At 74.0% G+C, this 51,702-nt stretch carries 49 protein-coding genes and 1 pseudogene; 19 read left to right on the top strand and 31 right to left on the bottom strand.

The window, feature by feature from the left end:
* Positions 1 to 414 precede the first annotated feature (414 nt).
* Positions 415 to 1,419 carry a stage II sporulation protein M gene (locus IF01_RS0137385; protein ID WP_030398092.1) on the bottom strand — a complete coding sequence of 335 codons (1,005 nt, stop codon included), beginning with the start codon at positions 1,417 to 1,419 and terminating at the stop codon, positions 415 to 417.
* 221 nt (positions 1,420 to 1,640) lie between these two features.
* On the opposite strand from IF01_RS0137385, the gene IF01_RS0137380 reads away from it, so the two are divergent.
* Positions 1,641 to 2,600 (top strand): RDD family protein, encoded by a 960-nt coding sequence (locus tag IF01_RS0137380; protein WP_030398091.1) that lies wholly within the window; start codon positions 1,641 to 1,643, stop codon positions 2,598 to 2,600.
* A 7-nt stretch (positions 2,601 to 2,607) separates the two neighbouring features.
* Here the strand turns inward: IF01_RS0137380 and IF01_RS0137375 are convergent, their stop codons facing one another.
* Entirely contained in the window at positions 2,608 to 3,258 is a 651-nt protein-coding gene (locus IF01_RS0137375; protein WP_030398090.1) for a hypothetical protein, read from the bottom strand.
* 131 nt (positions 3,259 to 3,389) lie between these two features.
* Here IF01_RS0137375 and IF01_RS0137370 point away from each other — a divergent pair, with 131 nt between their 5' ends.
* Positions 3,390 to 3,986: a SigE family RNA polymerase sigma factor gene (locus IF01_RS0137370; protein WP_078880653.1), complete on the top strand. Its 597-nt coding sequence runs from the start codon at positions 3,390 to 3,392 to the stop codon at positions 3,984 to 3,986.
* On the top strand, positions 3,983 to 5,164 hold the full coding sequence (locus tag IF01_RS0137365) for a hypothetical protein (protein WP_030398088.1): 1,182 nt from the start codon (positions 3,983 to 3,985) through the stop codon (positions 5,162 to 5,164). The genes IF01_RS0137370 and IF01_RS0137365 overlap by 4 nt, the downstream gene beginning before the upstream one ends.
* A gap of 88 nt (positions 5,165 to 5,252) precedes the next feature.
* Here the strand turns inward: IF01_RS0137365 and ahcY are convergent, their stop codons facing one another.
* The 6 genes from ahcY to IF01_RS0137335 form a co-directional block, all read right to left on the bottom strand.
* On the bottom strand, positions 5,253 to 6,701 hold the full coding sequence (ahcY, locus tag IF01_RS0137360; protein ID WP_030398087.1) for an adenosylhomocysteinase: 1,449 nt from the start codon (positions 6,699 to 6,701) through the stop codon (positions 5,253 to 5,255).
* Positions 6,702 to 7,021: 320 nt separating this feature from the next.
* A complete protein-coding gene (locus IF01_RS0137355) occupies positions 7,022 to 7,999 on the bottom strand; it encodes a cation diffusion facilitator family transporter (protein WP_030398086.1) in 978 nt (325 codons plus the stop codon).
* A 108-nt stretch (positions 8,000 to 8,107) separates the two neighbouring features.
* On the bottom strand, positions 8,108 to 9,442 hold the full coding sequence (locus IF01_RS0137350) for an SIS domain-containing protein (RefSeq protein WP_030398085.1): 1,335 nt from the start codon (positions 9,440 to 9,442) through the stop codon (positions 8,108 to 8,110).
* Positions 9,443 to 9,537: 95 nt separating this feature from the next.
* Positions 9,538 to 9,720, bottom strand: coding sequence for a Trm112 family protein (locus tag IF01_RS0137345; protein WP_030398084.1), 183 nt, complete (start codon positions 9,718 to 9,720; stop codon positions 9,538 to 9,540).
* 98 nt (positions 9,721 to 9,818) lie between these two features.
* A complete protein-coding gene (locus tag IF01_RS0137340) occupies positions 9,819 to 11,201 on the bottom strand; it encodes a phosphomannomutase/phosphoglucomutase (protein WP_030398083.1) in 1,383 nt (460 codons plus the stop codon).
* A 174-nt stretch (positions 11,202 to 11,375) separates the two neighbouring features.
* Complete coding sequence (locus tag IF01_RS0137335; protein WP_030398082.1) at positions 11,376 to 11,741, bottom strand: DUF3499 domain-containing protein; 366 nt, start codon at positions 11,739 to 11,741, stop codon at positions 11,376 to 11,378.
* Positions 11,742 to 11,905: 164 nt separating this feature from the next.
* Between IF01_RS0137335 and IF01_RS0137330 the strand changes: the two genes are divergently transcribed.
* Positions 11,906 to 12,358 carry a metallopeptidase family protein gene (locus IF01_RS0137330; protein ID WP_063764401.1) on the top strand — a complete coding sequence of 151 codons (453 nt, stop codon included), beginning with the start codon at positions 11,906 to 11,908 and terminating at the stop codon, positions 12,356 to 12,358.
* Positions 12,359 to 12,427: 69 nt separating this feature from the next.
* Here the strand turns inward: IF01_RS0137330 and IF01_RS48725 are convergent, their stop codons facing one another.
* The 3 genes from IF01_RS48725 to IF01_RS0137315 form a co-directional block, all read right to left on the bottom strand.
* The gene (locus IF01_RS48725) at positions 12,428 to 14,137 is read right to left on the bottom strand and encodes a DUF5719 family protein (RefSeq protein ID WP_051756943.1); all 1,710 of its coding nucleotides are present in this window, start codon (positions 14,135 to 14,137) and stop codon (positions 12,428 to 12,430) included.
* A gap of 6 nt (positions 14,138 to 14,143) precedes the next feature.
* Positions 14,144 to 18,043 (bottom strand): glycosyltransferase family 2 protein, encoded by a 3,900-nt coding sequence (locus IF01_RS0137320; RefSeq protein ID WP_063764400.1) that lies wholly within the window; start codon positions 18,041 to 18,043, stop codon positions 14,144 to 14,146.
* 248 nt (positions 18,044 to 18,291) lie between these two features.
* Entirely contained in the window at positions 18,292 to 18,561 is a 270-nt protein-coding gene (locus IF01_RS0137315) for a WhiB family transcriptional regulator (RefSeq protein ID WP_030310813.1), read from the bottom strand.
* Between the two features lie 622 nt (positions 18,562 to 19,183).
* Here IF01_RS0137315 and IF01_RS0137310 point away from each other — a divergent pair.
* The 3 genes from IF01_RS0137310 (at position 19,184) to IF01_RS0137300 (ending at position 22,176) form a co-directional block, all read left to right on the top strand.
* Positions 19,184 to 19,864 (top strand): cysteine dioxygenase, encoded by a 681-nt coding sequence (locus IF01_RS0137310; protein WP_233290153.1) that lies wholly within the window; start codon positions 19,184 to 19,186, stop codon positions 19,862 to 19,864.
* 63 nt (positions 19,865 to 19,927) lie between these two features.
* Positions 19,928 to 20,887 (top strand): 2-phospho-L-lactate transferase, encoded by a 960-nt coding sequence (gene cofD, locus IF01_RS0137305; protein ID WP_030398077.1) that lies wholly within the window; start codon positions 19,928 to 19,930, stop codon positions 20,885 to 20,887.
* Positions 20,884 to 22,176, top strand: a complete 1,293-nt coding sequence (locus IF01_RS0137300; protein WP_030398076.1) for a coenzyme F420-0:L-glutamate ligase — start codon at positions 20,884 to 20,886, stop codon at positions 22,174 to 22,176. The genes cofD and IF01_RS0137300 overlap by 4 nt, the downstream gene beginning before the upstream one ends.
* A gap of 3 nt (positions 22,177 to 22,179) precedes the next feature.
* Here IF01_RS0137300 and IF01_RS47910 read toward each other — a convergent pair.
* Positions 22,180 to 22,311, bottom strand: a pseudogene (locus IF01_RS47910) (type II toxin-antitoxin system RelE family toxin); the annotation flags it as partial.
* A 230-nt stretch (positions 22,312 to 22,541) separates the two neighbouring features.
* Positions 22,542 to 23,555 carry a DNA-3-methyladenine glycosylase family protein gene (locus tag IF01_RS0137285; protein WP_030398074.1) on the bottom strand — a complete coding sequence of 338 codons (1,014 nt, stop codon included), beginning with the start codon at positions 23,553 to 23,555 and terminating at the stop codon, positions 22,542 to 22,544.
* 39 nt (positions 23,556 to 23,594) lie between these two features.
* Here IF01_RS0137285 and IF01_RS0137280 point away from each other — a divergent pair, with 39 nt between their 5' ends.
* Positions 23,595 to 24,086: an SgcJ/EcaC family oxidoreductase gene (locus IF01_RS0137280; protein WP_063764399.1), complete on the top strand. Its 492-nt coding sequence runs from the start codon at positions 23,595 to 23,597 to the stop codon at positions 24,084 to 24,086.
* Positions 24,087 to 24,105: 19 nt separating this feature from the next.
* Here the strand turns inward: IF01_RS0137280 and IF01_RS0137275 are convergent, their stop codons facing one another.
* Positions 24,106 to 25,329 (bottom strand): peptidoglycan recognition protein family protein, encoded by a 1,224-nt coding sequence (locus IF01_RS0137275; RefSeq protein ID WP_051756940.1) that lies wholly within the window; start codon positions 25,327 to 25,329, stop codon positions 24,106 to 24,108.
* A gap of 104 nt (positions 25,330 to 25,433) precedes the next feature.
* Here IF01_RS0137275 and IF01_RS0137270 point away from each other — a divergent pair, with 104 nt between their 5' ends.
* The 3 genes from IF01_RS0137270 to IF01_RS0137260 all read left to right on the top strand — a co-directional run bounded on the left by IF01_RS0137270 (position 25,434) and on the right by IF01_RS0137260 (position 29,633).
* Positions 25,434 to 26,225 (top strand): TIGR03089 family protein, encoded by a 792-nt coding sequence (locus IF01_RS0137270; RefSeq protein ID WP_030398071.1) that lies wholly within the window; start codon positions 25,434 to 25,436, stop codon positions 26,223 to 26,225.
* Positions 26,226 to 26,261: 36 nt separating this feature from the next.
* The gene (locus IF01_RS42925; protein WP_078880650.1) at positions 26,262 to 27,755 is read left to right on the top strand and encodes an LCP family protein; all 1,494 of its coding nucleotides are present in this window, start codon (positions 26,262 to 26,264) and stop codon (positions 27,753 to 27,755) included.
* A gap of 216 nt (positions 27,756 to 27,971) precedes the next feature.
* Positions 27,972 to 29,633, top strand: a complete 1,662-nt coding sequence (locus tag IF01_RS0137260; protein WP_094745734.1) for an LCP family protein — start codon at positions 27,972 to 27,974, stop codon at positions 29,631 to 29,633.
* 6 nt (positions 29,634 to 29,639) lie between these two features.
* On the opposite strand, the gene IF01_RS0137255 is transcribed toward IF01_RS0137260, so the two are convergent.
* Together IF01_RS0137255 and IF01_RS0137250 are read right to left on the bottom strand one after the other, a co-directional pair.
* Entirely contained in the window at positions 29,640 to 30,362 is a 723-nt protein-coding gene (locus tag IF01_RS0137255) for an acyltransferase (RefSeq protein WP_078880649.1), read from the bottom strand.
* A 127-nt stretch (positions 30,363 to 30,489) separates the two neighbouring features.
* On the bottom strand, positions 30,490 to 31,530 hold the full coding sequence (locus IF01_RS0137250) for a glycosyltransferase family 2 protein (RefSeq protein ID WP_030398067.1): 1,041 nt from the start codon (positions 31,528 to 31,530) through the stop codon (positions 30,490 to 30,492).
* Between the two features lie 219 nt (positions 31,531 to 31,749).
* On the opposite strand from IF01_RS0137250, the gene IF01_RS0137245 reads away from it, so the two are divergent.
* A complete protein-coding gene (locus IF01_RS0137245) occupies positions 31,750 to 33,492 on the top strand; it encodes an LCP family protein (RefSeq protein WP_051756938.1) in 1,743 nt (580 codons plus the stop codon).
* Between the two features lie 218 nt (positions 33,493 to 33,710).
* On the opposite strand, the gene IF01_RS0137240 is transcribed toward IF01_RS0137245, so the two are convergent.
* From IF01_RS0137240 to IF01_RS51655, 4 genes are all read right to left on the bottom strand, one after another.
* On the bottom strand, positions 33,711 to 36,272 hold the full coding sequence (locus tag IF01_RS0137240; protein WP_030398065.1) for an ABC transporter permease: 2,562 nt from the start codon (positions 36,270 to 36,272) through the stop codon (positions 33,711 to 33,713).
* A gap of 22 nt (positions 36,273 to 36,294) precedes the next feature.
* Positions 36,295 to 37,083, bottom strand: coding sequence for an ABC transporter ATP-binding protein (locus tag IF01_RS0137235; protein ID WP_051756936.1), 789 nt, complete (start codon positions 37,081 to 37,083; stop codon positions 36,295 to 36,297).
* A gap of 497 nt (positions 37,084 to 37,580) precedes the next feature.
* Positions 37,581 to 38,135: an NADPH-dependent FMN reductase gene (gene ssuE / locus IF01_RS0137230; protein WP_030398063.1), complete on the bottom strand. Its 555-nt coding sequence runs from the start codon at positions 38,133 to 38,135 to the stop codon at positions 37,581 to 37,583.
* A 167-nt stretch (positions 38,136 to 38,302) separates the two neighbouring features.
* Positions 38,303 to 38,380 carry a putative leader peptide gene (locus tag IF01_RS51655; RefSeq protein ID WP_353653584.1) on the bottom strand — a complete coding sequence of 26 codons (78 nt, stop codon included), beginning with the start codon at positions 38,378 to 38,380 and terminating at the stop codon, positions 38,303 to 38,305.
* 282 nt (positions 38,381 to 38,662) lie between these two features.
* On the opposite strand from IF01_RS51655, the gene IF01_RS0137225 reads away from it, so the two are divergent.
* Both IF01_RS0137225 and IF01_RS0137220 read left to right on the top strand, forming a co-directional pair.
* Positions 38,663 to 40,042, top strand: a complete 1,380-nt coding sequence (locus tag IF01_RS0137225) for an LCP family protein (RefSeq protein WP_030398062.1) — start codon at positions 38,663 to 38,665, stop codon at positions 40,040 to 40,042.
* Between the two features lie 129 nt (positions 40,043 to 40,171).
* Positions 40,172 to 40,669, top strand: a complete 498-nt coding sequence (locus tag IF01_RS0137220; protein WP_051741023.1) for an LbetaH domain-containing protein — start codon at positions 40,172 to 40,174, stop codon at positions 40,667 to 40,669.
* Positions 40,670 to 40,680: 11 nt separating this feature from the next.
* Here IF01_RS0137220 and IF01_RS0137215 read toward each other — a convergent pair whose 3' ends face one another.
* On the bottom strand, positions 40,681 to 41,319 hold the full coding sequence (locus IF01_RS0137215; protein ID WP_157855457.1) for a hypothetical protein: 639 nt from the start codon (positions 41,317 to 41,319) through the stop codon (positions 40,681 to 40,683).
* A gap of 242 nt (positions 41,320 to 41,561) precedes the next feature.
* Here IF01_RS0137215 and IF01_RS0137210 point away from each other — a divergent pair, with 242 nt between their 5' ends.
* Entirely contained in the window at positions 41,562 to 42,095 is a 534-nt protein-coding gene (locus IF01_RS0137210; RefSeq protein ID WP_030398059.1) for an NUDIX hydrolase, read from the top strand.
* Between the two features lie 50 nt (positions 42,096 to 42,145).
* Here the strand turns inward: IF01_RS0137210 and IF01_RS0137205 are convergent, their stop codons facing one another.
* Together IF01_RS0137205 and IF01_RS0137200 are read right to left on the bottom strand one after the other, a co-directional pair.
* Positions 42,146 to 43,000 (bottom strand): arylamine N-acetyltransferase family protein, encoded by an 855-nt coding sequence (locus IF01_RS0137205; RefSeq protein ID WP_030398058.1) that lies wholly within the window; start codon positions 42,998 to 43,000, stop codon positions 42,146 to 42,148.
* A gap of 177 nt (positions 43,001 to 43,177) precedes the next feature.
* On the bottom strand, positions 43,178 to 43,477 hold the full coding sequence (locus IF01_RS0137200; RefSeq protein ID WP_030398057.1) for a hypothetical protein: 300 nt from the start codon (positions 43,475 to 43,477) through the stop codon (positions 43,178 to 43,180).
* Positions 43,478 to 43,728: 251 nt separating this feature from the next.
* On the opposite strand from IF01_RS0137200, the gene IF01_RS0137195 reads away from it, so the two are divergent.
* Positions 43,729 to 44,136, top strand: coding sequence for a VOC family protein (locus IF01_RS0137195; RefSeq protein ID WP_030398056.1), 408 nt, complete (start codon positions 43,729 to 43,731; stop codon positions 44,134 to 44,136).
* 6 nt (positions 44,137 to 44,142) lie between these two features.
* Here IF01_RS0137195 and IF01_RS44645 read toward each other — a convergent pair whose 3' ends face one another.
* A complete protein-coding gene (locus tag IF01_RS44645) occupies positions 44,143 to 44,583 on the bottom strand; it encodes a barstar family protein (RefSeq protein ID WP_051756934.1) in 441 nt (146 codons plus the stop codon).
* Position 44,584: 1 nt separating this feature from the next.
* Positions 44,585 to 45,016 carry a ribonuclease domain-containing protein gene (locus IF01_RS0137185; RefSeq protein WP_244215751.1) on the bottom strand — a complete coding sequence of 144 codons (432 nt, stop codon included), beginning with the start codon at positions 45,014 to 45,016 and terminating at the stop codon, positions 44,585 to 44,587.
* 226 nt (positions 45,017 to 45,242) lie between these two features.
* Here IF01_RS0137185 and IF01_RS0137180 point away from each other — a divergent pair, with 226 nt between their 5' ends.
* A complete protein-coding gene (locus IF01_RS0137180; protein ID WP_030398053.1) occupies positions 45,243 to 45,767 on the top strand; it encodes a peptidylprolyl isomerase in 525 nt (174 codons plus the stop codon).
* 38 nt (positions 45,768 to 45,805) lie between these two features.
* On the opposite strand, the gene IF01_RS0137175 is transcribed toward IF01_RS0137180, so the two are convergent.
* Positions 45,806 to 46,372: a TetR/AcrR family transcriptional regulator gene (locus IF01_RS0137175; protein ID WP_030398052.1), complete on the bottom strand. Its 567-nt coding sequence runs from the start codon at positions 46,370 to 46,372 to the stop codon at positions 45,806 to 45,808.
* 115 nt (positions 46,373 to 46,487) lie between these two features.
* Here IF01_RS0137175 and IF01_RS0137170 point away from each other — a divergent pair, with 115 nt between their 5' ends.
* Positions 46,488 to 46,928 (top strand): DoxX family protein, encoded by a 441-nt coding sequence (locus IF01_RS0137170; RefSeq protein ID WP_030398051.1) that lies wholly within the window; start codon positions 46,488 to 46,490, stop codon positions 46,926 to 46,928.
* A 99-nt stretch (positions 46,929 to 47,027) separates the two neighbouring features.
* Here the strand turns inward: IF01_RS0137170 and IF01_RS0137165 are convergent, their stop codons facing one another.
* Positions 47,028 to 47,522 (bottom strand): peptidylprolyl isomerase, encoded by a 495-nt coding sequence (locus tag IF01_RS0137165; protein WP_030398050.1) that lies wholly within the window; start codon positions 47,520 to 47,522, stop codon positions 47,028 to 47,030.
* A gap of 324 nt (positions 47,523 to 47,846) precedes the next feature.
* Between IF01_RS0137165 and IF01_RS0137160 the strand changes: the two genes are divergently transcribed.
* A complete protein-coding gene (locus IF01_RS0137160) occupies positions 47,847 to 48,446 on the top strand; it encodes a hypothetical protein (RefSeq protein ID WP_030398049.1) in 600 nt (199 codons plus the stop codon).
* A 61-nt stretch (positions 48,447 to 48,507) separates the two neighbouring features.
* Here the strand turns inward: IF01_RS0137160 and IF01_RS0137155 are convergent, their stop codons facing one another.
* The 4 genes from IF01_RS0137155 to IF01_RS46365 all read right to left on the bottom strand — a co-directional run.
* Complete coding sequence (locus IF01_RS0137155; protein WP_078880654.1) at positions 48,508 to 49,056, bottom strand: GNAT family N-acetyltransferase; 549 nt, start codon at positions 49,054 to 49,056, stop codon at positions 48,508 to 48,510.
* A gap of 66 nt (positions 49,057 to 49,122) precedes the next feature.
* Positions 49,123 to 50,370 carry a beta-ketoacyl-[acyl-carrier-protein] synthase family protein gene (locus tag IF01_RS0137150; RefSeq protein ID WP_051741020.1) on the bottom strand — a complete coding sequence of 416 codons (1,248 nt, stop codon included), beginning with the start codon at positions 50,368 to 50,370 and terminating at the stop codon, positions 49,123 to 49,125.
* 173 nt (positions 50,371 to 50,543) lie between these two features.
* Positions 50,544 to 51,404 carry an oxidoreductase gene (locus tag IF01_RS0137145; protein WP_030398046.1) on the bottom strand — a complete coding sequence of 287 codons (861 nt, stop codon included), beginning with the start codon at positions 51,402 to 51,404 and terminating at the stop codon, positions 50,544 to 50,546.
* Between the two features lie 198 nt (positions 51,405 to 51,602).
* Positions 51,603 to 51,702 (bottom strand): acyl-CoA dehydrogenase family protein (locus tag IF01_RS46365; RefSeq protein WP_157855345.1); only part of this gene is annotated, 100 nt, incomplete at its 5' end.

Here is a 51,702-nt window from a genome sequence, read left to right as displayed (position 1 = left end):
TGACTTTTGGCACGCTGTTGAGTTCTCAAGGAACGGACACTTCCTTCAGGCGGCTTTCACACCGGCCCTCCGGGCGCTTCGTTCTTTCGTGTTCCCAGCCTATCAGATCTTCGCGGCCGGTTTGACCGGCTTTCGTTTCTCCGAATTCCCGCTGGGGGGATTTCCTTCACTTCGCTCCCAAGCTTATCAAAGCTTTCGGTGTGCTCAGTTCCGGGATTTACCTCGTAGGAGAGGGCGTGCATTCGAGAAGCACACTCACCTCGACTCGGCGATGTCGTAGACATTAACGCCCGAGCCCGGCTGTTGTCCAGTCCGTCCCAACCGTTCAAACCTACTAGCCCAGTCCGACCACGTCAATGGTTTTTCTGGGATGCGAGAAGAGTACCAGGTCAGGGGCCTGGTGATCACATCGACTCAGGCCGCGACAGGCTGGAGGTCCGCCCGGTCGGCCGCGTCGATGTCTCCGGTCTCGCCGGTCGCGGCGGCCTTTCGCCCCAACACCAGGGCATAGAACAGGAATGCGACCTCGGCGAGCGCGCCGATGGTGATCCGGGCCCAGGTCGGCAGGCCGGACGGCGTCACAAAGGCCTCCAGTACGCCGGACACCGCCAGTACCGTCGCCAGGCCGATTCCCATGCCGACGATCGAGCGGCCCTGTTCGGCGAGCGCGGTGGCCCGGCTGCGCGGGCCCGGGTCGACGATCGTCCAGCCCAGCCGCAGTCCCAGCCCGCCGGCGACGAAGACGGCGGTCAGCTCCAGCAGACCGTGCGGGATGAGCAGGCCGAGGAAGACGTCGAGGCGGCCGGCGGAGGCCATCAGCCCGACGCCGAGTCCGAGGTTGAGGACGTTGCTCCACAGCACCCACAGCACCGGGAGGCCGAGCACCACTCCGTAGAGCAGGCACTGCACGGCGATCCACGCGTTGTTCGTCCAGACCTGGGCGGCGAAGGAGCTCGCCGGGCGGTCGGAGTAGTAGGCCTCGTAGGCGCCGCCGGGCCTGGTCATCTCCCGCAGCGCGTCCGGCGCGCCGAGGCTGTTGCGGACCTCGGGGTGGCCGGCCACCCACCAGGCGACCAGCGCCGTGCCGACCAGCGAGAGCACCGCGACCGGGATCCACCAGTGGCGCGCCCGGTAGAGCGCGGCGGGGAAGCTGACCGTGTAGTAGCGGGCGACGTCCCGCCAGCCGCTCGTCCGGCTGCCGGTGACCGAGTCGCGGGCCCGCGAGACCAGCGTGGTGAGCCGGCCTTCGAGAGTCGGGTCGGGCGCGGCGGCCTGGACCTTGGCCAGATGGCCGGTGACCCGCTGGTAGAGGGCGACGAGTTCGTCCGCCTCCTCGCCGCTCGGACGCCGCTTCCTGGTGAGGGCGTCCAGCCGGGCCCACTCCCCCTGGTGGGTGGCGACGAAGACGTCCAGGTCCATGCGGCGGCTCCATGGTCGGCGCGGGACGCGCGATCGGGCGGGTGCGGGCAGGTGGGCCCAGCATGCCAGGGGGGAACGGCACCGCGGCGGCCGGGACCTCCCTTCCCGGGCGGCTCCGCGGCCCCGTATGTTGACGGGCAGCAGATCACGGGATCGTGGGGGCGGTCCGCCGGATTCCCCTCCCACGGGCCGCGTACCACCGACGGGAACGGACGGGTGTCTTGAGCGACCTGGTGACGGGCGAGGCGGTCGTCCTCGGCCTGCGCACGGCGAAGCTTCCGAGCCGGGGCCTGGCCGTCACGCTGGACCTCGCCGTGCAGCTCGTCGGCCTCGTGGTGACGACCCTGGTGCTGAGCCTGCTCGCACCGGATCTGGACAGCGCCGCGGTCGCCGCCGTGACGATCGGGCTGACCGTCCTCTTCCTGGTCGCGCTGCCGATCATGATCGAGACCCTCAGCCGGGGGCGTTCCCTGGGCAAGGCCGCGCTGGGGCTCCGGGTGGTGCGCAGCGACGGCGGCCCGGTGCGGTTCCGGCACTCGCTGGTGCGCGGTCTGGTCGGCTTCCTGGAGATCATCGTGCTGTTCGGCGTGCCGGCGGTGATCTGCTCGGTGGTGTCGTCCGAGGGGAAGCGGCTGGGGGACGTCTTCGCGGGGACGCTGGTGGTGCGCGAGCGGGTGCCCGGTGGCGGCGGAGCGGCCGCCGCGCTGCCGCCGGTGAACCCGCAGCTGCTGCAGGCGATCGGCGGCGAGCTGGTCGCGCTGGACCTCTCCGCCGTGCCGGAGCCGCTGTGGCTGGCCGTCCGGCAGTTCCTCGGGCGGATCGGCGACCTGGACCAGGCGGTCGCCCACCGGATGTCCGCCCGGCTCGCGGACGACCTGGCCGCCCGCACCGGCCACCCGGTGCCGTACGGGGTGCACCCGGCGGCGTACCTGGGCGCGGTCCTGACCGAGCGGCAGCGCCGCGAGTGGACCAGGGCGCAGGGGTACGCGTTCCAGCAGCAGGCCCAGGCCCAGGCCCACGGTCAGCAGTACGCCCCGCAGCAGTACGGTCCCCAGCAGCACGCCCCGCAGCCGACGGGGCCCGGGCAGCAGCACCACCCCGCGCCGCCGGCCGCCCCCAGCACGCCGCCCGCGCCGCCGAGCCCCCCGGCCGCCGGCACCGGCTTCGCCCCGCCCGCCTGAGCCGCGCCTACCCGAGGCCCTCCCCGTACCCGAACCCGGCCGGCCACGCGTTCGGCGGCGACTCCAGCTCCTCCAGCTCGATGCCCCCGGCGGCCAGCACCACGTCCCCCGCCAGGTGCACCACCTGCTGCTCCCCGGTCTCCAGGTCCGCCACCTGGTAGCGCTCGACGAGCAGCGGTCCCGAGTCCGTGTCGTGCGTGTCCACCCCCTCCAGCAGCCACCCCTGGTCGAAGGTGCGCGGCGCCAGCACCGGATCGGTGAACGCCACCAGCCGGACCCGCGCACTCGCCCCCTCCTGCAACCGGAGCATCCGCGCGGCGGCGACCAGGAACGCGGGCGAGCGTCCGGCGAAGCCGTGCGCCCGGTCGTGCCCCTCCACCGCCTGCTCCCCGGCCGGGTCCGCGGCGTCGGCCCGCACCCAGGCGACCCCGTCGACCGCCCCGCCCCTGACCTGCCAGCCGCCGGCCCGGAGTTCCATCCGCAGCGGGCGGGAGCGCGAGTCCAGGGTGAGGTCCACGGTGCCGAGCACCTGACCGTCCGGCGCGTAGGTCTTGGACACGTACCGCCAGCCGGCCGGGCCGGGCGCGCAGCTGAAGCGCTCCTCACCGAGCAGCACATGGTCGTGGACGTCGTGGAGCGAGTAGCGGCCGTTGGGCATGCCCGAAAGCCTACGTCCGGCCCGGGCCGGACCAGCGAACCGGCTCGAACGGACGTGCAACCTCTGCCGGACGCCCCGCATTAGGGAGGTGTGCGCCGCGACCGCGGCGCGGCGGAAGGGAGCATTCATCGATGGCGAAGCAGACCCGCGACGCCGAGTTCACGGAGTTCGTCGCGGCTCGGGCGCCGTGGCTCCGCAAGGTGGCCTACCTGCTCTGCGGTGACTGGCACCGGGCGGACGACCTGGTCCAGGAGTCGGTCACCAAGCTGTATGTGCGCTGGTCGCGGCTGTCCCGGCTGGAGAACCTGGACGGGTACGCCCGGACCGTCCTGGTGAACACCTTCCTCGCCGAGCAGCGCTCCCCCTGGGGGCGCTGGACCGCCCGCCGCCGTACCGGGGCGGTGCCCGAGCCGGCCGCCGCCGGCACCGACCTGGACCTGTCGGTCGACCTCCGGCGCGCACTGGCCGCCCTGCCTCCCCGGCAGCGGGCCACCGTGGTGCTGCGGCACTACTGCGACCTGACGGTGGAGCAGACCGCGGCGGCGCTGGGGTGCTCCACCGGCAATGTGAAGAGCCAGACCTCCCGGGGCCTCGACGCCCTGCGCCGGTCCCTCGACCAGCAGGACCTCCGGGACCGCACCGAGCACACCAGGCTCACGGCGCGCACCGACCTTCCCGAACTCCGAGACCTCCGGCCGGCCGTGCCGGTGGAAGGGGCAGCGAAATGAACGACCGCACCGACCTCACCGAGGACCGCCTCGCCGCCGAACTGGCCGCCGGCCTCACCGCGCTCGCCGACTCCCCCGCCCCGCTCGGCCGGACGGACACCGCCTGGGCGATCCGCCGGGGCCGGTCCCGGCTGCGCCGGCGCCGGCTCGGGGTGCTCGGCGCGGTGACGGCGGTCGCTGTGGGGGCCTCCGTCCTCGGCGCCACCCTGCCGGACCGGGACACCGCCGGCCCGCAGAAGGCCGCCACCGGCCCGGCCGCGCCGGACCCGGTGCTGCCTGCCCTCGGCCCGGAAACCGGCCACGACCCGCTCACCATCGCGGCCGCTTTCGGCTGGCTGCCCGACGGCTTCGACGGGGCCAGCTACACCATCGGCTTCACCGGCGCGCCCACCCTGTTCAACGGCAAGGCCTACGGCCCTCCGCAGACCGGCCCGGACGCGCTGGCGATGAACCACCAGACGGTCTTCCTCTCGGCCTACGCGGCGGACCGGGCGCCGACCGTCGGGACCGACAACTTGGGCCGGCAGCAGTACCGGGTGGACGCCCGGCCGGTCAACGGCAGGCCCGCGTACTGGGTGGGCCGGGCTCCGGACGACCCGGCGGGTCCGAGCGGTGACTACACGCTCCGCTGGCAGGCGGCCGACGGGAACTGGATCGAACTGCACGGCACCTATCTGCGCGCCGACGACGGCGTCCTCGACATGATGCTCAGAATCGCCGACAAGGTCACCACCGGCCGGCAGGCGGTTCGGCTGCCGTTCAAGGTCAAGGACATCCCCGCCGGCTTCACCCAGGACGGGGTCAGCCTCTACCTGGGCGCCTCGGCCGGCGACGGCTCCACCTGGTCCGCGCACGTCAACTACCGGTCCGGGGACGACCAGATCAGCCTCGACGCCCGGCCCGCCGTCGGGCCCGTCCCCCCGTCGTCCCGGCCGGGGCTCCAGCTCCTGACCGCGCCCCCGGCGCCGAAGCCGGCTACGACCCCGGAGGTGAGCAACACGCCGAGCACGGGGTCGCTGTCCGCCCAGCTGTGCACCGACACCCAGGGCGTGCGGATCTGCGCGACCGCCTGGAACGAGGCCGCCTTCACCGCGACCGGCGGTCTGAACGGCTGGCTGGACCGGCTCGTCCCGCTCGGCACCGACCGCTCCGCCTGGACCACCGAGGTCACCCCCTGACGACGCTCGGAGCCACGACGGCCCGGAACGCCGGTGGCCGGCGCCCCCGCGAGGGGACGCCGGCCACCGGTGTTCGCCTGTCACCGCATCAGTAGCGGTACTGCTCCGCCTTGTACGGGCCCTCGACCGGAACGCCGATGTAGTCGGCCTGGTCCTGGGACAGGACGGTGAGCTTCACGCCCAGCGCGTCGAGGTGCAGCCGGGCGACCTTCTCGTCCAGGTGCTTCGGCAGCACGTAGACGCCGATCGGGTACTGCTCGGTCTTCGTGAACAGCTCGATCTGGGCGATCGTCTGGTTGGCGAAGGAGTTGGACATCACGAACGACGGGTGGCCGGTCGCGTTGCCCAGGTTCAGCAGACGGCCCTCGGACAGCACGATGATGGTGCGGCCGTCCTCCTTGCGCCACTCGTGGACCTGCGGCTTGACCTCGGTCTTCACGACGCCCGGGAGCTTCGCGAGGCCGGCCATGTCGATCTCGTTGTCGAAGTGGCCGATGTTGCCGACGATGGCCTGGTGCTTCATCCGGGCCATGTGGGAGGCCATGATGATGTCCTTGTTGCCGGTCGTGGTGATGAAGATGTCGGCGGTCTCGACGACGTCGTCCAGCGTGGCGACCTGGTAGCCGTCCATCGCGGCCTGCAGCGCGCAGATCGGGTCGATCTCGGTGACGATGACCCGGGCGCCCTGGCCGCGCAGCGACTCGGCGCAGCCCTTGCCCACGTCGCCGTAGCCCGCGACGACGGCGACCTTGCCGCCGATCAGGACGTCGGTGGCGCGGTTGATGCCGTCGATCAGCGAGTGGCGGCAGCCGTACTTGTTGTCGAACTTCGACTTGGTGACCGAGTCGTTGACGTTGATCGCCGGGAACAGCAGCTTGCCGTCACGGTGCATCTCGTACAGGCGGTGGACACCGGTGGTGGTCTCCTCGGTGACGCCCTTGATGGTGGCGGCGACCTCGGTCCACTTGTTCGGGGTGTCCTTGAGGGTGCGGTTGAGCAGCTCCAGGATGATCCGGAACTCGTCGTTGTCCGCGGTGGACGGGTCCGGTGCGACACCGGCCTTCTCGAACTCGACGCCCTTGTGGATCAGCAGGGTGGCGTCGCCGCCGTCGTCCAGGATCATGTTCGGGGTCTGGCCGTTCGGCCAGGTCAGCGCCTTCTCCGTGCACCACCAGTACTCGTCCAGGGTCTCGCCCTTCCAGGCGAAGACCGGAACGCCCTGCGGGTTCTCCGGGGTGCCGTTCGGGCCGACGGCGATGGCCGCGGCGGCGTGGTCCTGGGTGGAGAAGATGTTGCAGGAGCACCAGCGGACCTCGGCACCGAGGGCGGTGAGGGTCTCGATGAGGACGGCGGTCTGCACGGTCATGTGCAGCGAGCCGGTGATCCGGGCGCCGGCCAGCGGCTGCGACTCGGCGTACTCGGCGCGGATCGTCATCAGGCCGGGCATCTCGTGCTCGGCGAGCTGGATCTCCTTGCGGCCGAACGGGGCCAGGGAAAGGTCGGCGACCTTGAAGTCACCGGTGATGTCGGTCGACATGCGTGTCTGCTCCTCGCTGAGGGGGTGGGGCGGGGCCAAGGTCCTGGGGTGCGTCACAACACGGCGGGCCGCAACGGTGTGCGGCGACGCCAGGGCCACCGGCCCGCGGCCGGGTCGGCGCGGTACGGCTGTCCTGTTGCTCGGCACAAACCGTCGGAGGACCTCTCTCCCTCGACCGGCACGCCCCCGTGGGGGGCGGGTCACCGATCGACCGCCATCAGCAGCGACGTTCTGGCTCTGGGGACGAATCTACACCGACGGCCCCGCCGAACGGCCCGGTACGGCCGTTTTTCGGCCTCCGGGCCGGGGCCCGCGCGGGCTCAGTGCGCCCCGCCGGGAACGGGTCCGCCGGGCGTGGCGTACGGGTCGTCACCCGCCGCCTCCTTCTCCGCGCTGTAGATGTCCGGCTCCAGGTAGATGACCCGGGCGATCGGCACCGCCCGCCGGATCCGGACCTCGGCGGCGTCGATCGCCGCGGCGACCTCGGGGGCCGTGGAGTCGGCCGGGACTGCGATCTTGGCGGCGACCAGCAGTTCCTCCGGGCCGAGGTGCAGGGTCCGCATGTGGATCACCCGGTCCACCGAGTCGTGGTCGACCAGCGCGTCCCGGATCTGCGCCACCACCTCGGGGTGGGCCGACTCGCCGAGCAGCAGCGACCTGGTCTCGACGGCCAGCACGAAGGCGATGACGACCAGCAGCACGCCGATGCACAGCGTGCCGACGCCGTCCCAGATCCCGTCCCCGGTGATCGCGGTCAGCCCCACGCCGAACAGCGCCAGCACCAGGCCGATCAGCGCGCCGGTGTCCTCCAGCAGCACGACCGGCAGCTCGGGCGCCTTGGCCCGGCGGATGTACGCCGGCCAGCCGTGCGTCCCCTTGTCCTTGACGGCCTCGCGGAACGCGGTGAGGAAGGACCAGCCCTCCAGCGCGATGGCGAGGACCAGCACACCCACCGGCCAGTACCAGTTGTCCAGCTCGTGCGGGTGGGCGATCTTCTCGTAGCCCTCGTAGACGGCGAACATGCCGCCGAGGCTGAACAGCACGATCGACACCAGGAACGCGTAGATGTACCGCTCGCGCCCGTAGCCGAACGGGTGCTCGGGGGTGGCCTCGCGCTGCGCCCGCTTGCCGCCGATCAGCAGCAGCACCTGGTTGCCGGAGTCGGCCACCGAGTGGACGCCCTCGGCGAGCATCGAGGAGGAGCCGGAAAAGGCGAACGCGACGAACTTGCTCACCGCGATGCCCAGGTTCGCGGCCAGCGCCGCGACCAGCGCCTTGGTACCGCCTTCGGTGCTCATTGCTCGGAAGGTCCCTCCGTCGGGGGCCGTCCGCGCGGCCCGTGACCGGTCGCCCGGTGGCCCGGTCGTCGTCGAGCGCATACGGTACCGGGCCGACCCGTCGGCGGCTCAGGACTGCGCGGCGAGCCCCAGGTAGACGGCGGCGAAGTCGGTGAGCGCGACCAGCTCGACCAGGGCGTGCAGCGGCTCGGGGCGACGGCTGGCGTACTCGGTCAGCCGGACGTCGTGGGCGGCCGCGAGCCGGTGCGCCCGGGTGACGCCGAAGCTGCGCGGGCGGGCGTCGTCGGCCGGGACCTCGGCCGGGCCGCCGTCCTCCTCTTCTCCCGACGCTCCCGGCGCTCCCGAAGCTCCCGGCGCTCCCCCGAAGCCCGGACCGGCGGCGGAGCCCGGGCCGGCGGGCGCCTCCTCCGCGGTCTGCCGCAGCAGCAGGACCTGGAGGTGCAGCGGGTCCGGCTCCTCGACCCGGTCGCGGAAGAAGTCGTCCGGGTCGGCGCCGGCGCCGAGCTGGCCGGTGAACATGCCGCGGTGCGCGGTCAGCGCCTGCGGCAGCAGGCCCGCCAGGGCCGGGCGGCCGGCCCGCTCGGCGAGCTGGGCGGCGAACCGCCCGGCCGCGGCGCCGGCCACCGGGCCCTCCGCCCAGAGCAGCGGGACGGTCCCGGCCAGCCGGGCGGCCAGGCTCTTCGCCGGGTTGGTGTACGCGGCGGCGTCCGGACGGCAGCGGACGGCGGTGGCGTCCAGCAGGTCGGCGCTCGCCGCGAGCGCGTCGTAGGGCAGCGGGGTGACACCCAGCTTCTGGGTGAGCGCGAGCAGCGGGGCGAGGTGGGCCCAGAGCGCGGCCGGGTCCTCGGCGGGCAGGTCGGGCTCGGTGCCCCGGCCGCGTTCGCCGTCCTCGTCGGCGGGCGCGTCGGAGGTGTCGGCGGAGGGCACGAACGGCAGCGGCAGCGCCCGGACCTGCAAGGCGGCCTCGGCGAGCGGACTGCCCTCGGGGGCGGTGACCACGATCGCGCAGCCGCGCGCGTAGGCCTGCTCGGCGAGGGCGACCAGGCCGCGTTCGCCGCCGGCGGCGGAGCTGATCACCAGCAGGTCGAGCGGGCCCGCCCAGCCGGGGAGCTGCCAGGCCAGGCCGGCCGTGAAGACGGCCGGGGCGGTGGCGCGGTCGGCACGCGGGACGGGCGCGGCGTCGGTGGGCGGCAGCGGGGCGACCAGGCTCGCGGTGCCGGCCAGCGCGGCGAGCATCTCGCCGGCGGTCAGCGCGCTGCCGTGCCCGGCGACCAGGACGGCGCGCGGCCGGCCGTCGGGCCGCAGCCGGTCCAGGCCGGCCGCCTCGGCCAGCCGCAGCGCGGTGCGGACCCGGGCGCCGGAGCCGGCCAGGGCGAGCAGGGCGCGGTCGTGGTCGGCGCGCCGGAGGGCGGCCGGGTCGTCGAGCAGGGTGTCGTCGAGCATGCGGCGGGCCTCCGGCTGCTGGCTGGGCGCTGAGGACGGCGGACGGACGGGGCGGCCGTCCCCGGTCGGGGACCGGGCGGCGCCCCGCCCCAGGATCAGGCCGGGCGGCGGGCCTCGTCCACCAGCAGGACCGGAATGCCGTCGCGCACCGGGTACGCCAGGCCGCAGGTCTCGCCGGCGCAGAGCAGCTCGGGCTGCTCCTCGGTGCCGCCCTCGGTGAGCGCGGACCGGCACTGCGGGCAGACCAGGATCTCCAGCAGGAAGGATTCGAGCTTCATGGGTTCGGTCTCCGGTCTCGGTACGGGTTCTCGGCCGACGGCACAGCGGTGCCCCGGCCGAGAGGAAACCCTACCGGCCGGGGCACCGGGGCCGTACGTCAGGCGCGGACGATCGCGAGCACGCCGTCGCGCAGTTCGGCCATCCTGGCCGGGTCCTTGGCCTCGACGTTGAGGCGCAGCAGCGGCTCGGTGTTGGAGGCCCGCAGGTTGAACCACCAGTCCGGGCCGGCCACGGTGAGGCCGTCCAGCTCGTCGACCTCGGTGCCCTCGACGGCGTAGGCGGCGCGGACGGCGGCGGTCCGGTCGGCCTGGTCGGCGACGGTGCTGTTGATCTCGCCCGAGGCGGCGTAGCGGTCGTACTCGGCGGTGAGCGCGGAGAGGGTGCCCGGCTGCCCGCCGAGGGCGGCCAGCACGTGCAGCGCGGCGAGCATGCCGGTGTCGGCGCGCCAGAAGTCGCGGAAGTAGTAGTGCGCGGAGTGCTCGCCGCCGAAGACGGCGTCGGTGACGGCCATCTCCTGCTTGATGAAGGAGTGGCCGACCCGGGTGCGGACGGGCTTGCCGCCGAGCTCCTGGACCACCTCGGGGACGGTCCAGGAGGTGATCAGGTTGTGGATGATCGTCGGCTCGGCCTCGCCGGCGGCCCGGGCGCGGGCGATCTCGCGGGCGGCGACCAGCGCGGTGATGGCCGACGGGGAGACCGGCTCGCCGCGCTCGTCGACGACGAAGCAGCGGTCGGCGTCGCCGTCGAAGGCGAGGCCGAGGTCGGCGCCGACCTCGCGGACCTTGGCCTGGAGGTCGACCAGGTTCTTCGGGTCGAGCGGGTTGGCCTCGTGGTTGGGGAAGGTGCCGTCGAGCTCGAAGTACATCGGGACGAGGTCGATCGGCAGGCCGTCGAACACGGTCGGCACGGTGTGGCCGCCCATGCCGTTGCCGGCGTCGACGGCGACCTTGAGCGGGCGGATCGCGGTGAGGTCGACCAGGCCGAGCAGGTGGTCGGCGTAGCCGCGCAGGGTGTCCTGCTCGCTGAGGGCGCCGGGCGCCACGTCGCGGGCGGGGACGGTGACGGTGTCGTCGTCGGCGGTCCAGGACTCGACCAGCTCGCGGATCTCGGAGAGCCCGGTGTCCTGGCCGACCGGGGCGGCGCCGGCCCGGCAGAGCTTGATGCCGTTGTACTCCGCCGGGTTGTGGCTGGCGGTGAACATGGCGCCGGGCAGGTCGAGCGAACCGCTGGCGTAGTACAGCTGGTCGGTGGAGCAGAGGCCGATCAGCACCACGTCGGCGCCGTAGCCGGCCGCGCCGTCGGCGAAGGCCCGGCTGAGCGACGGGGAGGAGGGGCGCATGTCGTGGCCGACCACGATCGCGGACGCCCCGGTGACCTGCACGAACGCGGCGCCGAAGGCCCGGGAGAGGTTCTCGTCCCACTGGTCCGGGACGACGCCCCGTACGTCGTACGCCTTCACGAGCTGCTTGAGGTCGCGCACTGCGGCTCCACCCTGGTTCTGTGTCTGATCGGCGAACGCGCCGGCGCGCTGGCCGGCGGACCGGTCGCCCCTGGTCACGGTAGGTCCGGGCACGGCGGCGGCCGGTACCCGGTAGGGGGGCAGCGTACCCGGGCGGGCGGAACGGTTCGTGCCGGGGCGGGGGCGGTGCGCGGCTCAGTTGTCGGGCGAGCGGAGCACCCGGAGGTGGCCGCGGCGGCCGGCCTCGGTGGACTCGCCCTCGGGGGCGCGGCCCTGACGCGGGGTCTGCGGGCGGGCGGCCTCGCGGACGGCGTTGGCGAGCGCCTCCAGGTCGTCACTGCTGCGGCGCAGCGGGCCGGCCTCGGCGGCGAGCCTGACCACGTCCCAGCCGCGCGGGGCGGTGAGGCGCTCGGCGTGCCCGGCGCACAGGTCGTAGCAGTGCGGCTCGGCGTAGGTCGCGAGCGGGCCGAGGACGGCGGTGGAGTCCGCGTAGACGTACGTCAGCGTCGCGACGGCCGGACGGCCGCACGCGGTCCGCGAACAACGACGTACAGAGCTCACGAGGGTGGACGGTACCGCACTCCTTGCCGGGGAGCGAAGACCGCCTGTCCGGAAGGTGTGCCGTGTCGCGGTCCGCGCGCCGCCCCGGCGCTCCGCTCGCCCCGGGCGAACAGGTGCGGGGGTGGTCCACTTCCTGGCATCCAAGGACTACTCTCGGCAGTGATATGGACAGCTCCGCACCGCAGTCATCGACGGGTCCCTCACGCCGCCCCCGGCACCGTGACCGGCACGGCCGGGGTCTCCGCGGCCCGCTGGCGCCGCCGCAGGTACCGATCTCGCTCACCCGCTCCGAGTTGTTCGACGACTATGTGCGCGAGTCGGTGGAGCGTCTTGAGCGGCGCTGGCCGCAATTGATCGAGGTGGAGTTCGCCGTCCAGGAGGTGCCGCTGCACGAGCCGGACGGCGCCGATTCCGACGGCGGGGTGCCGCTGGGCCGGGTGTCGCCGGGGCAGCAGGGCCGCAAGAGCCAGATCGTGGTGTACCGCAGACCGGTGGAGATCCGGGCGAAGTCGCGCGAGGACCGCGCGGCGCTGGTGCACGAGATCCTGATCGAGCAGGTGGCGGAGCTGCTGGGGCTCTCCCCCGACGCGATCGACCCGCGGTACGACGAGGACTGAGCCGCCACGGCGCGGGGGCCGCCGCCCGAACCGGGCGGCGGCCCCCGCGCCGTGCTGTCGGCGCACCGCTCAGCGCAGGACCACGCCCGGGTCCTGGGAGGCCTGCGGGACCTTGACGGTGGAGCGGTCGTCGCGCAGGGACTGGACGGTGAACATCGGCACGTCCTTGGTGGGGAGCGCGAGCATCCGCGCGGCGACGACCGGGCCGCCGGAGACGGTCTCCACGGTGAGCGCGAAGCTGCCGTTCAGCCCGGTGGGCTCGGGCGCCGGGAGGGCGACGGTGCCGCCGGCCGGGAGCTGGACCTCCTTGGTGGCGGGGGTGCCGCCGCCGGTGCCGGCCGAGGCGGTGACCCGCACGGTGGCGGCCTCGCCGGTGGAGGTCAGGAAGAGCGTGGACGGCCCGCCGCCCCGGTTGTCGGCCACGGTGGCGCGGGCGCCGACCGGCGCGGTGCCGGCCAGCCAGGCGGCGTCGGACTTGCCGTTCGCCCCGGCGCGGTCGACCCGCACCCCGGCCACCACGGGGGTGGGGTGCTTGTCGTCGCTGGGCGACACCCGCAGCCCGGCGACCTCGTCCCGGGTGACCTTGCCGAGGTCCACCGAGGCGACCATGCCGGCCTTGACGTGGATGGACTCGTTCCCGGCCGGGACGAACCAGCCGTTCTTGCCGGAGAGCTCGATCTTCAGGTCGGCGTCGTCCTCCGGCGGGGCCCAGACCACCAGGTGGGCGGCCGAGGTGTCGGCGGGCAGACCGGGCATCACCTGGACGGGCGCGGGGTCGGCGGAGGCGGGCACCCAGTCGGCGCCCTTGCTGCCGTCGGCGGCGTGCAGGGCGGCGCCGACCCGGCCGGAGCGGGCGACCACGTGCACGGCGAGGTCGGCGACCTGGCCCTTGCTGATGGTGGGCAGCAGGACCGACTGGGAGCTGCCGGGGGCGACGGTGATGCCGTTGGCGGCGTCGTTCTCGATCAGGCCCTTGTCGCCGTAGAGCTTGATGTCGACCACGGCGGCCGTGGACTCGGCGTTGACCAGGCTGACGTAGTCGGTGCGGCCCTCGGCGGTGGAGGCGCCCGCGAACCAGAACCCGGTGCCGGACGGCGTGCAGGTGATCCCGGACAGGCCGAGGCCGCGCTGCTCGGTGACGGTGGTGGTCTGGGTGACGGTGAAGCCGGGGGCGAGCGCGCCGGTGGCGACGGCCCCGGCGCCGGGCGCCAGGTCGCTGTTGGCGGCGGGGGCGGACACCGGGGTGCCGGGCTTGGCCAGGGTGAGCCGGGCGTCGGCGGGCGCGGTGTTCTTGTCCACGGCGGCGGCGGGGGCGGCCGGGGTGGGCGCACCGTTGGCGGCGGGGGTCGCGGGGGCGCTCGGCGCTGCGGGGGCGGCCGGGGCGGCGGCCGGCGCGGCGGCGTCGGAGATCCAGCCGCTGCCGGCGGTGCCGTCACCGGCGCCCGCGCCCGGCGGGGTGTACGCGGTGAGCGTGGTGGCGCCGGTGAGGCCCTGGAGCGGCTGCGGGCAGACCACGGCGGTCCGCTCGACCTGCGCCGAGGTGGCGGTGGCCCGGTCGGCGGCCGCCGGGGCGGCGGGCTTGCGGAGCTCGGCGATGCCGAACACCGCCGCCAGCACCACGGCGGCGGCCAGCAGCGACCGGGTGGTGCGGGCGGCGCCGGAGCCCCGGGGGGCCGCCGGGGCCGCGCCGGCCGGGGCGCCGTCGAAGGTGCCGGTCCCCCCGGCCCCGCGGGCGGTGTCCGGCGTGCCGGGCTTCTTCCTGAAGGCGGGCTTCTTCATCGCGGGTCAGCTCCCCGATCCGTGGTGGTGCGGGTACCGGCCCGGGCCGTGCGGGCTGTTCGGGTCGTTCGGGTCGTTCGGGTCGTGCGGCTGGTTCGGGTCGTGCGGCCGGTTCGGGTCCTGTTGCTCGTAGTAGGGCTCGGCCTGCTGCTGCCCCGGCACCCAGGGCTGCTGCTCGGGCTGCTGGTACGGGTCGTAGCCGTACTGCTGCTGCTCGCCCTGGTAGGGCTGGTAGCCCTGCTGCTGGTAGCCGTCCTGGCCGCCGTACCCCTGGCCGCCGTACGGCGTGCCGACCGGCTGCTGCGCGTACGGGTCGTAGCTGTACGGGTCGGCCTGCTGGTACGTCTGGTACGGGTCGGCGTACGGCTCGGCCTCCTGCGCGGCGGCGGCCGCCAGGACCGCTCCGGTCGACGGCTCGGCGACCGGCTGTGCCCCGGCCGGGCCGGGCCGGCCCTCGTACACCCCGGCGTCCGGGTCGACCGGATCCGGGCCCTCGTTCTCGGCGCCCTCGCCCCGCTCGGCCATCCGGCGGGCCCGGCGGCTGCCGGGGACCGGGGCCTGCGCCTGGGCGGCGGCGGCCAGCTCGGCGGCGGCGACCACGTCCTCGGGCAGGTCGTCGTCCTTGTGGTTGCGCCGGCCGGGCAGGGCCAGCACCAGCACGGTCAGGCCGAGCAGCAGCTGGGCCCAGGTCCAGCCGGTGTGCAGCAGGCTGCCCTCACGGGTGAGGACCAGCTTGCCGCCGGCGGCGGGGAGCTTGAAGCCCTGCGCCCAGCCGTCGACGGTGACCCGCTCCAGGGCGGTGCCGTCCAGGGTGGCCGTCCACTCGGGGGCGGCGGACTCGGCGAGCCGCAGCACCCGGCCCTCGGGACCGGCCGGCAGGGTGGTGGCGATGTCGCGCGGGCCGGACGGGACCACCACCGGGACGGTGCCCGGCGCGGTGATCAGGGCCCGGGTCGCGGGGGTGCCGTCGACCTGCCAGAGCGCGGCGCCGCCGTCCTGGTTGGCCTTGACCAGGCCGGGCGTGGTGTCCAGGACGTCCTTGAAGGCGCCGATCAGCGGCTGGTCGACCAGTACGTAGGCGATGCCGTAGCGGGAGAGCGCGCCCGCCTGGTCGGCGCCGGAGCCGGCCAGCAGGCTGCCGACGGTCCGGTCCAGGCCGGCCGTGGTGCCGGTGGCCGGGTCCACGGTGGACTCGGCCTGGCCCAGCGTCAGTCCGGAGCCGCGGACCACGGTGTACGCGACCGATCCGCCCTTCGGGTCGCCGGTGAGGACCAGGGTGCGGGAGCGGTCGGTGGTGCCGGCCTGTTCGGCGATGAACGCGGGCACCTGGGCGCCGCGGCCCCGGTGCAGCGGGCCGTCGGCGCCGGTGACGGCCCACCAGAGGCCGGTGCCCAGCGGGGCGAGCAGGGCGGCGGCGACCACCAGCGCGGCGACCGGCTGGCGCCAGCCGAAGGCGATGCCGGCGACCCGGGCGTTGGCGCCGTCGGCGCCGATCGCGGCGGCGGCCAGCAGGGCGACACCGGCCAGCAGGGTGGCCGGGCCGGACCACGCGGGCACGGCCGGACCGCCGGAGGCGGGGGTCACCGAGGTGCCGGCCACCACGACCGCGAAGACCAGTCCGGCCCCGGCGGCACCCCAGGCTGCCAGCACCGCGCGGCGGCGGTCGGCGCGCAGCAGGGCGGCCAGCGCGGCCAGCACCACACCGGCGGAGAGCCAGACCGGCGGTACCCCGGCGCCGCCGGGGTTGACCATCAGCAGCCCGGCCGAGGTCGGCCCGGAGCCGTGCAGACCGGGCAGGCCGGCCTCCAGCAGCAGCCGCTGCGGGTCCGAGAGCACCTGCAGCGACCAGGGGGCGAGCACCCCGACCGGCACCGCGAGGACGACCAGGACGCGCAGGCCGAGCAGTCGCAGCGCGGTGGCGCCGGAGCCGAAGGCCCCGCCGCGGACCACGGCGGTGACCAGCATGGCCAGGCAGAGCGGCACCGCCAGGGCCCAGACCAGCGGGACGAAGGCGGTGGCCAGGGTGAGCAGCAGGACCGTCATCCAGGCGGAGCGCCAGCCGGGGCGGGCGCCCTTGGCGGCGCTCTCCGCGCGGATGCCGAGGCCGGCGGTGACGGCGGCGGCGCGGGCCAGCGGCGGGAGCAGCACGGCCAGCACGGCGGTGCCGATCCGGCCCTGGGCGAGCGCACCGGTGGCGGCGGGCAGCAGCGCGTAGGTGGCGCTGGCCCAGGCGCGGACCAGCTTGGAGTCGATCAGCGGCCGGGAGACCAGGTAGGCGCTCACGGCGGAGAGCGGGACGGCGAGCACGACCAGCAGGGTGACCGCGAGGTCGGCGTGGTCGAACAGCATCCAGGAGAGGATCGACAGCACCGCGAGGTAGGGCGGCGCGGCGGCGGTGGAGCCGGTGCCGACGGGGTGCCAGGCGTCGGCGTACATCGACCAGAGCCCGGCCGCGCCGTCGGTGGCGGGCAGCAGGGCGCCGCCGAACAGGGCCCCGCCGCCGAGCAGGTCGCGGCAGGCGACCAGCGCGAACACCAGCAGGGCGGCGAACAGCACCGGCGCCGGGCGCCGGGCGAGCTTCTTAATCAGGGCGAACTGCTCGACGACCAGGTCCTCGGAGTCCTCGTCGCCCGGCCCGGCCTCGACCGAGCCGTGCCGGCCGCCGGTGTCGTCACCGCCCCCGATGCCGAGCGAGCCGACGACGCCCTCGACCGCGAGCCGGGCGGTGGCGCCGGGTGCGGGGAAGAGCGTGCGGTCGTCCAGCGCGTCGGCGGAGCGGGTGCGGCCGCGGCGTTTGCGGGCCGCCAGCAGCCGGGGCAGCCGGACGAGTTCGTGGCCGAGGCCGGCCAGCTCGTCGAAGGCCTGCTTGGGGTCCTTGCCGAGCAGGTTGGCGAACACCCGCAGCAGGGTGCCGAGCACCAGCCGGAGCAGGACGTAGGGGAAGAGCACGCCCTTGGAGTTGGCGAGCAGGGTGAAGACGGCGCCGGCCTTGTCCACCCGGTGCGGGTGGGCGGGGCCGCAGTCGATGGCGCGGCGCTCGCGGCTGGCGGCCTCGGCGTGCCGGAGCACGGCGTCCGGGGCGACCACGACGCGGTGGCCGGCGGCGTTGACCCGCCAGCAGAAGTCGGTGTCGTCGCGCATCAGCGGCAGCGCCCGGTCGAAACCGCCGAGCTCCTCGAAGACGTCGCGGCGCACCAGCATGCCGGCGGTGGAGACGGCAAGCACCGGGCGGACCTGGTCGTGCTGGCCCTGGTCCTGCTCGCGCCGGTCGAGCCCGGTCCAGCGGCGGCCGGAGCGGGCGATGCTGACGCCGACCTCCAGCAACTGCCGGCGGTCGTACCAGCTGCGCAACTTGGGGCCGACGACGGCGGCACTGGGGGTGGAGTCGGCGACCTGGAGCAGTCGGCGCAGCGCGTCGGTCTGCGGCTCGCAGTCGTCGTGCAGCAGCCAGAGCCATTCGACCGGGGTGGTCTCGCGGGGGCCGCCCCGGCCGAGGTCGTCCTCCTCGCCGAGCGGGTCGCCGAAGTCGTCCCAGCCGCCGGTGACCGGGTCGTAGCCGGAGGGGTCGAGCCGGTAGGGCAGGTCCTCGGCGCGCAGCGGCGGGCTGTTGAAGACCGCCTCGGCCACGGCGGTGCCGAAGCCGGCCCGGCGGCCGAGCACGGTCGGGCCGCTGTCGGGGAGCCAGTCGGCGAGGGTCTCGGCGAGCAGGCGCTGGGAGTCGTCGGTGGATCCGGTGTCGACCGCGAGGACGCGCTGGACCTGGCGGTCCTGGCCGAGCAGGCCGGCGAGGGCCTGCGGCAGCCAGCGGGCGCCGTCGTGGGAGACGATCACGGCGGTGACCAGATGGCGCGGATAGGCGGGCGGCCTGCTGGCGGAGGAGCCGCTCTGGTGGCTGTAGACGGTCATCGAGTGCGCGGGCCCCAGTTCTCGGTGGACACAGCCGGTGAACGGCAACCGGATGGCGCACCACACTAACGGCTCCGGGTGTCGGCTCCGTCCACGGTGTCCGCCCGGGAACGCGAAAGCGCCTCACCACGGGGGGTGAGGCGCTCCGTCGCGGGCTGTTCGCGCGGGCCGGCCGGTCGGGGTGCCGCGGCCGGCGGATCCGGGGAAGCCTGGGGATCCGGAGGTTCCGGGGGATGCGGCCACCCCGGTCAGACGGCGCTCTTCTTGAGCCGACGGCGCTCGCGCTCGGACAGGCCGCCCCAGATGCCGAAGCGCTCGTCGTTGGCCAGGGCGTACTCCAGGCACTCGGAGCGGACCTCGCAGGCGAGGCAGACCTTCTTGGCCTCGCGGGTGGAGCCGCCCTTCTCCGGGAAGAAGGACTCGGGGTCGGTCTGCGCGCAGAGTGCGCGCTCCTGCCAGCCGAGTTCTTCCTCCTCCTCGATGCCGTCACCGATCAACAGCTCAAAGAGCTCGCTCATGTGGCGCGCCTCCTCTGCCCCTATTGGCGTCCCCGTGGTTGCCGTTGCCTCGTGCGGCCGACGACACGAGTGAAATTACAGTTGCGTCACTCTGGCCCAGTCAAGCCGAGCTCTGGTATTGGGGTCGGGATTCACTCCCTGGCACCAAGCCGTTACGAATAGTGTACATAACCGGACACATGGGACCTCTAGCCCGATTGCGCGCGAAAGTCGACGAACCATTCGCGACCGGGGGCCGGGTGACATGCGGTCACCGCCACAGGCCGGTCATCGCCCTGCCTTCCCGGCGATCTTCCCATCGAAACATAGAGGGTGATTTATCACTCCATCGGGTAGTTCATGGCCGATCTCACCCGAATGTCCGCTCTCCCCGAGTTGACACCGGCCCTGCGGATGCGTTGTCCTTTTCCCTATGTCAGAGTTCCTCGGCCCCCGGAGCGGTTCCGCGCTCCGCCCTGCCGTGGACTCCTGTTGTCGCCTCTGTTCCTGCCGCTGTATCTAGGCGCCCGCCGTCCCGCCGCGCGCCGCCCAGGAAGCACAGAGGCCGCCCGCGATTCCCGCCCCAGGACATCCCGGACCCGGCTGACTCCCCTGACGAACCAGCCCTCCGAGGACGACTCCCGTGCGAATGATCCGCATCCGCAAGCGGAACCGCGACCGCAGCAAGCTCGCTCTCCACGGCCTCCGCGCCGCCTCCACCACCCGCCCCGCGGCACCCGCCCCCGCCGCCCGGCCCGGCGGCCACCCGTGGGCCGACGGCCTCAGCGACGTCTCCATCGCCGGCGACCCGCTGGCCTTCCCGCACCTCGCCCGCACCGACCTGCCCGCCCACCCCACCACCGTCGCCGAGTACGCCCGGCTGGTCCGCGAGATCGCCGCCGACCGGGACCGCTGGGAGCCGCTGGTCCGGTACGACGCGCTCACCCGCTGGTACGCCCGGCTGGAGACCGGCCCCGGCTACGAGGTCTGGCTGCTCAGCTGGCTGCCCGGCCAGAGCAGCGGCTTCCACGACCACGGCACCTCCTCCGGCGTGATGAGCGTGGTCCGCGGCGAGCTGGTCGAGCGCTCCCTCACACTCCCCCAGCCTTCGGCCGGGGGTACCCCCAGCGGGTCGGGGTCGCGCGACCTGCGCCCCGGCGGGCAGAGGGTCTTCTCCCCCGGGTACCTGCACGAGGTGGTCAACGCCTCGCTGGAGCCCGCCGTCTCGATCCACCTCTACACCCCCGGCCTGACCGAGATGAACCAGTACGGGGCCGCCGTCGTCCCCGAGCAGCACCCGCAGACGTCCGCCGAGGCCCACTGAGGCTCCGGGCGCGGTTGTCGAGGGTCGGGCTGACGACCCGTCGGCGCGTGGCAGGATGGGCGCATGCGCATCGTGGCACTGGCAGGCGGGATCGGCGGAGCGCGTTTCCTGCGCGGACTCCGGGAGGCCATCGGACCCGAGGACGAGATCACCGTCATCGGCAACACCGGTGACGACATCCACCTCTTCGGGCTGAAGGTCTGCCCCGACCTCGACACCGTCATGTACACCCTCGGCGGGGGCATCCACGAGGAGCAGGGCTGGGGCCGGACCGACGAGACCTGGTCCATCAAGGCCGAGATGAAGGAGTACGGCGTCGGCCCCGAGTGGTTCGGGCTCGGCGACCGGGACTTCGCCACCCACCTCGTGCGCAGCCAGATGCTCACCGCCGGCTACACCCTCAGCCAGGTCACCGAGGCGCTCTGCGTGCGCTGGCAGCCCGGGGTGCGGCTGCTGCCGATGAGCGACGACCGGATCGAGACCCACGTCCGGATCACCGACGAGCAGGGCACCCGGGCCATCCACTTCCAGGAGTACTGGGTCAAGCTGCACGCCGCCGTCGACGCCGAGGCGATCGTGCCGGTCGGCGCCGACACCGCCAAGCCGGCGCCCGGCGTGCTGGACGCCCTCGCCGAGGCCGACGTCATCCTCTTCCCGCCGTCCAACCCGGTCGTCTCGATCGGCACCATCCTCGCCGTGCCGGGCATCCGCGAGGCGGTCGCCGCCGCCTCCGCGCCGGTCGTCGGGCTCTCGCCGATCATCGGCGGCGCGCCCGTGCGGGGCATGGCCGACAAGGTGCTCGCCGCCGTCGGGGTCGAGGCCACCGCCGAGGCCGTGGCGCTGAACTACGGCTCCGACTTGGTGGACGGCTGGCTGGTGGACACCGTCGACGAGGCCGCCGTGGCCGCCGTCGAGGCGGGCGGGATCGCCTGCCGGGCGGTGCCGCTGCTGATGACCGACGTCGCCGCCACCGCCGAGATGGCCCGGGCCGCGCTGGCGCTCGCCGAGCAGGTGCGCCGGTGAGCCTGCGGATCCTCCCGGTCGGCGGGCTGCCCGAGATCGACGCCGACAGCGACCTCGCCGAGCTGATCGCCAAGGCCGCCGACTACGAGGACGGCGACATCCTGCTGGTCACCTCCAAGGTGGTCAGCAAGGCCGAGGGCCGGCTGCTGCACGCCGCCGACCGGGAGGCCGCGATCGACGCCGAGACCGTCCGGCTGGTCGCCCGGCGCGGCCCGATCCGGATCGTCGAGAACCGCAACGGCCTGGTCATGGCCGCCGCCGGGGTGGACGCCTCGAACACCGCGCCCGGCACCGTCCTGCTGCTGCCCGAGGACCCGGACGCCTCGGCCCGCGCGCTGCGCGCCCGGCTCCGGCAGCTCACCGGGCGCCGGCTCGCCGTCGTCGTCACCGACACTTTCGGGCGGCCCTGGCGCAACGGCCTCACCGATGTCGCCATCGGCGCCGCCGGCCTGGCCGTCCTGGACGACCACCGCGGGCGCTCCGACTCGCACGGCAACGAGCTGTTCCAGACCGTCACCGCCACCGCCGACGAGCTGGCCGGCGCCGCCGACCTGGTGAAGGGCAAGAGCACCGGCACCCCGGTCGCCGTGGTCCGCGGCCTCGGCCACCTGGTCACCGCCGAGGACGGCGAGGGCGTCCGGCCGCTGCTCAGGCCCGCCGCCGACGACATGTTCCGGCTCGGCACCTCCGAGGCGATCCGGCAGGCCGTCACCCAGCGGCGCACCGTCCGCGCGTTCACCGCCGAACCGGTCGACCCGGGCGCCGTCCGGCGCGCGGTCGCCGCCGCGGCCACCGCGCCCGCGCCGCACCACACCACGCCGTGGCGGTTCGTCCTGCTGGAGACCCCCGAGGTGCGGACCCGGCTGCTGGACGCGATGCTCGCCGCCTGGCGCCGCGACCTCGCCGAGCTGGACGGCTGGGACGAGGAGAGGATCGCCCGCCGCACCGCCCGCGGCGACGTCCTGCGCGCGGCCCCCTACCTGGTCGTCCCGTGCCTGGTGATGGACGGCTCGCACGACTACCCGGACGAGCGCCGGGCCGCCGCCGAGCGCGAGATGTTCACCGTCGCCGTCGGCGCCGCCGTGCAGAACCTGCTGGTCACCCTGGCCGGCGAGGGCTACGGCTCGGCCTGGGTCTCCTCGACGATGTTCTGCCGCGACACGGTGCGCGAGGTCCTCGACCTCCCGGAGCACTGGGACCCGATGGGCGCCGTCGCCGTCGGCCGCCCAGCCGAACCGCCCCGCAGTCGTCCGGACCGCACGGCGGACGCCTTCATCGAGGTGCGGTAGGGGTCAGAGGCGGCGGTGGACGTCCCGCCGGTTGCCCACGTCGACCACCAGGACGACCATCTCGCCGCCCCGCACCTCGTACACCACGCGATAGGCCCCCACCCACAACCGGTAGAGACCGTCGTGTCCGGTCAGCTACTGCATGCGGCACTCCCGGCCGAGTCCGGGGGCGCGTCGAACAAATCCACCAAGAGCTCCACCATGCTGACCGTCGGGTCGTCGCGATGGAGCTCGGCCTCCCGCGCAGCGATCTCGTCCGCCGCTTCCTCGATCGCGTCCAGGGTCAGGTGAGCCCATTCCGTCGGACCGCCACAGCGCTCACTCACCGAACCCTTTGAACGCGCAGTGCACCCGAACGGGCGGTTTCAGCGGCGGCGGTGGTCGTTGGGAGTGAGGCGGGGGCCGAAGCGGGGGGCGTGGGTGCCGGTGGACAGCAGGATCCGGCACAGGCGGTGGCGGTGCGGGCGGTAGGGCTCCAGAAGGGCCAGCATCTGGGCGTCGTCGCTGCGGACCCGGCCGGCCAGGGCCCAGCCGACCGTGTTGGGCAGGTGGAAGTCCCCGACCGAGACGGCGTCCGCGTCCCCGTTGCTGCGCTGCAGGGTCTCGGCGGCCGTCCAGACACCGACACCCGGGACGGCGGTCAGACGGGCGAAGGACTCCTCGTGCCCCATCGCCGAGGCCTCCTCCAGCCGGGGGGCCAGCCGGACGGCGCGCTGCACCGTCGCGGAGCGCTTCGGGTCGACGCCCGCGCGGTGCCACTCCCAGCTCGGCACCAGCGACCACTCCCGGGCCGAGGGTGCCACCCAGAGGCCCTCGGCCGGGCCGGGTGCCGGGGTGCCGAAGGCGCGCAGCAGGGTGGACCAGGCCCGGTAGGCCTCGCCGGTGGTGACCTTCTGTTCCAGGATCGCCGGCACCAGGGACTCCAGGACCAGGCCGGTCCTGGTCAGCCGCACCCCCGCCGCGCCGCGTTGCGCCTCGCGCAGCGGGCCGGCCGGCAGGACCAGGCCCGCCGGGTCGTCCTGGGCGCCGAGCAGGCCGGGCAGTCCGTCCAGCAGCCACTGCGCGCCGGGGCCCCAGGCCGTCGCCTCGACCACGCCCTCGGAGGGACGGGCCAGCACCCGCAGGGTGCCGATACCGCCCGGGGTGCGGGAGGCCCGCCAGAGGGCGCCGTCGGCCGTCCTCCGGTAGGACGGGTCGGCCGGGCCCCGGCGCAGCGGCAGCAGGGTGCGGGCCACGTCCAGCGGGAAACCGGGCCGCCAGTGGCGGACGGCTCCGGCGTCGGGACTCCCGGTGTCGGAGCTCCCGGGGCCGGGCACCTCCGCAGGCACCTCCGCGGCCGCGGCCCGGGGCGCGCGCCCGCCCGTCGAGGTCCCGCTCACCGCCGTGCACCTCCTGCACCGTCCGCCGACCATGGGGATATGAACGATACGCGGGTGCCGGAGCTGTCCGCCGGTGACGAGAGTGCCGTGCGGTCCCTCTACCACCGGGTGCTCGAAGGGTGGAACCTGCGGGACGGCGCGGCCTTCGCCGGGCCGTTCGCGGTGGACGGCGAGCTGATCGGCTTCGACGGCACCCGGCACGGCGGCCGGTCGGTGATGGCCGCCGAACTGGGACGGATCTTCACCGGCCGCCCGACGCCCGAGTTCGTCGCCAAGGTCCGGCGGGTGCGGGCGCTGGGGCCGCGGGTGGCGCAGTTGGACGCGGTCGCCGGCCTGGTGCCGGACGACGCGGAGGACCTCGATCCCGCGCTGAACGCGCTGCACACGGTGATCGCGGTCGACGCGGGCGCCGGCTGGCGGATCGCGCTGATGCAGGCCACCCCGGCCCGGTACGACGAGCGGCCGGACCTCGCGCGGGCGCTGACGGCCGAGCTGCGGGCGCTGATCGGGCGCGGGCCGGGCCCGGAGTAGGGCGGGCCCGGCCGGGGCGTCAGCGGCCCTGGAGCCGCGCCGCCTCGGTGCGCAGCTCGGGGAGCCTCGGGTAGAGGGCGTCGCCCGGGCACTCGGTGTTGAAGGCGTCGCGGTGTCCGGAGACGGCCTGGAAGTCCGCGCCGGTGCCCGCCGGGTAGAGGCTGCCGTCGGAGCCGGAGACCATCCGGGTGCTCCCGGCCGCGTCCTGGTCGGTGAGGCCGAGCTTCCAGGCCGCGATCCGGGCCACCCCGGTCAGCAGGTCCGCCGGGGGGACGTCCGTGACGAAGGTGCCGATCGCCGCGACGCCCGCCGAGTCGGTGTTGAAGCCCAGTGTGTGCGCGCCGTGCACCGGCAGGTCGGTGCCGCCGGCCCGGCCCTCGTAGACGGTGCCGCAGCGGTCGACCAGGAAGTTGTAGCCGATGTCCCGCCAGCCGTTGCTCTGCACGTGGTACTGGTAGATCGCCCGGATCACCCGGGGCGCGTCGGAGCACGCGTACTCGGTGGTGGTCGCGGTGTGGTGGACGAAGACCACCCGGACCGGTCCGGTGTACACGAAGTCGGGCTCGCGGATCGACTCGTCCGCGCCCCAGCCGGCCCGGGTGACGATCTCCGGGCGCGGGGCCTGGTGGTGTCCGGTCCGGCGGCCGCCGTCCGCCGGTCCGGCGGCAGGCGGTTCGGCGGGCACGGTCCGCGCGCCGGCGGAGCGGACGCCCTCCCCCGGGTCGACCAGCTCCACCCGCAGTCCGGGCGGCGGTCCGGCCGGACCGGGCGTCACCTCGACGGCGACACCGTCGCTCGGGCCGGTCCACAGCGGTGCGGTGGCACCGCGCGGCGCACGGCTGGCGGCGGTGACCGCAGTGGTGGCGGCGGTGTCGGCCCCGGCGTCCGGACCGTCCTCGCCGTCGGTCTCCAGCTCGTGCCAGCCGCTCCAGACGCCGGTGGCCGCGTCCCGGGTACGGACCTTGACGGTGCCCCCGGCGAGCGCCCGCGCCGGACCGTCCCAGCCGACGCCGAGCAGGTCGAACCGCCGGGCGGTGCGCCCGGCGAGCAGCCGCCCCCCGGTCAGCGGGAGCGAGGTGACGGAGCCGCCGCCCGCCGGCCCCGGCGCCCCCGGGCGGGCCACCGGCGCCCCGGCACCGGCCCGGGCCTCGGCGGGGATCGACGGGAGCGTCAGGACGGCCGCGAGGACGGCGAGCAGGACGACGGGCGGGCGGCCGCGGAGGGCACGGAGAGAGATGCGCATAACCCGGATGTTCACGGGATTCCGGGCGGGGCGCCACGCCACCCCGCGACCCTTCCGCCACCCCTCCCGGACGTCCACCCGAAGGCCGTAGGCTGGGGCGCACCATGACTTCGCCTTTCGCTGCCGATGCCCGCACCCCCGTCGAGCTGCTGCACGCTTACCTGCGAGGTGGCACTCCCTCGGTCGACCCCGCGGCCCCACTGGTCACCTTCTACGACGACGCCACCGGCGAACGCGTGGAGCTGTCCGCGAGGACCTTCGACAACTGGGTGGCCAAGACCGCCAACCTGCTCCAGGACGAACTCAACGCCGGTCCGGGCGACCGCGCCGCGCTGCTCCTCCCGGCCCACTGGCAGAGCGCCGTCTGGCTGCTCGCCTGCTGGTCGGTCGGGGTCGCGGCGGTCCCGGCCGGCGACCCGGCCGCCGCCGACCTGGTGGTCAGCGGCCCGGACGGCCTGGAGGCCGCCCAGGCCTGCGAGGGCGAGCGGGTGGCGCTCGCCCTGCGGCCGCTCGGCGGGCGGTTCCCCCAGCGCCCGGACGGCTTCCTGGACTACGCGGCCGAGGTGCCCGGGCAGGGTGACCGGTTCGCCCCCTACTCCCCCGTCACCCCGGACGCCCCCGCGCTGGAGACCGTGGTGGACGGCCTGCCGCTGAAGCTGACCGGGGACCAGACCGTCCAGCTGGCCCGCGAGGGCGCCGCCCGGCTCGGCCTCGGACCGGGCGACCGGGTGCTCTCCACCCTCTCCTTCGACGACTGGTCCGGGCTGGAGGCCGGGCTGCTGGCGCCGCTGGCGGCCGGCGCGTCGGTGGTGCTCTGCCGCAACGCGGACGGCCTGGACGCCGAGCAGTGGGAGAAGCGGGTCGAATCCGAACGGGTGACACTGCGCCTCGGGTAACCCCCGGCCCCGGCCGGGCGGGTAGGGATCCCTGCCATGGCCGAGGACGACACCGAGCACCCCCCGACCGAACACCCGAAAACCGAACCCCCGCGGGCCGGGCTCCCGCCGACCGGGCGGACGCCGAACGGACAGCCGCCGACGGGACAGCCGCCGGACGGGCCGGACTGCGCCGCCGGGGCGGGGGGCCCGGCGGACCCGGGGTCCCCCGGCGCGCCCGGTGGTCCCGATGCTCCCGGTACACCCGGTGCTCCCGGTGCTCCCGGCGGGGGCAGACGCCGGCGCCGGCGGTGGCTGATCGTCACCGCCGGCGTCCTCGCCTTCCTGCTCGTCGGCTGCGGCACGCTGCTCTGGGTCGCCTACCGCAAGCTCGACGGCAACATCCGCACCGACTCCACCACCGACCAGCTGCTGGCCCGGCTGGAGGCCGAGCGCCCCAGCCGGACCGCCGGGGCCCGGGGCGCCGAGAACCTGCTGCTGATCGGCAGCGACGACCGGACCGGCGCCAACGCCACCTACGGCGCGGCCGGCGGCCAGCGCTCGGACACCACGATCCTGCTCCACCTCGCGGCCGACCGGCGGCACGCGACCGCCGTCTCCATCCCGCGCGACGTCATGGTGAGCGTCCCGGCCTGCGAGAAGCCGGACGGCACCCGCAGCCGGCCGACGCTGATGCAGTTCAACGCCGCGTTCGAGACCGGCGGCCCCGCCTGCTCGATCCGGACCGTGGAGCAGCTCAGCGGCATCCGGATCGACCACTACGTGATCGTCGACTTCGCGGGCTTCAAGCGGATGGTGGACGCCGTCGACGGTGTCGAGGTGTGCGTCCCGCAGCCGATCCACGACAAGGACGCCAAGCTGGACCTCGCGGCCGGGCGGCAGACCCTGCACGGCGAGCAGGCGCTCGGCTACGTCCGGGCCAGGGAGACCCTCGGGGACGGCAGCGACACCCAGCGGATGGGGCGTCAGCAGCAGTTCCTGGCGGCACTGATCCGCAAGGTGCAGTCGCAGGACGTGCTGCTCAACCCGACCAAGCTGTGGCCGGTGCTGGACGCCGCCACCTCCTCGGTGCAGGCGGACGGCGGGCTGTCCTCGCTGGGCGAGCTGTACGACCTGACCCAGGACCTGCGCGGGATCCCGTCCTCGGACGTGACCTTCCTGACGGCGCCTCGGCGGCCGTACCGGTTCGACTCGGACCGGGACGAGTTCGTGCAGCCGCAGACCACCCAGTTGTTCGCGGCGCTGCGGGACGACCGGCCGGTGGAGGTGCGGCCGCCGGGGTCGAGTCCGTCCGCCGCTCCGGTGGGGACCAGGCCGACGGTGGCGCCCTCGGCCGCGCCGGTCCCGTCGGCGGTCCCGTCGTCGGCGTCGTCGGCGTCGGCTTCGGCTTCGGCGTCGGCTTCCGCTTCGGTTCCGACGTCGGTCTCCTCGGCCGCCGGGACCCCTGGACCGTCGCCGTCACCGGGCGCGAGCGGCCCGGCGGCCTTCGAGGGGCGGACCGCCGATGTGGACGCCTGCGCGGTGCATTGAGCCTGGACACGATCACTGTTCCGTACACAGAACATGATCTTGGAGGGGTTCTCCCCGGAAATTCCCGGCCCCGCATTCGGCCGCGGAATTCCCTCCGGAAACCATGGCGGAGATCACACTCGGAACAATTCCGTCATCCGGCTCGTCTAGGGTGTCCGAGTCGGTCGCGCATTTCGCGCGCCGGGCCGAGGAGCGGCCGGAGGGAGGGGAGCACCCGTGCAGCAGGACATCCACGACGGAGGGGCGGGCGCCGACCGGCACCCCGCCGACCCCGCCCGGGGCATCCCCGCCCAGCGACTTCACACCCCGGCCGAGGCCGCGGCCGAACCCCCGCACCCCGGCGGCCGGGCCGCCCGGCGCCGGGCCCTGACCGCCCGGCGCACCCGGCGCCGTCGGGTGCTGAAGTGGACCGGCGGCCTCGCCGCGTTCGCCCTGGTGGCCGGCTGCGGCGGCGCGTACTACGCGTACCAGCACTTCAACAACAACATCACCGCCGTCAAGGTGCAGCTGGGCAACGAGGCCGAGCGGCCCAAACCGGTCGCCGACGCCCTGAACATCCTGGTGATCGGCACCGACAGCCGGGAGGGCCTGGGCCGCGAGTACGGCGACGAGGGCAGCGCCGGGCACGCGGACACCACGCTGCTGTTCCACATCGCCAAGGACCGCAGCAACGCCACGGCGCTCAGCATCCCGCGCGACCTCATGGTGCCCGTCCCGGAGTGTCGGACGCCGGACGGGAAGACCATCCCCGGGACGGCGCGCACGATGTTCAACAACAGCCTCGGCCAGGAGGGCCGCGATCCGGGCTGCACCTGGAAGACCGTCGAGAAGGTCACCGGGATCCGGGTCGACCACTTCGTGATGGTCAACTTCGACGCCGTCAAGACGCTCTCCACCGCCGTCGGCGGCGTCGAGGTGTGCGCGGCCAAGGACATCAACGACCCGGACTCGCACCTGCGGATGGCCAAGGGCCGGCACGTCGTCCAGGGCGACGAGGCGCTCGCCTTCGTCCGTACCCGGCACGCCGTCGGGCTGGGCGGCGACCTCACCCGAATACCGCTGCAGCAGCAGTTCATCGGCTCGATGATCCGCTCGATCAAGAGCAGCGACACCCTGACCAACCCGGCCAAGCTGTGGAAGCTCGCGGACTCCGCCACCAAGGCGCTCACCGTGGACTCCGGGATCGGCAGTGTGGACAAGCTGAAGGACCTCGCGCTGGACCTGAGCAAGGTCGACAGCGGGAAGATCACCTTCGCCACCGTGCCGGTGCTGGACGACCCGGCGGACGAGAACCGGCTGGTGCTCAAGCAGCCGGACGCCGCCCAGCTGTTCTCGATGGTCGGCGGCGACCGCTCGTTGACCGAGCCCGCGGCGGGGGCGGCGGCACCGGAGGCACCGGCGGCGTCCGCTCCGGCGGCTCCGGCGGCCACGTCCGCTCCGGCGGCTCCGGCCGCGCCCGGTGGTGCGGCGTCGACCGCCGCGGCCGCGGTCGACGCGAAGGACCTGCGGGTGACGGTGCGCAACGGCAGCGGGACGCCCGGGCAGGCGCAGCAGGCCGTCGACCGGCTGGTGGCGAAGGGCTACGCCAAGGCCGCCACAGCCGCGAACGCGCCCGTCGCGACGGCCACCTCGATCGCCCACCCGGCCGGGAAGGCCGCCGAGGCGGCGGCGCTGGCCGCCGCGCTGGGCCTGCCCGCCGAGGCCGTCAAGGCCGACCCGAAGCTGGGCGCCCGGGACGGGCTGGTGCTGGTGCTCGGCAAGGACGCTCCGGCGGCGGCCGCCGCCCAGGCCGCCGCGATGCCCGCCGCGGTGCCGAGCGAGGCTCCGAAGGACCTCCAGCGGGTCCAGGGCGACGACATCGACGCCTGCGCGAAGTAGTCCCGCTCAGCGGCCGGTTTCCGAGGATTCGGCAAGGGTCTCGGGTTCGACCGGGGGCTCGGGTTCGGCCAGGGTCTCGGGTTCGACGGGGGCGAGCAGGCCGTCGTGCTCCCGGTACTCCTCGCCGGTGCGCGGACAGACCCAGCGGTCCGCTCCGGCCGGTCGCAGTGGTTCGCCGGCCCGGCCGACCCACTTGATCCGACGGGCCGGGACCCCGGCCACCAGGGCGAAGTCCGGAACGTCCCGGTGCACCACCGCGCCCGCCGCGACCAGGGCCCAGCGGCCCACCGTCACCCCGGCGACCAGGACGGCGCGGCCGCCGATCGAGCAGCCACGGCGGAGCGTCACCCCTCGGGCATGCCAGTCCTCGCCGCGCTTGAGCCGGCCGTCGACGTCGACCGAGCGCGGGTAGAGGTCGTTGGTGAGCACCGCCGCCGGTCCGACGAAGACGCCGTCCTCCAGGACCGCCGGCTCGTACACCAGGGCGTGGTTCTGCAGCTTGACCCGGTCGCCGATCCGCACCCCCGGGCCCACGTAGGCGCCGCGGCCGATGATGCAGTCCGCGCCGATCACCGCGTCCTCGCGGACCTGGGCGAGGTGCCAGACCGTCGTCCCGGCGCCGAGCACGGCGCGCCCGTCGACATCGGCGGTGGGTTCGACCCGGGCCCCGGAGCCCTCGGAAACGGAGCCCTCGGAAACGGCGGCGGACCCGCCCTCGACTGTCCCCATGGCGCCCGACGATAGCGTCGGGCGCGGGAACGGGAGGGCGGGTCCGCGGGATTGGCCGGATGGTGCCTCGGCCGTGCCGAGCCGTGCCGAGCCGTGCTCAGCCGTGTGCGGGCGTGTGCGGGCGTGATCAGCCGCGCTCGGCCACCACGTCCGCACTGGACGGGGCGCGGCTGCCGATGACCCTGCGGGCCAGCGAACGGGGCGAGGTGAGGAAGCCGAAGCCCCAGCTGAGGTGCATGGTCGCGAAGGCCACCGCGAGCAGCGCCTTCGCCTTGGGCGACAGGTCGCGCCCCTCCTTCAGCGCACCGCCGGCGATGCCGAGCAGATAGACGCCGGGCAGGGCCAGGAAGGCCGGGTGGACGGCCAGGCCGAGCAGCAGTCCGAGCGTCACCCCGACGAAGGCGGTGGGGGGCGCGAGGTAGCGCAGGTTGACCGAGCCGCGGTGGTAGCGGGTGACCACCCGGCGCCAGCGCCCGTAGTCCTTGTACTGCTTGGCCAGGGCCTTGATGGTGGGCCGGGGCCGGTAGGTGACGCGCAGCTGGGGGGTGAACCACACCAGGCCGCCGTCCTGGCGGATCCGGTAGTTGAGCTCCCAGTCCTGGGCGCGGACGAACTCCTCGTTGTAGCCGCCGAGGCGCTCCAGCACCTCGCGCCGGAACACCCCGAGGTAGACGGTGTCCGCCGGGCCGGCCAGGCCGCCGGTGTGGAAGGCGGCGTTGCCGACACCGATCTTGGAGGTCATCGCCGCGGCGACCGCGTGCTCCCACTCGGTCTCGCCCTCGGCGTGCATGATGCCGCCGACGTTGGCGGCCTCCATCTCGCCGAGCAGCCGGACCGCCGTGGTGATGTAGCCGGGGGTCAGCAGGCCGTGGCCGTCGACGCGCACCACTATCGGATGGCGGGAACCGCGGATGGCGGCGTTCAGCCCCGCGGGGGTACGCCCTGTGGGGTTCTCCACCGTCCGGACTCTGGGGTCCTCGGCGACGAGTTCGGCGGCGATCTGCGCGGTGCGGTCGGTGGACGGACCGAGGGCGATCACCACCTCCATCGACCCGGCGTAGTCCTGTTCCAGGATGTGCCGGACGGCCGTGCGCAGGTGTCGTTCCTCGTTGAGCACCGGCATGATCACGGAGACCGCCGGCAGCTCCTCAGCAGCCTTGGTGTTCATCGGGGCCAACCGTACCGGTGCGGGCGGGGTGTCGTCTTGTCCCGGTCTGGGCGTCTCCGCCCGGGCGGGCAGGGGGTGTGCGAAGGACCGTCGTAGCAGCTGTCCGGGGTCGCCGGTGGGGCGCACGGAGGAACGTTTCGCCGGTCGGGGCCCACCGTACTCCCCGGCCACGGCGCGCCCTCACCCGGCCCGGCCGAGGGCGCCCCTACCATCCGAGAGATGCCCGTCTCCCCCCGTTCCGCCCAGTCCGAAGACCCGGCCGGCGACCCGCTCGAACAGTCCGCCGACCCGCTCGAACGCTCCGGTGAGCCGCTCGAACGGTCCGGCGGCCCCTCGGAGCGGCGCCGCTTCTGGCCCCGTCGACTGGCCGCCGGCATCGCGTTCAGCGTCCTCGTCACCTCCTGCGGAGGCTGGGCGGTACTGCACGGGATCGGGTCGATCGACCGGGTGGACGCCTTCAGCAACGACCGGGCCCGGCCGGCCGACGACGGCTCCACCACCTTCCTGGTGGTGGGCACCGACGAACGCGACGGAATCCCGGAGAAGACGCTCAAGACGGTGCTGCACGCCGGGGGGGAATCCTGTCACTGCACCGACACGATGATGATCGTCCAGCTTTCCGGTGACGGCTCCCGGGCCGGCGTGATCAGCATTCCCCGGGACTCCTATGTCGACATCCCCGCCCACCGGGACCCGGCCACCCGGCGGACGGTCCCGGCTGCCAAGGGCAAGATCAACGCCGCGTTCGGGATGGGCGGCCCGCAGCTGACCGTCGCCACCGTGGAACAGAACACCGGGCTGCGCATCGACCACTACCTCCAGGTCGACTTCGCCGGGTTCGTCTCCGCCGTGGACGCCGTCGGCGGGGTCCGGGTCTGCACCGCCAAACCGCTCAAGGACGAGTACTCGGGCCTCGACCTGCCGGCCGGCACCAGCACCCTGGACGGCGCCGGCGCGCTCAAGTACGTACGGGCCCGGCACGTGGACGGCAGCTCCGACCTGGGGCGGATGCGCCGGCAGCAGAAGCTGGTCGCGCAGCTGCTGCACCAGCTGACCAGTGGCGGCGTCCTGCTCAGCCCGGTCCGGCTGGCCCGGGCTACCGACAGCCTGCTCGCCTCGGTCAAGGCCGACAAGGGGCTCTCGGCGGACGATCTGATCACGCTGGCGACCCGGATGAAGGAGCTGACGGCCGGGCGGGCCGACTTCGTGACCGTGCCGCTGGCCTCGGTGGACCACCCGGTCGCCGGCTGGGGCTCGACGGTGCTCTGGGACAAGGAGCGGGCCCGGGCACTGTTCGACGCGGTGCGGGAGGGGCGGCCGCTGGTGGCGGAGGACGGCGGGGCGGGCGGGGCGCAGCCGGTGGGCGGGGCGGAGCCTTCGGCGGTTCCGGCGGCCGGGGCCGGGGCGGCAGCGGGGGCCGGGGCCGGGGCCGGGGCGACCACCGTCGCGCCGGAGCAGGTGCACGTCCAGGTGTTCAACGCGGCGGGTGTGGCCGGTCTCGGTGCCCGGGTCGACGCCGAGCTGCGGCGGGCCGGGTTCGCCACCACCGGGGCGCCGTCCAACGCCCCGGCCGGCACACCGGCCGGCCGCACGGTGATCCGGTACGACCCGCACTGGGCCGAGTCGGCGCGGACGCTGGCCGGCGCGGTGCCGACCGCCGAACTGACGCCCGTCCCGGGGCTGGGCCCGACCCTCCAGGTGTACGCGGGGACGGACCACCCGGCGGCGGGACCGAGCGCCACTGCGGCCGGTCCGTCCGCGACGGCGGTCGCCGTGCCCGCCCCGCCGCCGCCCTCGGCACCGTCGTCGCCGGGGCCCGGCGGAGGTGCCGGTGCCGGTGCGGGACCGTCCGGCCCGGCGGCGGAGGCGCGCGGCGAGGGCGCGGCCGGCGCGGCCGGTGCGGCCGGTGCGGGCGCGGGCGCCGCCGGGGCCGAGCGGGCCAGCGACCTCATCTGCCCCTGAACCGGCCCGTGGATCCGCCCGGGTTCCACCCGGGATCCGCCCGACGTACGACAGAGGGGCAGGGTGCGCGCGGCACCCTGCCCCTCCCCCCTTGTCCCCCCGCTCCCCCTTTGTCCCCCCGCCCCCCCTTTGTTCCCCCCTGCTCCCGGGTCCGGGCTCCCCCTTTCCCCGGTCGCCCGACGCGACCCCCGGTCCCCCGATCCGGGGGCCGCGTCCGGTCAGTCCGTCGCGATGGCCGCGAGGACGTTCATTCGCCCGGCCCGGAAGGCCGGCACCAGAGCAGCCAGCAGGCCGATGACCACCGAGGCCCCCAGGGTGAGGAGGATGGTCGTGGTCGGGACGGCCAGCGTCTCCAGACCCTGGGTGCGCAGCACCTGCTGCCCCGTGATGCCCCAGGCCAGGCCGAGCGCGGTGCCGAGGACGGCGCCGAACAGGGCGATCACCACGGACTCCAGCCGGATCATCCGGCGCAGCTGGCGGCGGGAGAGCCCGATCGCCCGCAGCAGGCCGATCTCACGGGTCCGCTCCACCACCGAGAGCGCCAGGGTGTTGACGACGCCGAGCACCGCGACCACGATCGCCAGCCCGAGCAGGCCGTAGATCATGTAGAGCAGGGTGTTGACCTGCTCCTGGACGAGGTCCTTGTAGCCGGCCTGGTCGCGGACCGAGGCCTGCGGGTACTGCTTGAGCGCGTCCTCCAGGCCGGTGAGTGTCCTGGCGACGTCCGCCCCGGCGGCCGCCTTGGCGAACAGGATGGCGTCCACCGGCTGGTCCGCGGCCGGCACCGCCTTGCTGACGGTGTCGAGCGAGGCGAAGGTGTTGCCGTCGAAGAGCTGGTTGCCCTTGGTCATGACGACGCCGACCGGCAGTGACTGGACCCGCCCGTTGCCGTAGTCGACCTTGATCGGGTCGCCCACCTTCAGGCCGTGGTCCTTGGCGTAGTCCTCGCCGATCGCCAGCGCGCCCTGCTTGAGGGAGTCCGGGGAGCCCTCCTTGACCGGCAGCCGGAAGTCCTCGGTGAACCGCGCGGTCACGGCGGATATGCCGTTCTTCTCGGTCTTCCCGTCAGGCGCGGTGAAGTATGCCTCGAGGTACTTCTGCTCGGTGGTGTGGTCCACGCCCTGGGTCTGCCGCACGGCGGCGACGATCTCCGGGGAGACCCCGTTCGGTCCGGCCGAGACGATGTAGTCGGCGCCCACCGAGCTGTCGATCTGGTTGTTGGTGGACTTGATCACCGAGGAGGTGAAGACCGAGGCCCCGATCACCAGCGCCAGTCCGATCATCAGCGCGGCGGCCGTGGCACCGGTACGACGCGGGTTGCGCATCGCGTTGCGCTGGGCGAGCCTGCCGGACGGGCCGAACAGGGTGGGCAGCAGCGCGCCGAGCACCCGGACCACGGTGGTGGCCAGCAGCGGGCCGAGGACGACGAAGCCGACCAGGGTCAGCAGCACGCCGAGCCCGAGCAGCCGGCCCCCGGTGGCGGCCTTCTCCGCTCCGGCGGCCAGCACCAGCAGACCGCCACCACCTGCGGTGAGCACCAGGCCGATGATCGCCCGGACGGTGTTGGAGCGGGCCTCGACCGGGGTCCCGTGGTCGCGCAGCGCGGCGATCGGGGCGATCCGGCTCGCCCGGAGAGCCGGGACCAAGGCCGCGAGCACGGTGATCACGACACCCACCGCGTACCCGGCGACGAACACGTCCGCGCCGATCTTCAGGTCCGAGGCGTCGAGGTGCATCCCGATTGCGTTCATCAGCTGGATGAGCCCGACCGCCAGGCCGAGGCCGGCCGCGATGCCGATGGTGGACCCGGCCAGGCCCAGCAGCAGCGCCTCCACCAGCACCGAGCGGTTGACCTGCCCACGGCTGCCGCCGACGGCCCGCAGCAGGCCGATCTCCCGGGTGCGCTGGGCGACCAGCATCGAGAAGGTGTTGATGATCAGGAAGCCGCCGACCAGCAGCGAGATGCCGGCGAAGCCGAGCATCGCGTACTTCATGAAGTCGAGGAAGGAGCCGACGCTCTTCTGGCCGTCCGCCTTCTGCTCGGCCGCCGTCTTCGCCTCGAAGCCGGCGCCCAGCCCGGCCAGCGCGTCGGACTTGAGCTGCTCGTCGGACCGGCTGCCGTCCCCGTACACCTCGACCGAGGTGTAGGCGGGGCCCCCGAGCAGGACGCTCTGCGCGGTGGCGGTGTCCAGGAAGGCCAGCGCCGCGCCCGGGTTGGTGGTCTTGAACGCGGCGATGCCGACGATCGTGAAGTCGCGGTTGTCGTTGACGATCACCCGCAGCTTGCCGCCCAGGCCGAGCTTGGCCTTCTTCGCGGTGTCCGCGTCGAGCACGACCTGGTCGGGGCCCTGCGGTACGTGACCGGAGGTGATCTCTACCGGGCTGCGCGGGCTGTCCACCCAGTTGCCGACGAGGGTCGGGGCACCGGTGGTCGGGCCGACCTTCTTGAGGGTCGCCGGGTCCGCCAGGGTGGCGTTCTCCACCGTGACCTGGCCGATCGCCGTCTTAACCCCGGGGACCGCGGCGACCTTCCGCACGCTGTCGACGGGGACCGTCCGCGTCTTGGCGCGGGTGTCCTTGCCGCCGAGCTCCGGCTCGGCGGGCCCGACCGAGACGTCGGAGGCGGTCGAGGCGAAGAGGGTGTCGAAGGTGCTGGTCGCGGTGTTGGAGAACACCAGCGTCCCGGACACGAACGCGACCGAGAGGACGACCGCGACGAGGGAGAGCGCCATTCGCCCCTTGTGGGCGAAGAAGCTCCGAAGTGATGTCTTGAGCAACATGGTCCTGTCAGCTCCCGCCCGCTCAGCTCGTGCGCTTGCCGTCGAAACGGCGCATGCGCTCGAGGACGGAGTCCGCCGTCGGGGCGTGCATCTCGTCGACCATCACGCCGTCCGCGAGGAACAGCACGCGGTCCGCGTAGCCGGCCGCGACCGGGTCGTGGGTGACCATGACGATGGTCTGGCCCAGCTCGTCGACACTGCGGCGCAGGAAGGACAGCACCTCGGCGCCGGAGCGCGAGTCGAGGTTCCCGGTGGGCTCGTCGCCGAAGATGATCTCGGGCCGGGCCGCCAGCGCCCGGGCCACCGCGACGCGCTGCTGCTGGCCGCCGGAGAGCTGGGTCGGCCGGTGCCTGAGCCGGTCGGACAGCCCGACCGTCTCCACCACCCGGTCCAGCCAGGCCTGGTCGGGCTTGCGGCCGGCGATGTCCATCGGGAGGGTGATGTTCTCCAGCGCGTTCAGCGTCGGGAGGAGGTTGAAGGCCTGGAAGATGAAGCCGATCTTGTCCCGGCGCAGCCTGGTGAGCTGCTTGTCCTTCAGACCGGTGATCTCGGTCTCGCCGATCCAGATCCGCCCCTCGGTCACCGTGTCCAGACCGGCCAGGCAGTGCATCAGCGTCGACTTGCCGGAGCCCGAGGGACCCATGATCGCGGTGAACCGGCCCCGCTGGATGTCGACGTCCACCGCGTCCAGGGCCGTCACCCTGGTCTCACCGGCACCGTAGGACTTGGTCACCTGGCGGGCCGAAGCGGCGACGGCGGGGGCACCGCCGGGAAGCTGGGGGTCGTACACGGCTGCTGCTGCCGTCGTCACTGTCGTCTCCTAAGAAGTGGTCCCACCCGTTGCCCCCAGCCTGCTCCGTGCCACCCGCCCGGCGACATCGCGCAGGGGATAGTTTTCGACCGGGAGTCAGCCCCACCCTCCCGGTGAACCGGGGACCCGGACCCGACCGGAGCGGGTCCGCCTCGGACGGGCGGGGATGTGAACCACGTTAGGAGTCGGGGCCACTCCTCCTCGTCATCCGACGGGAGGAAGCGGCCCAACCGGAGTTGTACGGGGTGGGCCACCCCTCCCCCTAGGGGTAGGCCGGACCCCCCTCAGGGACCCCCCTTACGGAGCCCCGGCGCGGCGACGCGGGAAGCGGTCCGCGGGTGCTCCGCCGAGCGGGGCCGGAACGCCGTTCGGCCCCCTCGCCGCCCCTCGCCGGACCGCCCGGGAGGGGCGACGGGAGGACGTCCGAGGGGGCCGACGAGGAGGCCGACGAGGCTGCTCCCGCGGGGAGTTGACCTGACGTCAGGCCGTGCGGGCCGTCAGGCCGTCAGGGCGGGGGCGGCGAGGCGCTCCAGGGTGCCCGCGAAGGCGTCCACCACCGGCCGCAGCAGCACGTCCGTCTCGCGCTCCAGCACGGTCGTGCCGTCCTCCCGGGCGGTGATGTGGCGGTCCAGCACGAACCAGCCCCGGGTGATGTGGTCGGCGCCCATCGAGCTGAGCACCGGCCGGAGCGCGTAGTCCACCGCCAGCACGTGCGCGGTGGAGCCGCCGGTGGCGAGCGGCAGGACGGCCTTGTCGCGCAGCGCGTACTGCGGCAGCACGTCCAGCAGCGCCTTCAGCAGCCCCGAGTAGGCGGCCTTGTAGACGGGGGTGCCGATCACCACGCCGTCCGCCTCGGCGAACAGCTCCAGGGCGGCCGCCAGCTGCGGATGCGACAGGTCGGCGGAGAGCAGCGCGTGCGCGGGCAGGCTGCGCACCTCGAACGGGACGACGCGGTGGCCGCGCTCCTCCAGCTGCGCGTCGATCAGACGCAGCAGGCGGGTGGTGCGGGAGGTCGGGGACGGCGAGCCGGAGACGGACAGGACGGTGGCCATGGATTCACCTCGGGGAGGAAGCGGGACGCCGCTTCGGCGGCGCGCGGCACCGACCGCAGGCACGTCGGCCGGCCCGGCGGGGCGGCGACAGTCAGCGGTGGGCACGCCGCACGGGCAGCGGCGGAACAGGGGAAGAGGAGGAGTGGTGGGGGTTCGACGGGCGAGCGTCAGCCACAACAGAGCGAACAGGACACACGCTGAAGGTCGACGTGCCGCCGACGCGTGAGAGTCCATCGCTGATCCATGGCAGTCATGCAAACACGCAGCGTTCGGGACGGTCAAGGATCGTCCCGACAACCGAACACCAGGTGAGACGGACGGTGAGACGGAGAATCGTGAGGGTGACCGGTCGGACGGGGGCCGGGCGGCGGTCGGGTGGCGGTCGGGTGGCCGGACGGACACGGGGCGTGCGCCCGCCCGGCGCCATGCGGCGGAACGATCCGGCGCGTGCATCAAAACTGCTACAAGGGCCCTGGCAGGGGCCCCGGGGGGAGTCACCGGGGGCCGCGTCGGGCATCCTCTCCCACATGAACACGTGGCAGGAGGGCCGCCCGGGCGGCGGCGGGAACCCGTACGGCGGCAACGGTGGCGGTGGCGCGGCGTACGGGCCCGGCAGCGGCGGTCCGGCCGCCGAGCCGCCGCTGCCCGCCGGGCTGAACCCGCGCGGGCCGGGCGCTCAGGCGCCCCGGCAGCCCCAGCCGCAGGGGCGGCCCCAGGGGCAGCCGCAGCAGACGCCCGGGTACGGCCCCGCCCAGGGGTACGGGCAGCCGGGGCAGGGCTACGGACAGCCCGGGCAGCCCGGTGCGCGCCCGTCGGTGCCCGCGCAGGGCGGTCCGGGTGGCCCCGGCGGGCCCGGTTCCGCGCCCGGTGGGCCGATAACCCCCGGCGGGCCGCAGTCGCCCGCCACCGCCCGCTCCGGACGCTGGCCGCGCCGCCGGATCATCAAGTGGTCGGTGTTCGGCGTGCTGATCGCACTGATGGTCACCACCGTCTCCACCTGGTTCTGGGCGGACTCCAAGCTCAACCACGAGAGCGTGCTCGCCGACTACCCGGGCCGCCCGGCCGCGGGCAAGGGCACCAACTGGCTGATCGTCGGCTCGGACAGCCGCAACGGCCTCTCCGACAGCCAGGAGGAGGACCTGCACACCGGCCACGCGGGCGGCAAGCGCAGCGACTCGATGATGATCCTGCACGTCGGGGACAACGGGAACACCCTGATGAGCATCCCGCGTGACTCCTGGGTGCCGATCCCCGAGCACACCGGCGAGAACGGCAAGCCCGTCAAGGCGACCACCTCGAAGATCAACTCCGCCTTCGCCTCCGGCGGCGGCAAGCTGCTCGCGCAGACCGTGGAGACGAACACCGGCATCCGCATCGACCACTACGCCGAGATCGGCTTCGCCGGCTTCGTCGGCATCGTCGACTCGGTCGGCGGCGTGGACATGTGCATCGAGCAGGACGTCCAGGACAAGGACTCCGGCCTCGACCTCAAGGCCGGCTGCCAGAGCCTCAACGGCACCCAGGCGCTGGCCTTCGTCCGCCAGCGCCACCAGATGGCCGACCAGGACCTCGGCCGGATGCGCAACCAGCAGAAGTTCCTCGGCGCGCTGGCCAAGCAGGCGGCCTCGCCGGCCACCGTGCTCAACCCGTTCACCTTCTACCCGCTGGTGTCCTCCGGCCTCGGCACGCTGATCGTCGACGACGACGCCGGGCTGACCGACCTCGGCTCGCTCTTCCTCGCCATGAAGGACGTCAACGGCGGCAGCGGAAAGAGCATCACCGTGCCGATCGCCAACCCGGACTTCAAGACCAACACCGGCGAGTCGGCGGTCAAGTGGGACACCGCGAAGGCCAAGCAGGTGTTCGACGCCTTCAAGAACGACACCGCCGTGCCGGACGTGAAGTAACCGGACGTGAAGCGGCCGGACCTGGACCGGCCGCGGACGGAGCGGCCGCGGACGGAGCGGCCGACCCTCCGCCACGGGCACCCCGCACACCTGCGTGACTCCGCGTAACGCCACCGACACAATGGGTGGATGTCACTCGTCACCGCGCTGATCTACCGCCGTCGCCACCGCCTCCTGGGCCGCCTGGTCCAGGAGGCGCTCGCCGTCTACGGCATGGAGGTGCCGGCCGCCGCCGAGATCGGGCCGGGGCTCGTCGTGTTCCACCGGGGCTTCGGCACCGTGCTGCACCCGTACACCACCCTCGGCGCCGGGGTGACGCTGTACAACGGCGTGACCGTCGGCCGGGCCGACCCCTGGGTGCCGCAGGAGGCGAGCGCGATGCGGCGGGTGGTGGTGGAGGACGGCGCGGTGCTGTGCGCGGGCGCCAAGGTGGTCTGCAAGGCCGGGGTGCTGACGGTCGGCGCCGGCACCGTGGTCGGCGCCAACGCCGTGCTGACCCGCTCCACCGGGCCGGGCGAGATCTGGGCCGGCGTCCCCGCCCGGAAGGTCGGCACCCGGGCGGACTGGCCGGGCGGCGCGGTGGGCGCAGATACCAGCGGCAGGGCCGCCGTCGGGGCGCGCGCCTGAGACACCGCCGGTCAGCGGACGGCCACCCCCGGCAGGTGCCCCGTCGCACACTCCGCGTACCGGTGGACGGCCGCGCCCCGCCGCCCTTCGCCCGGCCGCCCGCCCGGGCCCTCCAGCTCGCCCGCCAGCCCGTGGTGGATCGTCCGCCCGCCGCGACCGCCCGACCACCAGGCGTCCGACAGATGGACGACCAGCGTGGCCGGGTGCTGCGGCTCGGGGCGCTCCAGGACGAGTTCGCACCGGGCCTCCCCCGCCGGGAAGGTCACCACGGCCTCGCTGGTCCGCAGCCGCGCCCGGCGCGGCTCCCGCTCCACCGCCCAGTACGCCGACACCTTCACGTCCAGCCGGCCGCCGAGACCGCCCTCGCCGGGCCGGACGTACTCCTCGTCCGGCACCCAGCGGGCGTGGTTGCGGATGTCGTCCGGACCGAACCACTCCGCCCAGCTGATCCAGTAGCCCGCGACCCGCTTGATCGTCATGGCCTCCCGGAGGATCCGGACCGGGATGCGGGTCAGACTCGCGGGCTCGCTCATCAGCAGGACGCGGCCGTCCTCGTCGACCCGGGCCTCGGGCTCGGGCTCGAAGGAGAGGACGGTCACCTGCTCGCAGGTCACCTCACCGTCGTCCTTGCGCCGACTCGTCTGCCTCATGGGTGAACCACCTTGCCGGGGTGCGGAGTTCGTCGATTCGCGGCCGCTTCCCGGACGCCGGGCCGACCACGCCCGCGCAGCTTACGGCGCCCCGTCGACCACGGCGAACGATTCCGGCGAATCCTCCCGGAGCGGGCGATGCACGGCTATTCTGCGCGTGCACACGGTGCCGTCCGCGCCCGCGGACGTCCGGACGCGCCGCCCCGGGCGCCCGCGCGCCCGCACGGAAGGAGCCCGCCCCGATGGGCGACACGCACTGGCGGGAACTCCGCCGTGAGCCGATCCACAGCGCCTACGGGCGCGGCACCGACCGGGTGACCTTCGCGATGCCGGACGGCCGCGAGGAGGTCTACCACCTCGGCAACGAGTACTCCTGCGCGGCCGTCGTCGCGTTGACCCCGGACCGGCGCATCGTACTCACCCGGCAGTTCCGGCCCGGACCGCAGGCCCTGCTGTACGAGCTGCCGGGCGGCGTGATCGACCCGGGCGAGTCCCCCGAGGACGCCGCCGCGCGCGAACTCGCCGAGGAGACCGGCTACCGGGGCAAGGTGGAGCACGTCACCGCCGTCTGGCACGACGCCTACTCCAACGGCGTGCGCCACGCCTGCGTCGCCACCGACTGCACCCCGGCCGCCCGGATCGCGCACGACCGCAACGAGTTCATCGAGGTGGTGCTGATGGACCTGGCGGAGTTCCGCGACACGGTGCTGCGCCGCGGCCTGCTCTCCGACGTCGGCCCGGCCTACCTGGGCCTCGACCACCTCGGCCTGCTCTAGCGGGGCCGGGGCGCGGTCAGGGGCGCGCGGCCAGGGCTCGGTCGGGGCGGTCAGGGTGCCGTCGGCAGGCGGTCCAGGGCGATGCCGAAGTGGGTGCGGTACGCGCCCAGGGCCGCGTCGGCGTCGAGGAGTTCCTCGGTTCGGGTGCCGTCGGCGGCGGTGCGCAGAAGCCGGGTGCCGCCGGTGGCGCGGGTGCTGGTGAGGGTAATCCGGCCGCCGTCGGGGGTGGGGCGGGAGCAGGTGGTCGCGCGGGTGAAGTGCGAGTCGGGAGACGTGGTCTGCCACCAGCAGGTCGGGGCGAAGTCGGCCAGCCGGTACGGGCGGGGGTCGAGGCGGTACTGCGGCGCGCCGTCGAGGAGGACGTCCAGGTCACCGGTGGTGCCGACGCCCGGAGTGCCGGTACTCGGGGCGATGGTGCTCGGGGTGATGGTGAGGACTCCCGCCGGGTCCTGCTGCAGACCGCGCTCGTCAAGGCGCAGCGGGCGGCGGGCGAACCTGCCGAAGCCGACGTCCACCAGCCAGGCGACGCCGTCCGCCTCCACCCGCAGCGCGAGGTGGTCGAACGGCGGGCCGGGCTCGGCCCCGTCGAAGACCCGGGCGGCGAGCAGTTCGACGCGGTAGCCGAGGGCCCGCAGCAACGCGGCGAAGGCACCGTTGAGTTCGTAGCAGAACCCGCCGCGCCGACGCCCCACGACCTTCTCCAGCAGCGCCTCCGGTTCGAGCACGACGGGCTCGCCGAGGTGGATGCTGAGGTTCTCGAACGGGACGGCGTCCAGGTGCGCCTCCTGGAGCCGCGCCAGCTCGGCGGCACCGGCGCGGGCGGGGCGCTCGGCACCGATCCGGGCGAGGTAGGCCGCCACCTGCTCGTCGGTCGGGATCTCTGCGCTCTGCGTGGATTCGTCCATGGCCACCATCCAAGCGGACCGGATGCTTCCGGCCATCGGGCCTCGGACCTAGGTCGTTCGGGTGACCTCGGCGGCCCCTCGCGCAGGAGGTCGGAGGCGCCGACCTCCTGCGCGGGCACGGGCCTCACCGGAGGACCGCGAGCGGGGGCGCGTCAGGGAACCGCGAGCGCGGCCTCGTCAGGGGACGAGGACGCTGCGGCCACCCAGCACCGCGTAGGTCTCGCCGGGGACGACGAACCTCTCGACCGCGCCCTCGCAGCTGGTCCCGCCCCGGACCTGGACCACCGAGTCCGTGTAGTTGGTGACCACCGGCTGGACGAAGTCGCCGAGCGGGAGGCACCCGCGCGGGTCCTGGTACGGGGCACCGTCGACGATCAGGATCCCGTGGGCCGCGTACGCGGTGTTCGGGACCGCGACGGCGAGGGCGGCGGCGGCCAGCCAGGCCCCGAGAACCGTTGCCGTGCGTCGCTGCTTCATGCGTCCACATTCCTTTCGGCCGGAGCGGGACGGCCCTGCGCGACCCCGCCGGTGTGCGGCTCAAAGTAGCCGGACGGTGACGCGGCGTCGGGGACCGATCGGGCGCGGCGGCCCGGTGCGGAGTGGGAAGTCGGACTGGCCGACTTCCCGCGCGGAGGATTCCTTGCCCACAGCTGTCACAACAGGGCCGCCGTGATCCGTCAGGGAGGCGGAGCGGCACCACCGGGCCGCCGGACGGAGAGGACAGCACCATGCTCACCAAGGTCATGTACGTCACGGTCTACGTCACCGACCAGGACCGCGCGCTGCGGTTCTACACCGAACAGCTGGGGCTGGAGAAGCGCATCGACTACCCCGGCCCGGACGGCCGCTTCCTCACCGTGGGCGCCGAGGGCCACCCGTTCGAGATCATCCTCTGGTCGCACGCCCCGGCCGCCGGGCAGCCGCCGCGGGCGGAGGGGGTGTCCGCGCCCGGCCCGCTCGTCCTGGAGTCGGACGACCTGAGGAAGGACGTCGGGATCTGGCGCGAGCGCGGGGTGGAGTTCGATGCGGACGAGCCCGAGGAGTACCCGTTCGGCTGGCGCATCGAGGCCCGGGACCCGGACGGCAACCAGGTCTCGCTGCGCCAGCAGCGGCCCGTGGTGACCGACCGGGACTGACCGGGCTCAGTCGGTTCCGCCGGCCGCGCGGAGCCGGGCCTCGGCCGCCTCGGCCCCCGGCGGGTCCGCGAGGAAGAGCACGCGCAGAGCGCGGTCGGGGGCCGCGTCCAGGATGTCGAGCAGCAGGGCGAGTTGGGCGGGCGGCTCGTCCGCGAGGAGGGCGTCGGCGTCCGTGACGAGGACGAGGAGGCGGGTGGCGGCCGGCCCGGCACCGGGCGGGAGGAGCGCGTCGTTGAGGCACTCCTCGAAGGCGTCCCAGTTGTGGCCGAAGTAGCCGGGGAACGAGAGCGCCCGCGCCCACTCGGCGAACATGGCCGCCCTGGTGCGGCAGTTCGCACCCCGGACGAGGCGCAGCCGGTCCGGGGCGGTGGCGAAGCCCGCCCAGGCCCGGCCCGGCAGGAGGTCCCACCGGGCCGGACCGAGCGGGGAGTCGGGCGCTACGGGCACGTCAGCAGCCTTCGGAGATCTCGCGGAAGTTGGCGTAGTGGTCGTCGGTGTACCAGGTCTGCTCGGTGCGCTCGTCGCGGACCAGGCGCTCGGCATCGCGGTGGGTGGTGGGCATCGGGCGGGGGTTGACGTCGTACTCGTGGTACGCGCCGCCCGCCGGGAGGTCACCGCTCCGGTTGCCGTACGGGTTGCTGCCCCGAATGTACTCCGGACCGGGAATCCGGAAGTCGACCGGGCGGGGGCTGGTGGGCCACCCGAGGTCCGCCCAGATGTGGCAGGCCTGTTCGACCTGCTGCGGGAAGTCCTCGACGGGGAGCGGCGGCTGGATGACCGCCCGGACGACCGGAGCGACGGCCAGCGCGGGGGCGGCGGGAGCGAGCGGACAGGCCAGGGCGAGGACCAGGGCGGCCTGCGCCAGACGGCGGAGAGTCATGGGGGTACCCGATTCCGTGCGGGAGCGTGTGCAGCAAAGGCGTACCGCGCCCACGCCCGCCACCCCGCCGACCACGCCGCAGCCACACCCGCCCCCACCCGACCGAGTGACCCCCGCAGCCCCGACGGGGCGGCCGACCCCCGTGGTCGGCGGGCCGGGTCGGGGGTGGGGTGGCGTGGGAGGATCGGGCGGGTTCGGTTGATTCGTTGAAAGGTGTCTTCAGTCCATGGGCTCGCAGTACTACGCCGTCCTCAAGACCAACCACGGCGACATCACCGTCAAGCTGTTCCAGTTCCACACTCCGAAGACCGTGCGCAACTTCGTGGAGTTGGCCGAGGGGCAGCGGGAGTGGACCGACCCGGTGACGGGTGAGGTTTCGACGGCTCCGCTGTACGACGGGACGACCTTCCACCGGGTCATTCCCAACTTCATGATCCAGGGCGGCGATCCGCTCGGGGACGGTACGGGCGGGCCCGGGTACGAGTTCGCCGACGAGTTCCACCCGGAGCTCTACTTCACCAAGCCGTACCTCCTGGCCATGGCCAACGCCGGGCCGAACACCAACGGTTCGCAGTTCTTCATCACCGCCCGGGCCACGCCGCACCTGAACCGCAAGCACACCATCTTCGGCGAGGTCGCCGACGCGGCCGGCCAGAAGGTCGTGGACGCCATCGCGGCCGTCCCGACCGGGCCGGGTGACCGTCCGCTCGAAGCCGTCGTCATCGAGTCGGTGACCGTCGAGCGTCGATAGGTCTCCGTGCGGAGTAGGAGGTCGGTCCGGCCGGCTTCCTACTCCGCTCCGCCGAACACCACCCGCAGTACCTCCTGGGCCAGCTCCTCCACATCCGCCCCCGTGCCGCTCTCCGGCAGGGCTCCGTTCAGCCAGAGGCTCGCGAAGCCGTGCGCCAGCGACCACGCGGCGATGGTCGTCGCCCGGTCGGGCCGCTCGCCCCGGGACAGCCGGCGGCCGCTGGCCGCGAGCACGGCCCCGGCGCGGTCGCGGGCCAGCGCCATCTCCGGGTCGTCCGCCCGGTACAGCTCCGGCCGGAACATCACCTCGAAGTACGCCCGGTGGTCCACCGCGAACCGCACGTACGCCACGCCCGACCCGTAGGGATCCCCCTCCGCCCGCTCCAGCGCGTCCGCGAACAGCTCGAAGCCCTCCGCCGCCACCGCCGTCAGCACCCCCGCCTTGTCACCGAAGTGGTGCGCCGGCGCCGCGTGCGACACCTCCGCCCGGCGTGCCAGCTCCCGCAGGCTCCAGCCGGACGGCCCGGACTCGGTGATCGCCGCGATCGCGGCGTCCAGCACGGCCCGCCGCAGATTCCCGTGGTGGTAGCTCTCGGCCCTGCCCATGGCACATCCTCTCGTCGGCGACCCTCCGATCATATCTAGGCATTGACAAGATTGCTCGCCCGGGCCAATCTTTCCAGTGACAAGATTGACCGGTGACAAGCTTGGAGAGTCCACCATGGCCCCGCTCATCGCCCTCCTCGGCGGCTTCGCCCTCCTCCGCCTGCTCGGGTTCCTCGCCGTCGACACCCTCGACGGCTGGCAGCCCGCCGTGCGCGGCGCCCTCGCCCTGATGTTCGTCACCACCGGCGTGCCGCACTTCCTGCCGGCCTTCCGGCGCGACTTCGTCGCGATGGTCCCGCCGGCGCTCCCCCGCCCCGAACTGCTCATCACGCTCACCGGCGTCCTCGAACTGGCCGGCGCCGCCGGGCTGCTCGTCCCGCCGCTGGCCCCGTACGCCGCCGCCGGACTCGCCCTGCTGATGCTCGCGATGTTCCCCGCCAACGTGCACGCCGCCCGCACCAACGGCACTCTCGCCGGGAAGCCCGTCACCCCGCTGCCCGCGCGCACCGCGCTGCAGGTCCTGTTCGTCGCGGCGGCGGTCGCGGCGGCGCTCTGAGCACCGGGCCGGGACGGGAAGCAGGCGGTGAAAAACGCGCGGACGCGGCCCGCTCGAGTTGCGGGCCGCGTCCGAATGCGGGGAAAGGGGGAGCGCCCCTTACTCCACGATGCCCGACTTGGCGATGGTGACCTTGGCCTTGGTGCGGCCGCTCTGCGAGCCGAGACCCTCGATCTTCTGCACCAGGTCCAGGCCGTCGACGACCTCGCCGAAGACGACGTGCTTGCCGTCCAGCCAGTCGGTGACGATGGTGGTGATGAAGAACTGCGAGCCGTTGGTGTTGCGGCCCGCGTTGGCCATCGAGAGCTGGCCCGGCTTGGTGTGCTTGAGCGTGAAGTTCTCGTCCGCGAACTTCTCGCCGTAGATGCTCTTGCCGCCGGTGCCGTCACCGCGGGTGAAGTCACCGCCCTGGAGCATGAAGCCCGGGATGACGCGGTGGAACGACGAGCCCTCGTAGCCGAAGCCGTGCTGGCCGGTGGCGAGCTCGCGGAAGTTCTGCGCGGTCTTCGGGACGATGTCGTCGAAGAGCGTGAAGACGATCCGGCCGGCCGGCTCGTCGTTGATGGTGATGTCGAAGAAAACGTTGGAACCCATGCAGGGATCATGGCATGCCGGGCCTCCTGTCGCGCGGCACACCCCCCGACGCCGGCCGGATCCGGGCACCCGGGCCGCGACCGGCCCCACCGGGGGCGCTGCGTCAGCTGCGGCAGAGGAGGAGGCGGTGTTCGACCGAGCCGGACCGGAGGAATCGCGCGGGGGCGACTAGACGGCGGGCGGCGGAATGATCAACTCGAACAGACCACCGAGGTGACGGCCCGCCGTGCGTGCTAGAACCGTCGGCGACAGTGAACGCTCACCCGCGCTCGCCGTCACCCCGCACCGTGCACCCACCGGCAACTCCTCAACCGAAGGAGAACCATGTCCGTCGCACGAACCGTCCGTACCGTCCGCAACGCCCTGCTGGCGGTCCTCGCCGCACTGGCGCTGATGCTCTCCGGCGCGGTCACCGCCACCAACGCCTCCGCCACCACCACGGGGCTGGACGGCAGCTGGGCCTGCTCCGTCCCGGCCGGCTACGTCTACGACCAGGTGTCCATGAACCGCAGCTGCAGCGGCGGCGGCACCTGGAACTCGCCGCAGTTCCACCTGCGCACCCCGGTCGACGGGCTGACCGCCTGTATGAGCGCACCGGGCTTCGTCTACGACAACATCACCTGGGGTCTCTCCTGCAGCCAGCAGTCCGGCGTGACCTCCAACATGTACCACCTGCGCGTCCCCTACGACGGCCTCACCGCCTGCATGGGCACGCCCGCCTTCACCTACGACTACGTCAGCTACACCTCCGGGTGCAGCCTGAACCAGGGCGTCCAGGCCACCACCTTCCACCTCCGCACCCCGCGCAACGGCCTCTGGGCCTGTGACGTCCCGCGCGGCTGGACCTACAGCACCACCACCTCGAACCTGGACTGCGCCACCATCCGCGGTGTGCCGACCACCAAGTTCCTGCTGGTCGGCTGACCCCGTCCCCGGTGAACGGGCGGGCGACCCGGCGGCGGCCGGGTCGCCCGCCCGCGTCCGTTCAGGACAGGTCCAGCTCCGCGACGGTCTGGTCCCCGCTGAGCTCGCCGGTCGGGCGGAAGCCGAGGCGGGCGTAGAACGGCTCGGGACCGTCCTCCCCCGGCACATAGGTGACCGTGACCCGGCTGCCGCCGCGGCGGCGGATCTCCGCGGCGACCTGCTCCACGGCGAAGCGGCCGTAGCCCCTGCCCTGGGTGCCGGCGGCGATGTTGAGGCGCCAGAGGCCCGACCGCGGCAGGTCGCCCGGCCGGTCCGGGTAGAAGGTGATGTCGAAGAAGGCCATCACGAAGCCGACCGGCCGGTCGCCGTCGTAGACCAGTCGCGGCCAGGCGGTGTCCCCGTACGCGTAGGCCTCGGCCAGCGACTTGACCACCGGGGAGACGAAGCGCTCCTGGTCCGGGCGGACCTTCAGTTCCAGCGCGGCGTCGATGTTGCTCGGGGTGACCGGTTCGAGCCGCAGGGCGGACGGAGCGGCGGACGGAGCAGCGGACAGCGAAGAAGCAGGCAGCGGGGCGGGGGGAGCGGCGGGCGGCGGGTGTTCCGTGGACATGCCGGTCACCCTAGTGAGTGCCCGCCCGCAGGTCGCCAGGATTTCGGGGCGCCTCCCGCCCGCCCCTCACGGCGCGGGCGTGAACACCAGCGAGGCGTTGTGCCCGCCGAAGCCGAAGGCATTGGTGAGCACCGCCCCGACCGGCCCCCGGCGCGCGGCCCCCGTGACCACGTCCAGCCCGACCGCCGGGTCCTGCCGCTCCAGGTTGCGGGTGGGCGGCACGGTCCCGTCGCGCAGCGCGAGGACCGAGGCGAGCGCCCCCAGCGCTCCCGCCGCGCCGAAGAGGTGGCCGGTCATCGACTTGGTGGCGGTCACCACCGGGTGGGCGCCGATCGCCGCCGTGACCGACTCCGCCTCGGTCAGGTCGCCCAGCTGGGTGGAGGTGGCGTGGGCGTGGACCAGCCCGATGTCCAGCGGCGACAGCCCCGCCCCGGACACAGCCCGGCGGATCGCCCGGACCTGCCCCTCGGCGGCGGCCGCGGTGATGTGGTGGGCGTCCGAGGTGACGGCCGCACCGGCCAGCACGGCGTGGGCGCGGGCCCGGCGCGCGGCGGCGAAGCCGGCCCGCTCCAGCACCACGACGGCCGCGCCCTCGCCGATCACGAAGCCGTCCCGGTCGACGTCGAAGGGCCGGGAGGCCCGGCCGGGTTCGTCGTTGCGCAGCGAGTGGGCCCGGGCCTGGGCGAAGCCGGCCAGGGTCAGCGGGCAGACGCACGCCTCGGCGCCGCCCGCCACCACCACGTCGGCCCGGCCGAGCCGGATCAGGTCCAGGCCGAGGGCGATCGCCTCGGCCCCGGACGCGCAGGCGCTGACCGGGGTGTGCGCGCCGGCCCGGGCGCCGAGTTCGATGGACACCCAGGCCGCCGGGCCGTTGGCCATCAGCATCGGCACGGTGTGCGGGGAGACCTTCCGGACGCCGGAGGCCTCCAGGACGTCGTCCTGGCCGAGCATGGTGAGCGCACCGCCGGTGCCGGTGCCGATCACCACGGCCAGCCGCTCGCCGTCCACCTCGGGTCGGCCGGCGTCGGCCCAGGCCTCGCGGGCGGCGACCAGCGCGACCTGTTCGCAGCGGTCGAGCCGCCGGGCCAGGACCCGGTCCAGGACCTCGGTCGGCTCGACCGCGAGCTGCCCGGCGATCCGGATCGGGAGCCGGGCGGCCCAGTCGGCCCCGATCGGCCGGATGCCGGTGTCACCGGCCAGCATCGCCGCCCAGGTCGAGGGGACGTCGCCGCCGAGCGGAGTGGTCGCCCCGAGGCCGGTGACCAGCACCGGCTCGGGGGCGAAGGCTCGGGACGCGTGGTTCTCGGTACCCATCGAAGGAACTCCCTGGCTGGTGCGGGACTGTGGAGTGGCCACAACTCCCCGCACAGGTACGTGTGGGGAGCTCTCGCCACATCAGCCACACTGCCACGGCCCTGAGGGGCATTCAGGTGCGTCAGCCAACCGATTCGAACACCGTGGAGTTGGAGGAACCCCACATACCTGCCCTAGGCGTCGAAGTCGGTGGAGCGGCCCACCGCCTCCCAGCTCCGGAGTTCCTCGACGGACGCCTCCAGAGCGCCGAGCACCGCGTCGACGGCGTCGCTGCCGAGCAGCAGCCGCAGCGGGGTCCGCTCGGCGTCCAGGGCGGCCAGGATCGCGGCGGCCGCCTTCTCCGGGTCGCCGAGCTGCTTGCCGGCGGTCTCCGGGAGTCCCTCGCGGACCGGCCCGACGATCCCGTCGTAGGCGGGCAGGGGGGTGGTGAAGGCGAGCGCGCTCCGCTCGGCGAAGGAGGTGCGGAAGGCACCCGGCTCGACGATCAGCACCTTGATGCCGAAGCCCGCCACCTCCTTGGCCAGCGCCTCGGACAGGCCCTCCAGGGCGAACTTGGTCGCCGAGTAGGCTCCGGCGCCCGGGAAGGTGAAGCGGCCGCCCATGCTCGACATCTGGACCACCGCGCCCGCGCCCCGCTCCCGCATGTGCGGCAGGACGGCCCGGGTGAGCGCGGCCGGGCCGAAGAAGTGCAGGTCCATGAGCTCGCGCAGCTCGCGGTCGGTGTACTCCTCGACGGCGCCGATCAGACCGCGGCCGGCGTTGTTGACCAGGACGTCGATCCGGCCGTAGCGCTCCACGGTCTCCGCCACCACGGCGGCGATCCGGTCGTGGTCGGTGACGTCCAGTCGGACGGGCAGCAGCCGCCCGGGGTGCGCCCCGGCCGCCTCCGCCAGGGTCTCGGGCCGCCGGACGGCGGCCACCACGGTGTCGCCGGCGGCCAGCGCGGCCTCGGCGAGGGCCAGGCCGAAGCCGGAGTTGGCCCCGGTGATGAGCCAGATCCGGCCGTCGGTGATGTCGTTCGACTTGTCGCCCATGAGCGGTTTCCTCCCGTAATCGTCTTCCCAGTAAGGAAGTTGACGATCACTTCTATGGCACCGGCGGGCCGGGCGTCCAGGAAAAATCCGTCCCGGCCGGTCCGGCCGCCGCAACGCCGGGAGCCCCCGGCCGAGTCGTGCTCGGCCGGGGGCTCCGGGTGTCCGCGCGGGAGGGCGCGGACCGTGTCGCCCTGAGTACTACGGGAGGTTGCGGGCCATCACGATGCGCTGGATCTGGTTGGTGCCCTCGTAGATCTGCGTGATCTTCGCGTCCCGCATCATCCGCTCCAACGGATAG

It is taken from the genome of Kitasatospora purpeofusca, assembly GCF_000718025.1.
In the GTDB taxonomy this organism is placed as follows: Bacteria; Actinomycetota; Actinomycetes; order Streptomycetales; family Streptomycetaceae; genus Kitasatospora; species Kitasatospora purpeofusca.
The sequence above is the reverse complement of the archived record's forward strand: the minus strand, read 5'-3'. Positions and strand labels throughout refer to the sequence as shown.

Coding starts and splice junctions, on each gene's coding strand:
- cofD (WP_030398077.1), top strand. CDS start 19,928: ATGCGCATCGTGGCACTGGCAGGCGGGATCGGCGGAGCGCGTTTCCTG.
- IF01_RS0137185 (WP_244215751.1), bottom strand. CDS start 45,016: ATGACTCTCCGCCGTCTGGCGCAGGCCGCCCTGGTCCTCGCCCTGGCC.
- IF01_RS0137240 (WP_030398065.1), bottom strand. CDS start 36,272: ATGTTGCTCAAGACATCACTTCGGAGCTTCTTCGCCCACAAGGGGCGA.
- IF01_RS0137270 (WP_030398071.1), top strand. CDS start 25,434: ATGACTTCGCCTTTCGCTGCCGATGCCCGCACCCCCGTCGAGCTGCTG.
- IF01_RS0137255 (WP_078880649.1), bottom strand. CDS start 30,362: ATGGGGACAGTCGAGGGCGGGTCCGCCGCCGTTTCCGAGGGCTCCGTT.
- IF01_RS48725 (WP_051756943.1), bottom strand. CDS start 14,137: ATGAAGAAGCCCGCCTTCAGGAAGAAGCCCGGCACGCCGGACACCGCC.
- IF01_RS0137165 (WP_030398050.1), bottom strand. CDS start 47,522: ATGGGTTCCAACGTTTTCTTCGACATCACCATCAACGACGAGCCGGCC.
- IF01_RS0137225 (WP_030398062.1), top strand. CDS start 38,663: ATGAACACGTGGCAGGAGGGCCGCCCGGGCGGCGGCGGGAACCCGTAC.
- IF01_RS0137320 (WP_063764400.1), bottom strand. CDS start 18,043: ATGACCGTCTACAGCCACCAGAGCGGCTCCTCCGCCAGCAGGCCGCCC.
- IF01_RS0137375 (WP_030398090.1), bottom strand. CDS start 3,258: ATGCCCAACGGCCGCTACTCGCTCCACGACGTCCACGACCATGTGCTG.
- IF01_RS0137345 (WP_030398084.1), bottom strand. CDS start 9,720: ATGAAGCTCGAATCCTTCCTGCTGGAGATCCTGGTCTGCCCGCAGTGC.
- IF01_RS0137275 (WP_051756940.1), bottom strand. CDS start 25,329: ATGCGCATCTCTCTCCGTGCCCTCCGCGGCCGCCCGCCCGTCGTCCTG.
- IF01_RS0137155 (WP_078880654.1), bottom strand. CDS start 49,056: ATGTCCACGGAACACCCGCCGCCCGCCGCTCCCCCCGCCCCGCTGCCT.
- IF01_RS51655 (WP_353653584.1), bottom strand. CDS start 38,380: ATGGATCAGCGATGGACTCTCACGCGTCGGCGGCACGTCGACCTTCAG.
- IF01_RS0137205 (WP_030398058.1), bottom strand. CDS start 43,000: ATGGACGAATCCACGCAGAGCGCAGAGATCCCGACCGACGAGCAGGTG.
- IF01_RS0137355 (WP_030398086.1), bottom strand. CDS start 7,999: ATGAGCACCGAAGGCGGTACCAAGGCGCTGGTCGCGGCGCTGGCCGCG.
- IF01_RS0137370 (WP_078880653.1), top strand. CDS start 3,390: ATGGCGAAGCAGACCCGCGACGCCGAGTTCACGGAGTTCGTCGCGGCT.
- IF01_RS0137150 (WP_051741020.1), bottom strand. CDS start 50,370: ATGGGTACCGAGAACCACGCGTCCCGAGCCTTCGCCCCCGAGCCGGTG.
- IF01_RS0137200 (WP_030398057.1), bottom strand. CDS start 43,477: ATGAAGCAGCGACGCACGGCAACGGTTCTCGGGGCCTGGCTGGCCGCC.
- IF01_RS0137315 (WP_030310813.1), bottom strand. CDS start 18,561: ATGAGCGAGCTCTTTGAGCTGTTGATCGGTGACGGCATCGAGGAGGAG.
- IF01_RS0137365 (WP_030398088.1), top strand. CDS start 3,983: ATGAACGACCGCACCGACCTCACCGAGGACCGCCTCGCCGCCGAACTG.
- IF01_RS0137330 (WP_063764401.1), top strand. CDS start 11,906: ATGGACAGCTCCGCACCGCAGTCATCGACGGGTCCCTCACGCCGCCCC.
- IF01_RS0137350 (WP_030398085.1), bottom strand. CDS start 9,442: ATGCTCGACGACACCCTGCTCGACGACCCGGCCGCCCTCCGGCGCGCC.
- IF01_RS0137195 (WP_030398056.1), top strand. CDS start 43,729: ATGCTCACCAAGGTCATGTACGTCACGGTCTACGTCACCGACCAGGAC.
- IF01_RS0137385 (WP_030398092.1), bottom strand. CDS start 1,419: ATGGACCTGGACGTCTTCGTCGCCACCCACCAGGGGGAGTGGGCCCGG.
- IF01_RS0137145 (WP_030398046.1), bottom strand. CDS start 51,404: ATGGGCGACAAGTCGAACGACATCACCGACGGCCGGATCTGGCTCATC.
- IF01_RS42925 (WP_078880650.1), top strand. CDS start 26,262: ATGGCCGAGGACGACACCGAGCACCCCCCGACCGAACACCCGAAAACC.
- IF01_RS0137245 (WP_051756938.1), top strand. CDS start 31,750: ATGCCCGTCTCCCCCCGTTCCGCCCAGTCCGAAGACCCGGCCGGCGAC.
- IF01_RS0137250 (WP_030398067.1), bottom strand. CDS start 31,530: ATGAACACCAAGGCTGCTGAGGAGCTGCCGGCGGTCTCCGTGATCATG.
- IF01_RS0137215 (WP_157855457.1), bottom strand. CDS start 41,319: ATGAGGCAGACGAGTCGGCGCAAGGACGACGGTGAGGTGACCTGCGAG.
- ssuE (WP_030398063.1), bottom strand. CDS start 38,135: ATGGCCACCGTCCTGTCCGTCTCCGGCTCGCCGTCCCCGACCTCCCGC.
- IF01_RS0137280 (WP_063764399.1), top strand. CDS start 23,595: ATGAACGATACGCGGGTGCCGGAGCTGTCCGCCGGTGACGAGAGTGCC.
- IF01_RS0137170 (WP_030398051.1), top strand. CDS start 46,488: ATGGCCCCGCTCATCGCCCTCCTCGGCGGCTTCGCCCTCCTCCGCCTG.
- IF01_RS0137160 (WP_030398049.1), top strand. CDS start 47,847: ATGTCCGTCGCACGAACCGTCCGTACCGTCCGCAACGCCCTGCTGGCG.
- ahcY (WP_030398087.1), bottom strand. CDS start 6,701: ATGTCGACCGACATCACCGGTGACTTCAAGGTCGCCGACCTTTCCCTG.
- IF01_RS0137220 (WP_051741023.1), top strand. CDS start 40,172: ATGTCACTCGTCACCGCGCTGATCTACCGCCGTCGCCACCGCCTCCTG.
- IF01_RS0137180 (WP_030398053.1), top strand. CDS start 45,243: ATGGGCTCGCAGTACTACGCCGTCCTCAAGACCAACCACGGCGACATC.
- IF01_RS0137175 (WP_030398052.1), bottom strand. CDS start 46,372: ATGGGCAGGGCCGAGAGCTACCACCACGGGAATCTGCGGCGGGCCGTG.
- IF01_RS0137210 (WP_030398059.1), top strand. CDS start 41,562: ATGGGCGACACGCACTGGCGGGAACTCCGCCGTGAGCCGATCCACAGC.